Origin of the sequence: Nocardia sp. NPDC058480 (assembly GCF_042720495.1) — a bacterium.
GTDB lineage: Bacteria > Actinomycetota > Actinomycetes > Mycobacteriales > Mycobacteriaceae > Nocardia.
Map to the genome: position 1 here is coordinate 324,311 of NZ_JBHXMN010000006.1, position 45,350 is coordinate 369,660.

At 68.3% G+C, this 45,350-nt stretch carries 42 protein-coding genes and 1 riboswitch; of the genes, 13 read left to right on the forward strand and 29 right to left on the reverse strand.

The window, feature by feature from the left end; translation table 11 throughout:
* Positions 1-156 precede the first annotated feature (156 nt).
* Entirely contained in the window at positions 157-1,314 is a 1,158-nt protein-coding gene (locus ACFWO8_RS18010; protein ID WP_378951897.1) for an epoxide hydrolase family protein, read from the reverse strand.
* Between the two features lie 63 nt (positions 1,315-1,377).
* Between ACFWO8_RS18010 and ACFWO8_RS18015 the strand changes: the two genes are divergently transcribed.
* Positions 1,378-2,376, forward strand: a complete 999-nt coding sequence (locus tag ACFWO8_RS18015; RefSeq protein ID WP_378951900.1) for a helix-turn-helix transcriptional regulator — start codon at positions 1,378-1,380, stop codon at positions 2,374-2,376.
* 153 nt (positions 2,377-2,529) lie between these two features.
* On the opposite strand, the gene ACFWO8_RS18020 is transcribed toward ACFWO8_RS18015, so the two are convergent.
* The 3 genes from ACFWO8_RS18020 to ACFWO8_RS18030 form a co-directional block, all read right to left on the reverse strand.
* On the reverse strand, positions 2,530-3,054 hold the full coding sequence (locus ACFWO8_RS18020; protein ID WP_378951903.1) for a hypothetical protein: 525 nt from the start codon (positions 3,052-3,054) through the stop codon (positions 2,530-2,532).
* Positions 3,055-3,203: 149 nt separating this feature from the next.
* Positions 3,204-3,971, reverse strand: coding sequence for a type I methionyl aminopeptidase (gene map / locus ACFWO8_RS18025; protein ID WP_378951906.1), 768 nt, complete (start codon positions 3,969-3,971; stop codon positions 3,204-3,206).
* Positions 3,972-4,031: 60 nt separating this feature from the next.
* Positions 4,032-4,847 carry a mycofactocin-coupled SDR family oxidoreductase gene (locus ACFWO8_RS18030; RefSeq protein ID WP_378951909.1) on the reverse strand — a complete coding sequence of 272 codons (816 nt, stop codon included), beginning with the start codon at positions 4,845-4,847 and terminating at the stop codon, positions 4,032-4,034.
* Positions 4,848-4,966: 119 nt separating this feature from the next.
* On the opposite strand from ACFWO8_RS18030, the gene ACFWO8_RS18035 reads away from it, so the two are divergent.
* On the forward strand, positions 4,967-5,230 hold the full coding sequence (locus ACFWO8_RS18035) for a helix-turn-helix domain-containing protein (RefSeq protein ID WP_056809815.1): 264 nt from the start codon (positions 4,967-4,969) through the stop codon (positions 5,228-5,230).
* 78 nt (positions 5,231-5,308) lie between these two features.
* Here the strand turns inward: ACFWO8_RS18035 and ACFWO8_RS18040 are convergent, their stop codons facing one another.
* Both ACFWO8_RS18040 and ACFWO8_RS18045 read right to left on the reverse strand, forming a co-directional pair.
* Positions 5,309-7,717: an MFS transporter gene (locus ACFWO8_RS18040; RefSeq protein ID WP_378951912.1), complete on the reverse strand. Its 2,409-nt coding sequence runs from the start codon at positions 7,715-7,717 to the stop codon at positions 5,309-5,311.
* Between the two features lie 237 nt (positions 7,718-7,954).
* Positions 7,955-8,797 (reverse strand): NAD-dependent protein deacetylase, encoded by an 843-nt coding sequence (locus ACFWO8_RS18045; protein ID WP_378951915.1) that lies wholly within the window; start codon positions 8,795-8,797, stop codon positions 7,955-7,957.
* A gap of 131 nt (positions 8,798-8,928) precedes the next feature.
* Here ACFWO8_RS18045 and ACFWO8_RS18050 point away from each other — a divergent pair, with 131 nt between their 5' ends.
* Positions 8,929-9,390 (forward strand): hypothetical protein, encoded by a 462-nt coding sequence (locus tag ACFWO8_RS18050; RefSeq protein ID WP_378951918.1) that lies wholly within the window; start codon positions 8,929-8,931, stop codon positions 9,388-9,390.
* 15 nt (positions 9,391-9,405) lie between these two features.
* Here the strand turns inward: ACFWO8_RS18050 and ACFWO8_RS18055 are convergent, their stop codons facing one another.
* The 5 genes from ACFWO8_RS18055 to ACFWO8_RS18075 form a co-directional block, all read right to left on the reverse strand.
* Positions 9,406-10,260, reverse strand: coding sequence for an acyl-CoA thioesterase domain-containing protein (locus tag ACFWO8_RS18055; protein ID WP_378951921.1), 855 nt, complete (start codon positions 10,258-10,260; stop codon positions 9,406-9,408).
* 90 nt (positions 10,261-10,350) lie between these two features.
* The gene (gene cobN / locus ACFWO8_RS18060; protein ID WP_378951924.1) at positions 10,351-14,037 is read right to left on the reverse strand and encodes a cobaltochelatase subunit CobN; all 3,687 of its coding nucleotides are present in this window, start codon (positions 14,035-14,037) and stop codon (positions 10,351-10,353) included.
* Between the two features lie 35 nt (positions 14,038-14,072).
* Positions 14,073-14,200, reverse strand: a riboswitch (cobalamin riboswitch).
* Between the two features lie 251 nt (positions 14,201-14,451).
* On the reverse strand, positions 14,452-14,934 hold the full coding sequence (locus ACFWO8_RS18065; RefSeq protein ID WP_378951928.1) for a hypothetical protein: 483 nt from the start codon (positions 14,932-14,934) through the stop codon (positions 14,452-14,454).
* Positions 14,931-16,304: a MerR family transcriptional regulator gene (locus ACFWO8_RS18070; protein ID WP_378951931.1), complete on the reverse strand. Its 1,374-nt coding sequence runs from the start codon at positions 16,302-16,304 to the stop codon at positions 14,931-14,933. The genes ACFWO8_RS18065 and ACFWO8_RS18070 overlap by 4 nt, the downstream gene beginning before the upstream one ends.
* A 33-nt stretch (positions 16,305-16,337) precedes the next feature.
* Positions 16,338-17,012 (reverse strand): hypothetical protein, encoded by a 675-nt coding sequence (locus tag ACFWO8_RS18075; protein WP_378951934.1) that lies wholly within the window; start codon positions 17,010-17,012, stop codon positions 16,338-16,340.
* A 212-nt stretch (positions 17,013-17,224) separates the two neighbouring features.
* Here ACFWO8_RS18075 and cobG point away from each other — a divergent pair, with 212 nt between their 5' ends.
* Positions 17,225-18,541, forward strand: coding sequence for a precorrin-3B synthase (cobG, locus tag ACFWO8_RS18080; RefSeq protein WP_378951937.1), 1,317 nt, complete (start codon positions 17,225-17,227; stop codon positions 18,539-18,541).
* Between the two features lie 83 nt (positions 18,542-18,624).
* Positions 18,625-19,716: an RNA ligase (ATP) gene (locus ACFWO8_RS18085; RefSeq protein ID WP_378951940.1), complete on the forward strand. Its 1,092-nt coding sequence runs from the start codon at positions 18,625-18,627 to the stop codon at positions 19,714-19,716.
* A 201-nt stretch (positions 19,717-19,917) separates the two neighbouring features.
* Here ACFWO8_RS18085 and ddaH read toward each other — a convergent pair whose 3' ends face one another.
* Positions 19,918-20,781 carry a dimethylargininase gene (ddaH, locus tag ACFWO8_RS18090; RefSeq protein WP_378951943.1) on the reverse strand — a complete coding sequence of 288 codons (864 nt, stop codon included), beginning with the start codon at positions 20,779-20,781 and terminating at the stop codon, positions 19,918-19,920.
* A 95-nt stretch (positions 20,782-20,876) separates the two neighbouring features.
* Between ddaH and ACFWO8_RS18095 the strand changes: the two genes are divergently transcribed.
* From ACFWO8_RS18095 to ACFWO8_RS18115, 5 genes are all read left to right on the forward strand, one after another.
* Entirely contained in the window at positions 20,877-21,350 is a 474-nt protein-coding gene (locus ACFWO8_RS18095) for an Lrp/AsnC family transcriptional regulator (protein ID WP_378951946.1), read from the forward strand.
* Positions 21,351-21,393: 43 nt separating this feature from the next.
* On the forward strand, positions 21,394-22,029 hold the full coding sequence (locus ACFWO8_RS18100) for a precorrin-8X methylmutase (RefSeq protein ID WP_378951949.1): 636 nt from the start codon (positions 21,394-21,396) through the stop codon (positions 22,027-22,029).
* Between the two features lie 5 nt (positions 22,030-22,034).
* A complete protein-coding gene (cobJ, locus tag ACFWO8_RS18105; RefSeq protein ID WP_378952054.1) occupies positions 22,035-23,723 on the forward strand; it encodes a precorrin-3B C(17)-methyltransferase in 1,689 nt (562 codons plus the stop codon).
* Between the two features lie 276 nt (positions 23,724-23,999).
* Positions 24,000-24,518, forward strand: a complete 519-nt coding sequence (locus ACFWO8_RS18110; RefSeq protein WP_378951952.1) for a ubiquitin-like protein — start codon at positions 24,000-24,002, stop codon at positions 24,516-24,518.
* Between the two features lie 157 nt (positions 24,519-24,675).
* Positions 24,676-25,218, forward strand: coding sequence for a PadR family transcriptional regulator (locus tag ACFWO8_RS18115; protein ID WP_378951955.1), 543 nt, complete (start codon positions 24,676-24,678; stop codon positions 25,216-25,218).
* A 43-nt stretch (positions 25,219-25,261) separates the two neighbouring features.
* Here the strand turns inward: ACFWO8_RS18115 and ACFWO8_RS18120 are convergent, their stop codons facing one another.
* From ACFWO8_RS18120 to ACFWO8_RS18130, 3 genes are all read right to left on the reverse strand, one after another.
* Positions 25,262-26,014 carry a cobalt-precorrin-6A reductase gene (locus tag ACFWO8_RS18120; RefSeq protein ID WP_378952057.1) on the reverse strand — a complete coding sequence of 251 codons (753 nt, stop codon included), beginning with the start codon at positions 26,012-26,014 and terminating at the stop codon, positions 25,262-25,264.
* Positions 26,015-26,234: 220 nt separating this feature from the next.
* Positions 26,235-27,458, reverse strand: a complete 1,224-nt coding sequence (gene cbiE / locus ACFWO8_RS18125) for a precorrin-6y C5,15-methyltransferase (decarboxylating) subunit CbiE (RefSeq protein ID WP_378952060.1) — start codon at positions 27,456-27,458, stop codon at positions 26,235-26,237.
* Between the two features lie 128 nt (positions 27,459-27,586).
* Positions 27,587-28,339 carry an SDR family NAD(P)-dependent oxidoreductase gene (locus tag ACFWO8_RS18130; protein WP_378951958.1) on the reverse strand — a complete coding sequence of 251 codons (753 nt, stop codon included), beginning with the start codon at positions 28,337-28,339 and terminating at the stop codon, positions 27,587-27,589.
* A 110-nt stretch (positions 28,340-28,449) separates the two neighbouring features.
* Here ACFWO8_RS18130 and ACFWO8_RS18135 point away from each other — a divergent pair, with 110 nt between their 5' ends.
* Complete coding sequence (locus ACFWO8_RS18135; protein WP_378951961.1) at positions 28,450-28,848, forward strand: TIGR03618 family F420-dependent PPOX class oxidoreductase; 399 nt, start codon at positions 28,450-28,452, stop codon at positions 28,846-28,848.
* Between the two features lie 10 nt (positions 28,849-28,858).
* Here the strand turns inward: ACFWO8_RS18135 and ACFWO8_RS18140 are convergent, their stop codons facing one another.
* Positions 28,859-29,986, reverse strand: coding sequence for a M24 family metallopeptidase (locus ACFWO8_RS18140; RefSeq protein ID WP_378951964.1), 1,128 nt, complete (start codon positions 29,984-29,986; stop codon positions 28,859-28,861).
* 97 nt (positions 29,987-30,083) lie between these two features.
* Between ACFWO8_RS18140 and ACFWO8_RS18145 the strand changes: the two genes are divergently transcribed.
* On the forward strand, positions 30,084-31,058 hold the full coding sequence (locus ACFWO8_RS18145; protein WP_378952063.1) for a 5'-3' exonuclease H3TH domain-containing protein: 975 nt from the start codon (positions 30,084-30,086) through the stop codon (positions 31,056-31,058).
* 114 nt (positions 31,059-31,172) lie between these two features.
* Here ACFWO8_RS18145 and ACFWO8_RS18150 read toward each other — a convergent pair whose 3' ends face one another.
* The 13 genes from ACFWO8_RS18150 to ACFWO8_RS18210 all read right to left on the reverse strand — a co-directional run bounded on the left by ACFWO8_RS18150 (position 31,173) and on the right by ACFWO8_RS18210 (position 44,409).
* Complete coding sequence (locus ACFWO8_RS18150) at positions 31,173-31,925, reverse strand: DUF4333 domain-containing protein (protein ID WP_378951967.1); 753 nt, start codon at positions 31,923-31,925, stop codon at positions 31,173-31,175.
* Positions 31,926-32,045: 120 nt separating this feature from the next.
* Positions 32,046-34,745 carry a DEAD/DEAH box helicase gene (locus tag ACFWO8_RS18155; protein ID WP_378951970.1) on the reverse strand — a complete coding sequence of 900 codons (2,700 nt, stop codon included), beginning with the start codon at positions 34,743-34,745 and terminating at the stop codon, positions 32,046-32,048.
* A gap of 3 nt (positions 34,746-34,748) precedes the next feature.
* On the reverse strand, positions 34,749-35,702 hold the full coding sequence (tatC, locus tag ACFWO8_RS18160; RefSeq protein ID WP_378951973.1) for a twin-arginine translocase subunit TatC: 954 nt from the start codon (positions 35,700-35,702) through the stop codon (positions 34,749-34,751).
* A gap of 97 nt (positions 35,703-35,799) precedes the next feature.
* Positions 35,800-36,072: a Sec-independent protein translocase subunit TatA gene (gene tatA / locus ACFWO8_RS18165; protein ID WP_378951976.1), complete on the reverse strand. Its 273-nt coding sequence runs from the start codon at positions 36,070-36,072 to the stop codon at positions 35,800-35,802.
* 92 nt (positions 36,073-36,164) lie between these two features.
* A complete protein-coding gene (locus tag ACFWO8_RS18170) occupies positions 36,165-37,193 on the reverse strand; it encodes a 2-dehydropantoate 2-reductase (RefSeq protein WP_378951979.1) in 1,029 nt (342 codons plus the stop codon).
* Complete coding sequence (locus tag ACFWO8_RS18175; RefSeq protein WP_378951982.1) at positions 37,190-38,173, reverse strand: helix-turn-helix transcriptional regulator; 984 nt, start codon at positions 38,171-38,173, stop codon at positions 37,190-37,192. The genes ACFWO8_RS18170 and ACFWO8_RS18175 overlap by 4 nt, the downstream gene beginning before the upstream one ends.
* A complete protein-coding gene (locus tag ACFWO8_RS18180) occupies positions 38,170-39,165 on the reverse strand; it encodes a helix-turn-helix transcriptional regulator (RefSeq protein ID WP_378951985.1) in 996 nt (331 codons plus the stop codon). Before ACFWO8_RS18180 ends, ACFWO8_RS18175 begins: the two co-directional genes overlap by 4 nt.
* A 198-nt stretch (positions 39,166-39,363) precedes the next feature.
* On the reverse strand, positions 39,364-39,819 hold the full coding sequence (locus tag ACFWO8_RS18185; RefSeq protein WP_378951989.1) for a MaoC family dehydratase: 456 nt from the start codon (positions 39,817-39,819) through the stop codon (positions 39,364-39,366).
* The gene (locus tag ACFWO8_RS18190) at positions 39,816-40,979 is read right to left on the reverse strand and encodes an AMP-binding protein (RefSeq protein WP_378951992.1); all 1,164 of its coding nucleotides are present in this window, start codon (positions 40,977-40,979) and stop codon (positions 39,816-39,818) included. The genes ACFWO8_RS18185 and ACFWO8_RS18190 overlap by 4 nt, the downstream gene beginning before the upstream one ends.
* Entirely contained in the window at positions 40,945-41,319 is a 375-nt protein-coding gene (locus ACFWO8_RS18195; RefSeq protein WP_378951995.1) for an AMP-binding protein, read from the reverse strand. The genes ACFWO8_RS18190 and ACFWO8_RS18195 overlap by 35 nt, the downstream gene beginning before the upstream one ends.
* The gene (locus tag ACFWO8_RS18200; protein WP_378951998.1) at positions 41,316-42,473 is read right to left on the reverse strand and encodes an acyl-CoA dehydrogenase family protein; all 1,158 of its coding nucleotides are present in this window, start codon (positions 42,471-42,473) and stop codon (positions 41,316-41,318) included. Before ACFWO8_RS18200 ends, ACFWO8_RS18195 begins: the two co-directional genes overlap by 4 nt.
* A 15-nt stretch (positions 42,474-42,488) precedes the next feature.
* Complete coding sequence (gene fabG, locus ACFWO8_RS18205) at positions 42,489-43,241, reverse strand: 3-oxoacyl-ACP reductase FabG (protein ID WP_378952001.1); 753 nt, start codon at positions 43,239-43,241, stop codon at positions 42,489-42,491.
* A 16-nt stretch (positions 43,242-43,257) separates the two neighbouring features.
* Positions 43,258-44,409: an acyl-CoA dehydrogenase family protein gene (locus ACFWO8_RS18210; protein WP_378952004.1), complete on the reverse strand. Its 1,152-nt coding sequence runs from the start codon at positions 44,407-44,409 to the stop codon at positions 43,258-43,260.
* 130 nt (positions 44,410-44,539) lie between these two features.
* Between ACFWO8_RS18210 and ACFWO8_RS18215 the strand changes: the two genes are divergently transcribed.
* Complete coding sequence (locus tag ACFWO8_RS18215; protein ID WP_378952008.1) at positions 44,540-45,175, forward strand: TetR/AcrR family transcriptional regulator; 636 nt, start codon at positions 44,540-44,542, stop codon at positions 45,173-45,175.
* Positions 45,176-45,350 lie beyond the last annotated feature (175 nt).

Here is a 45,350-nt window from a genome sequence, read left to right on the forward strand (position 1 = left end):
CACTCCGGGCCCCTCCCCAATACACGTGGCTGTTGGGGGGGGGCGTCCGGGCGCCCCGCGCTGTTTTCCCTTCTCAATTTCCATTACACTCTTTGCCCCCGGGGGGGGGGGGGGCCCCCCCCCCCCCCCCACTCGGAGACAGTGCTTCGGCGCTGCCTACTTCAGCGCACCGAAGAATTGGCGAATGTCGGCGATCAACAACTCGGGTGCGTCCTGGGTCGCCCAGTGACTGCCCCGGTCGAACTCGTTCCAGGACACGATATTGCGGTGATCGCGTTCGGCGAACCGGCGCAGCGGGGTGAAGTCGTAGGCGAAGCTGGCCAGTCCCGTGGGAGCGGTGGTCGGTTCGGTCGGGTGCTGGGCGTGGTGGTCCTCGTAGTAGAACCGCGCTGCCGAAGCCGCGGTGTTGGTCAGCCAGTACAGCGTCGCGTTGGTCAGAACATGATCATCGTCGAGCGCGGCCAGCAGTTGCGCGGTCCAGGCGAGTTGCCCGGTGGGTGAATCCGCCAGCGCGTGCGCGAGGTTCTGGGGCGCGGTCTCCTGCAGCCTGGCATATCCGGACATGTTGTCGTTGAAGTACTTCAGATGCTGCACGTATCGCTGGTCCTCCTCGGTCAGGTCGGCCAGCTCCGCGGGGTCGCCGGAAGGGAAGGAGAACAGTTGGGTCACATGTACCCCGATCACATGGTCGGGGTCGATTCGACCCACTTCGGGCGAGACGTGCGAACCGACGTCGTTGCCGTGGGCGCCGTAGCGGTCGTAGCCCAGACGGCTCATCAGCTCTGCCCAGGCCGCGGCGGTGCGGTAGCGGTTCCAGCCCTGCTCCCGAGTGGCTCCGGAGAAGCCGAAACCGGGCAGCGAAGGGATCACCAGGTGGAATGCCTGCGCTGGGTTCCCGCCGTTGGCACGGGGATCGGTGAGCGGACCGATCAGATCGAGGTACTCGAACACCGAGCTCGGCCACCCGTGAGTGAGGATCAGCGGGGTGGCATCGACCTCCGGCGAGCGCACGTGCAGGAAATGGATGAGCTGGCCGTCGATCTCAGTGGTGAACTGCGGATAGGCATTGAGCTTGGCTTCCCATGCGCGCCAGTCGTATTCATCGCGCCAGTAGGCGGTCAGCCGCTGCACATAGTCGAGCGGGACTCCGTACTCCCACCCCGGCGGCACCGGCCCGGTCTGGACCTGCCCCTCGGTCTCGAGAGCCAGTTCGCCTGCCCAGCGCGTCCGCGCCAGCCGATCCTGGAGATCGTCGAGGTCCGCCTGCGGGATATCGATGCGGAAGGGCGTGATCGAGGTGGTCGTCAATGTCATGTCCAGAAACCTAGGAGGTATTTAGGAACACTTTGTTCCTCAATGACATGGCAGACTGAAGAAATGTTGGAGACCTCGGCGCGACTGCTGCGGCTGCTGTCGCTCTTGCAGATCCCGGGCGACTGGAACGGTGCAACCCTGGCCGATCGGCTGCAGGTCAGCACCCGGACGGTGCGCAACGACATCGAACGGCTGCGCCACCTCGGTTACCCGGTGCACGCGACCAGGGGAACGGCGGGCGGCTACCGACTCGGCGCGGGCGCCAGCCTGCCGCCGCTGCTACTCGACGACGAGGAGGCCGTCGCGGTGACCGTCGGCCTGCGCACCGCCGCCGGGGGCGGCATCGCCGGAGTCGAGGAGACCGCACTGCGGGCCCTCACCAAACTCGAGCAGGTGCTGCCGAATCGGTTGCGGCGCAGGGTCAACGCGTTGCAGGCATATACCGTCGTAGTGCCGGGGGACGGCACAGGTCCGCGTGTCGACGCCGAGACGTTGAGTGTGATCGCGGCCGCGTGCCGTGATCACGAGCGGCTCCGATTCGACTACCGCGACCACAACGGTGGCGACAGTAGGCGGGTGGTCGAGCCCTACCGGCTGGTCAACTGGGGGCGACGCTGGTATCTGGTCGCGTTCGATATCGACCGGGACGACTGGCGCACCTTCCGGGTGGACCGCATCACGCCGAAAACCCCGACCGGGCCGCGATTCGCTCCCCGTGAACTGCCGCACGACATGACCGATCGGGTGACCCGCGGCGTATCCGCGGCGGCGTGGCGCTTGCGGGCATCGGTGACCGTGCACGCACCCGCCGATTTCCTCAGCGCCCGCATCCCCCCGGCCGCGGGCACCATCGAAGCGATCGACGACACGACCTGTGTGCTGCGCACCGGCGCGGACACCCCAGAAGCGCTGGCGCTCAACATCGGACAGCTGGGCATGCACGGCATCGAATTCGCTGTCGGTGATCCACCGGAGTTGGTCGAGCTGATTCACGCACTGGCCAACCGCTACCTGCGTGCCGTCGCGGGCGCTACCCGAACCAACACCACGACCGACGCGTGACGCCGACAGGCCCGATCGCGGCGATCGGACCGCCCGCGCTGATCAGAGTGGTGCCGCGCCGAGACCTGATATGGGAACTCGAGGGCGAGGGACCGCGAGGGGGCAATACCGTTGTGATGGGCGCCTTTTCAGCGCCCACCACAACGGATCGATCTACTGGTTCGAGCCGATGATGCCGCCGATCACCGCCCCGATGATGCAACCGGGGATGGCGCTGACGAGCAGGAAGATCAGGCCGATGAGGGCACCGATGACACAGCCGATGGCGATGCCGGCGACGATATTGCCGGTCTGATCGATGTTCTGCAATGCCGCGGGGTTCGCGATCGGCGCGCCGACGGGGGTGAGAGTGAGGGTGGTGGCCGCGGCGTCGAGCTGCGGGACCACGGTGATGGCAGGACCGGCAACCGTGTGCACGGTCGTCGGGATGAAGCCGACGCGCTGGCCGTTGGGTGCCAGGACGGCGACGCCTGCTTCGGGCGTGAGCTCGAAGGTGCCCGCCGTGAGTTCGACGGACGCCTGCGAACCGTCGTGCGCGACCGCGGCCGTATAGGCAACGGCCCCGTCGACGCCCCCGACCGACGGTCCGGCGAGTGGGGCGCCATTGGCGGTGGCGGCGGCGATGCCGGTCGCCGCGACAGTGAGCACGCACGCAGCCAGCAACTGCTTGAACATCATGGGATTTCCCTCCGACTTGCTGACCCGACCTACCCCGAGATCAGCCTGTACCTCCCATGATGCGCTATGGCTATGCTGCATCACACCGGATCGGCGGAATCCGAATCGGCTTGCGGCAACACAGAATTCGCACGCACGGAGCCGACCGGTCAGTCTTGTGAAGTGAGAACCCGCGGACCGTCGGCGGTGACGGCGATCGTGTGCTCACTGTGCGCGCAGCGGGAGCCGTCGGCGGAGCGGATGGTCCACCCGTCGGCGTCGGTGTAGACCTTCGCGGTGCTCGCCGCGAACCACGGCTCGATCGCCACCGTGAGACCGGGCCGCAGCCGGAACCCGCGGCCGGCCCTGCCATCGTTGGCGATGTGCGGATCCTCGTGCATCGTCCGCCCCAGTCCGTGCCCACCGAACTCGGTGTTGACCGGATAGCCGTACCCGCGGGCGACATTCGCGATCGCGGCGGAGATGTCACCGATGCGGTTGTCCGGTTGCGCGGCCGCGATTCCGGCAGCCAAGGCCTCCTCGGTGGCCCGCACGAGTCGCTCATCCGCGGGCGCCGGGGTACCGACGATGAACGAGATCGCCGAGTCGGCGACCCAGCCGTCGATCGACACGGCCAGATCCGCCGTCAGCAGGTCCCCGTCACACAGCACATAGTCGTGCGGAAGCCCGTGCAGCACAGCATCGTTCACCGCCAGACACACCGTATTGCGGAACGGCCCGCGCCCGAACGACGGCGAGTAGTCCCAATAGCACGACACCGCCCCGCGCTCGCGAATCCGTTCCCGCACATACGCTTCCAGCTCGAGCAGGTTCACCCCGACCGCCGCGCGGTCGCGCACCCCGGCCAGCACGTCGGCGACGAACCGGCCGGTCACCCGCATGCGCTCGATCTCCGCGGGTGATTTCAACTCCACCATCACGCCTCCACTTGGTATTTTCATACCGACACTAGCCGTGCCGGTATAAAAATACCAATTTCAGCGGTTCAGGTTGCCCATATCCACGGGGATCTGCGCGCCGGTGATCTTGCCCGCCTCGTCCGAGCACAGCCACGCGACGGTCGCCGCGATCTCCTCCGGCTGGCAGATGTGACTGGGCAGCGCGTTCATGAAAATGGGCGCCAGGGTGCTCCCGTACTTCTCGAACAGCGGTCCCATCTCGTGGATCTGCATACCGCTCTCCACGCCCGCCGGGTGCACCGTGTTCACCCGGATCGCGTACCCGCCGAGCTCGTTGGCCATCGTCTTGGCCAGCCCCGTGATCGCGTGTTTGGTCGCGACGTAGTGACCGGTGAACGGGATGCCCTTGAGTCCGCCCACCGAACTGGTGAACACCATCGCGCCGCCTTCGTTCTGCGCGATCAGGTGTGGCACAGCGGCTTTCGCCGTATGAAAGACGCCGGTGAGGTTGACGTCGATCGTCTCCTGCCACTGCTCGGCGGTGATCTCCCACGACATCGCCGCAGAACAGATTCCCGCGTTGGCCACGACCACATCGAGCCTGCCCAGCTGCTCGATGCCCGCTGTCAGCGCCGCCGAGAGCGCGTCGAAATCGCGAACGTCGACCTTGCTGGCGACGATCTTGCCGCCTGCCGCTTCGACCAGCTTCACGGTCTCGGCCAGGTCCGCCTCCGTGGCACCCTCGTACGACGTGCTGGCGAACTCGGCGCAGATGTCGATCGCGATCACGTCGGCACCTTCCTCGGCGAAACGCACCGCCTCCGCCCTGCCCTGCCCGCGCGCCGCTCCCGTGATGAAAGCGACCTTGCCCTCGAACCGTCGTGTCATGCCCATACCTTTCGAACCTCGATGTCCTCCCCTGACACCTACCACCGCCATCGACCGCGCGAGGCGGAAACGGAGATAACTACTCAACTTGGCCAACGCGTTCGCGAGGACATACCATCGGTCGCATGGTCCGTCTCCCGCTCAGCCCCGCGCAGGTCGAAGCAGGCCGCCGACTGGGCCGCCGGCTTCGTACGGCGCGCGGCGATCGCGACCTCGCCGAGGTGGCCCTGCGAGCAGGCATTTCCCCGGAGACGCTGCGCAAGATCGAGTCGGGCCGACTGCCCTCACCCGCATTCGGCACCGTCGTCGGCCTCGCCGAGGCCCTCTCGATCCCCCTGGCCGAACTGGCCGAGTCCTACCGAGACGAGCAGGTCGCCGAGTCCGCCTGATCGGCCGCACGGCCACCAGCGCGATCTGTTCATCAGCGCGCCGACGAGTTCCGCGGGCGCGCGTCGACCTCGACCCGGCTACCGGCGGTTCATCGACTCCTCGTTCTCGTACCCCAGCGTCACGTCGTGCGTGATCTCGCCACGCGTTACCGATACCTGACTCGCGACAGGTGGATAGCCGCGCGCGACCACCGTGTACTCCCCTTCCGGCAGATCCGGGACCAGGTACTGCCCCTTCTCGTCGGTCCGGGCCGTCGCCGCCGGATCGCCACCCGAATCCAGGAGGGTGATCTGCACATCGGGGACGGGACGGTCACCGTCCACCCAGGCCGAACCGAGGAGAATGGCCATCGGTTCGAGGGCGATATCGCGATGCAGCGAGCCCGTCTCCGGCACGGTCAGCGCGACCGCCGACGGACGCATGTGGTCGGCCACCGCGACCAGGGTGTACGTGCCGCTGACGACGTCGCGGCACACGTACGTGCCGTCCTCGCCGGTGATCGCCGCGCCGACCACCTCGCCCTCGGGATCGGTCAGGGTGACCGTGGCACCCCAGAGCGGTTCGCCGCGGCGCGCCGACCGCACGATCCCGGTGAGTTCGCCCGCGCCGGTCAGCATCAGGTCGACGTGCTGGGCGCGCTCCCCGATCGACACGCTCACCGCCTCGGGCTGATGACCGGCCGCGGCGGCGATGAGCACATAGTTGCCCGGTCGCGGCGCCTCGATCACGTACGCGCCGTCGGCGTCGCCGTTGCCGCGGGCCACCTGATGCCCGTGCTGGTCGATCAGGGTGAGCGTGGCGGCGGGCACCGGGCGGGCGTCGTCGCGGCGCAGCAGTCCCGCGATCACCCGACCGGTCGCGACGGGGTGCAATTTCCCCGCCATCTCGTGCGCGTCGTGCAGGCTCACATCGCGCAGCGCGGTGGCATCGGCTTGCTCCTCGGGCGCCGGATCCTCCTGCAGCGGAATCTCTTTCATGAACACCAGCACCAGGCAGGCCACGATGGCGAGATCGGCGGCGAGGAGGAACACGCTGTGCATCGAGTCGGTGAATCCCTCGAGGATCGGGATCCGCAACTCGTCGGGCAGTGTGGCGATGCCACTGGTATTGCTCAGCAGGCCCTCGAGCCGCGCCCCGTCGAAACCGGGCGGCAGGCTCCCACCGAAAGATTCCAGGATCGAACCGGGCAGCCGGTCGAACAGCACCGTGAGGAACACCGCGACACCGAGTGTCCCGCCGAGCTGACGGAAGAACGTCGCCGCCGCGGTCGACACGCCCATTTCGGTGCGCCCCACCGCGTTCTGCGCGGCGATGATCAGCGTCTGCATGCAGCAGCCGAGTCCGAAACCCATGATCGCGCTGTAGGCGAGTGGCTGCCACAGCGGACCGTTGTAGGTGATCCGGGCGAACAGGGCGCACCCGATCGCCAGGATCAGCGCACCGAGCACCGGCAGCACTTTGTAGCGTCCGGTGGCTTTGGTGATCAGCCCGGATATCTGCGCGCCCACCATGATCCCGAGTACCAGCGGCATCATCAGCAGCCCCGCCTCGGTCGGCGAGAAACCACGCACGACCTGGAGGTACTGGGGCACCATCGTGATCGCGCCGAACATCGCGACGCCCACGAGGAACCCACCGAGGATCGCGACGCTGAACGTGGAACTGCGGAACAGCCGCAGCGGGATCAGCGCCGAGTCCTTCATCAGGAATTCGACCAGGACGAACAGCAGCAGACCGCCCGCGCAGATGCCGTAGCAGAGTAGCGATTTCGGCTCGGTCCAACCCCAGACGCGCCCCTGCTCGGCCACGATCAGCAGCGGCACCACACCCACGATGAGCGTGATCGCGCCCAACCAGTCGATCCGGCTGCGGCGGCGCGTGTGCGCCACGTTCAGCACCTTCGCGACCACGAGGAACGCCAGAATTCCGACCGGCACGTTCACCAGGAACACCCAGCGCCAGCCCTCGATGCCACCGAGGCTCTCGTAATCGGACAGGAAACCGCCGACCATCGGACCGAGCACCGTCGCGATGCCGAACACCATGAGGAAATACCCCTGGTAGCGGACCCGTTCGCGCGGGGGCACGATGTCACCGACGATGGTGAACGCCAGCGACATCAACCCACCCGCGCCCAGACCCTGGAAGGCGCGGCAGCCGGCCAGCTGGTACATGGTGGTCGCGAAGCAGCAGGCCGCCGAGCCGATGACGAACAGGGCTATCGCCAGCAGATAGAACGGCTTACGCCCGTAGATGTCGGCCAGTTTGCCGTAGAGCGGCGTGGTGACGGTGGCGGTGATCAGGTATGCCGTTGTCGCCCATGCCTGTTCGTCGAACCCGTCGAGACTGTTCGCGATTCGCACGATCGCGACGCTGACGATGTTCTGGTCGAGCGCGGCGAGGAACACCCCTAGTAGCAGGCCGGACAGAATCGTGAGTGTCTGGCGGTGCGTGAGGCGTGATTCGGCAACGACGGTATCGGTCATGGAGAAGCCCTGGTTCTGATCGGCTGGCAAGTGGGGGTCGATCATTCGGCCCACACGAGGGCCGACAACCCCGCTGCGAGGAAAACTTTGCGCCGCGGGTGGAACTCTTCATGCACTGGTGCGCAGAGCTTACCCACGCCGGATCCGTCGCCGTCATCGAGGGATCAAGTTATCGATCATTTCACTGGGAAACGATAGGTTCCGGCGCTCGGGACTGTCAGTTCGGCGGGCGTGAATTCAGCAGCCGAGTTCGGCCAGCGCGCCCAATGTTTCCGAGCAACCCGCGTCGATTCGGAGGGTGGCGAGTTCGTCGCCGCGGGTGCGTCCGCGATTCACGATCACCACTGGCACACCGTTTTTCGCTGCTCTGCGCACGAAGCGCAGGCCCGACATCACCGTCAGCGAGGAACCGGCCACCAGTATCGCCTGTGCTTGTTCGACCATGCCGAAAGCGGCTTCCACCCGGTCGGGGGGCACATTCTCACCGAAATACACGATGTCGGGTTTGAGCATTCCACCGCACGCCATGCAGTCGACCATCCGGAATCGGTCGGTATCGGTCACCACGGCGTCCGCGTCGGGTGCCACTTCGATACCCGAAGCCCGCGCCGAAACATTTTCCGCGAAACCGGGATTGGCGGCTTCGAGGTGTTGCGCGAGCGTCATCCGCGAGATCAGCTTCGCGCAGTTCAGACAGCGCACTCGCGCGTAAGTTCCGTGCAGATCGATCACCCGGCGCGCCCCCGCCTTCATGTGCAGCAGGTCCACGTTCTGGGTGATCACTCCCGACACCACGCCTGCCCGCTCCAGCCGCGCGACGGCGCGATGACCGGGGTTGGGCCGGGCGGCGTCCATGCGCCGCCAGCCGATGTGGTTGCGTGCCCAATACCGTTGCCGGAACACCGGGTCGCCGACGAACTGCTGATAGGTCATCGGGTTACGTGGCGGCGACTGGGGCCCGCGGTAGTCGGGAATACCGCTGTCGGTGCTCAGCCCCGCACCGGAGATCACCACGGTGCGGCGCCCGCTCAGCAGCTCCGCCGCGCGTTCCACCGCGTCGGTGGTGTCGATATCCACCATGGATCCACTTTACGAGTGGGGCGGCGCCGCGTTGTGCGCGGGACGAACACGCCGGGGCCGAGTTGCGCGCGGTGGGCGCGCGGCGACATGATGTTTCATCCGCCCGGCATCGACCGCTGCAGAGGAAACCTATGTCCGACACCGACGAGCACGGCCGCACCGCGCTCAATGCCGCGGTCGACGGGACCATCATCGCCGTCCGCCGGATGTTCTATGTCCTGGGCGACGAGATCGACCGCACCGAGGGCCCGATCGAATTCACCTTCCACAACGGTTCGACCCTGCTCCTCGACGCCGGTGTCGACGGTGCGGAACTGCGCATCGGCGGGGCGCCGTGGCGGGACCCGTTCGAGCCACTGGTCGACCCCGTGAACATCGAGTACGTCGCCAACTCCGGCAAATACACCGCGTTCGACGTCACCGACGAGGCACCCTACGACGAGCTCGCGGGCCGCCGCGTCGACGCGGTCTCGGTGGTGCCACTGGCCGACGGCCGCCCTCGCGCGGCGACCCTGTACCTGGGCACGGGCATGGTGAAGGCGGAGTCGATCGCCGACGAACTCATCGTGACATTGATTTCCGCGCCGAGGTGACCAGGAACAGGGCATTCACCGGACTTGCGGCTGCCTGAGCGCGTCCGCCGCGAACGACTCCGACAGCTCGTCGATGACGGCGCCGCGGATCTGTCTGCGTTCGTTGGCCAGCGCGGTGGTCGTGCAGATACCGAACGCGCCCTGCTCGTCGTAGAGCACCGCGGCACCGGCCGCGATCCCGTCGTCGCTGAGGTGACTCTCCGCCTCGATACCCATGTCGTGGCCGACGGGCATGCGCGAGAACGTGATCGACACATCGGTATTGATGAAACCGATGCCCTCGGTGCCCCAGTTGGTGACCAGACTGGTCTGCTCGCCGGTCATCGCGGCGTAGCAGAACGGGGACGACCGCTCCCCCACGACGACCGGGATATTGCGCATCCACTTACGTTTGCGAGTGTCGTTCTGGTGTTCGGTCATATTCGCCGACCAGCCCTGCCCGTCACTGCCGAACAGGTGCATCGCCTCGTCGATGGTGGCCAGCACAGTGGGCGGGGGCAGCGGCCGATCCCGATCGGGGCGCCAGACATCGCCCGGCGGTTGGGTCGAACGTTTGAGCAGGAGCGCGCTGCCACGGGCGACGATCTCGCCGTCGGCGCGCACGACGATCGCCACCGAACGGACCCGTTTGCCGTCACGCACCAGTTCGCTGGCGACCGTCAGCGGCACGGCGGGTACCGGACGGTGCAGGTCGACGGTCAATCGCGCCGGGCTGAACCCGTCTGCGCAATAGCCCGCTTCCACTTCGCGCGCCATCAACCCGCACACCGGCGGACCGGACAGTGTGCTGGGCGACCACAGGCTCAGCGAGTACCGCATCGGCGCGAAGACGCCGTCCGCATGCGTGAAGTAACCCAGGGAGATACTCATCGTGACCCTTTCGCTGCGTGTGCTGGGCGGGATCGCGCCAACACACCATTCCTCACACTAGAACGTGTTGCAGTTTTGCGGCAAGTCGAGTCACTCCAGCTCACCCTCGGTTTCCAGGTAGACCTGGCGCAGCTTGTCCAGCGTCTCCTGCTCGGGGTGCTCCCAGAGCTTGCGCTCGGCCGCTTCCAGGAGCCGTTCGGCGATGCCGTGCAGCGCCCAGGGGTTCGACTGCTCCATGAACTTGCGGTTCACATCGTCGAAAACGTAACTCTCCGACAGCTTCTCGTACATCCAGTCGGCGACGACATTGGTGGTCGCGTCATAACCGAACAGGTAGTCGACGGTGGCCGCCATCTCGAACGCGCCCTTGTACCCGTGGCGGCGCATCGCCTCGAGCCAGCGCGGGTTCACCACGCGGGCGCGGAAGACGCGAGCGGTCTCCTCCGACAATGTGCGGGTGCGCACGGCATCGGGGCGGGTGGAGTCGCCGATGTAGGCCTCGGGGTTCTTGCCGGTCAGCGCGCGGACGGTCGCGACCATGCCGCCGTGGTACTGGAAGTAGTCGTCGGAGTCGGCGATGTCGTGTTCGCGGGTGTCGGTGTTCTTGGCGGCGACCGCGATGCGCTTGTAGGCGGTGCGCATGTCGTCGGCGGCGGGGGCGCCGTCGAGGTCGCGGCCGTAGGCGTAGCCGCCCCAGGTGGTGTAGACCTGCGCGAGGTCGTCGTCGGTGCGCCAGCTCTTGGAGTCGATGAGCTGCAGCAGACCGGCGCCGTAGGTACCCGGCTTGGAGCCGAAGATGCGGGTGGTGGCGCGACGGGTGTCGCCGTGTTCGGCGAGGTCCGACTGGGCGTGCGCGCGAACGTAATTCGACTCGGCGGGCTCGTCGAGGTCGGCGACCAGGCGGACCGCGTCGTCGAGCAGGGCGAGCACGTGCGGGAACGCGTCGCGGAAGAAGCCGGAGATGCGGACGGTGACGTCGATGCGCGGGCGGGCGAGTTCGTCGAGGGAGATCACCTCGAGCGCGGTGACGCGGCGGCTCGCCTCGTCCCACACCGGCCGAACGCCCAGCAGCGCGAAGACTTCCGCGATGTCGTCGCCGGAGGTGCGCATCGCCGAAGTGCCCCACACCGACAGCCCGACCGACTTCGGGTACTCGCCGTGATCGGCCAGGTATCGGGCGAGCAGCGATTCCGCCATCGCCTGACCGGTCTCCCAGGCCAGCCGCGAGGGGACGGCCTTGGGGTCGACGGAGTAGAAGTTGCGGCCGGTCGGCAGCACGTTGATCAGGCCGCGCAGCGGGGATCCGCTGGGGCCCGCTGGGATGAAACCGCCGTTGAGAGCGTGCAGGACGCGGGCGATCTCGATGCGGGTTTCGCGCAGGCGGGGCACGACCTCGGTCGCGGCGAACCGCAAGACGGTCGTCACCGCGTCCAGGCGCGCGACCTCGTCGGACGAGAAGGTGCGCTCGGAGCCTGCTGCGGCAGTCGCGTCGGCCGTGGTCGGATTCCCCACTCCCCCAGCGAGAATCGCGGCGGCATGGTCGTCGACGACGGTGTCGACGGCGTCCGCCGACCAGTCCGTTGCCTGCAACGCGGCGAGGAGATCGCGGGCGCGACCCTCTGCGGTGTCCACGCGTTCGCGGGATTCGTCGCCGGCCTCACTGAGACCCAAGGCTTCGCGCAGACCGGGCACGTTCTGTTCGCCGCCCCACAGTTGGCGGGCGCGCAGCATGGCCAGCACCAGGTCGAGTTCCATGTCACCCTCGGGCGCCTGCCCGAGGATGTGCAGGCCGTCGCGGATCTGGACGTCCTTGATCTCGCACAGCCAGCCGTCGACGTGCAGGAGCATGTCGTCGAAGACGTCTTCCTCGGGACGTTCGGCGAGGCCGAGGTCGTGGTCCATCTTGGCCGCGCGCATCAGGGTCCAGATCTGCTGGCGGATGGCGGGCAGTTTGGCCGGGTCGAGGGCGGAGATATTGGCGTGCTCGTCGAGCAACTGCTCCAAACGAGAGATGTCGCCGTAGGTTTCGGCGCGCGCCATCGGCGGGATCAGGTGGTCGACGAGGGTGGCGTGGGCGCGCCGCTTGGCCTGGGTGCCCTCGCCCGGATCGTTGACCAGGAACGGGTAGATCAGCGGCAGGTCGCCCAGCGCCGCGTCGGTGCCGCAGGAGGCGGACATGCCGAGGGTCTTGCCGGGCAGCCACTCCAGGTTGCCGTGCTTACCCAGGTGCACCATCGCGTCCGCGCCGAAACCGTCGGGCGCGGACAGCCAGCGGTAGGCGGCGAGATAGTGGTGGCTGGGCGGCAGATCGGGATCGTGGTAGATCGCCACGGGGTTCTCGCCGAACCCGCGAGGCGGCTGCACCATGAGCACCACATTGCCGAACCGCAGTGCGGCGATGACGATCTCACCCTTGGGATCGGCCGATCGGTCGACGTAGAGTTCGCCCGGCGCCGGCCCCCACGCCTCGACGACAGCCTCGCCCAGGTCCGCGGGCAGGGATTCGAACCAGCGGGTGTAGGTGGTGGCACCGATGCGAATCGGGTTGCCCTCCAACTGTTCCGCGCTCAACCACTCCGGATCCTGACCGCCCGCGGCGATCAGCGCGTGGATCAGCGCGTCGCCGTCGCGTTCCACCAGGCCGGGGATCTCGTCGATATCACCGAGATCGTAACCGGCGGTACGCAATTCCGTGAGCAGACGGATCGCACTCGCTGGGGTGTCGAGGCCGACGGCATTGCCGATGCGGGCGTGCTTGGTCGGATAGGCCGAGAGCATGATCGCGATCCGCTTGTCGGCGGCCGGGATGTGGCGCAAGCGGGCGTGGCGCACGGCGATCCCCGCCACGCGGGCGCAGCGTTCGGGATCGGGGACATACGCCGACAGCCCGTCTGCGTCGAATTCCTTGAAGGAGAACGGCACCGTGATGATCCGGCCGTCGAATTCGGGCACCGCGACCTGCGTCGCCACATCGAGCGGCGACAGGCCGTCGTCGTTGGCCTCCCACTGCGCGCGGCCACTGGTCAGGCACAGGCCCTGCAGGATCGGCACGTCGAGGGCGGCGAGCGCGGCCACATCCCAGGCTTCGTCGTCACCACCGGCCGACGCGGTCGCGGGCTTGCTGCCACCCGCCGCGAGGACGGTCACCACGAGGGCGTCGGCACGGCCGAGCAGGGTGAGGAGTTCGGGTTCGGCGGTGCGCAGCGAGGCGGCGTAGACCGGCAGCGGCCGGGCGCCCTTGGCCTCGATCGCCTTGCACAGCGCCTCGACGTAGGCGGTGTTGCCCGCCAGGTGCTGGGCGCGGTAGTAGACGACGGCGACGGTCGGGGCGTGCGGTTCGAGGATTCGCGGGGACCGGTCGAGCTCGCCCCAGGTGGGCAGTTGCGCGGGCGGTTCGAAACCGTGTCCGGTCAGCAACACCGTGTCGGACAGGAAATTGTGCAACTGGAGCAGGTTCTCGGCCCCGCCCGCGGCGAGATAGTTGTGCGCATCGGCCGCGACACCGACCGGCACCGTCGAGCATTCCATCAGCTCGGCATCGGGCGCGATCTCGCCGCCCAGCGCCACCATCGGCACCCCGCTCGCCCGAATCGCGTCGAGGCCCTCTTCCCACGCGCGCTTGCCGCCGAGGATCCGCACGATCACCAGGTCGGCGCCGTCGAGCAGTCCCGGCAGATCCTCCACCAGCAGCCGGGCGGGGTTGCCCCAGCGGTACTCGGCGCCGCTCGCGCGAGCGCTCAGCAGGTCGGTGTCGGAGGTGGACAGCAGCAGGATCACAGGGTGAGACCTTCCTCGGGTTACGCGCCCATCGGGGAGTTGCGGTGCTCGCCGGAGAGGGTCTGGCTGTTCACAGTGGCGCGACCGCACCGGATTTCCACCGGTTTCCTCGTCGCCCGCCGAGCAAGACGATGCTACTGGGCCCGCCTCGCCCGCAACTTTCCAGCCCGCTCCCCACCGCTGGACAATCGATCAGCAGGCAATGGCGCGGGCATCACCCGAGAGCGCTCCTGCACCATTGCTTGATGATCTTGATCTGCGGCGGCGCTGCGCGGCGGTGTTCAGCGATCGGGGCGACCGCCTCGACGCTGCCGATCATGATCGACTCGACCGAACAGCCGCCGCCGAAGTCGGTGTCCGACCAGATGTACGCGTTCGCCGACCACCTGCGGCGCGTGTGGGTGGTCGACGTCGTCAAGGGGTGGGGCGGCGGGTGGTGTCGTTGGACGCGATCGCCAGGGCGATCTCGGGAACGATGCGTCGGATCAGCGCGCCGTAGTCGTCGTCCGGGAGGATATCGAGGCGTTCGCGGGCCTCTTCGAGGTGGCGGGTTGCAGCCGGGAAGGCACCGAGGCGGCGGAAGTTGTCGGCGAGGTTCAGGTGCAGGGAGGGGTAGAAGCCGGCGACCTGGAGGCCCGCGTGATAGTCGTTGAGGCGGGTGTCGGTGAGGGCGTCGGCGGCGTCGAGGGCGCGGACGTCCCAGACCAGGGCTTCGGCCGGGTCGTCGTAGACGTCGGCCAGGTAGTGGGCGAGGGCGCATCGGTGCAGCGGGTCACCGGCGGGACCGATGTCGGCCCAGACCTCGAGCAGGGTGGTGCGGGCACCATCGGCGTCGCCGGTCCGGAAGTCGGTGACGCCCTGGGTGATTCGGGTCATGATCGGGTCGGCGGTGGTCATCGGGAGGTCTCCTCGGTGGGTTCGGGTTTGCGCGGCATGACCAGGGTCGACAGGTCGCCGTCGTCGGCGGAACGGACCAGCACGGGCATGTCCGGGGCGATGAGGTCGAGCATCACGTCGGCGCCGACCGCGCCTGCGATGGCGGGGTAGAGGGTGGTGACGGCGAAGTGGATGGTCATCGAGGGGCCGGTGATCTCGGCGGCGAGAGATCGTCGAGTGACGCAGCTGTGGTCGGCCTCGGGCGTGGCAGGCTCGGCGTTCGCAGGTCTGTCCGGCGTCTCCGCGGTGGTGGCGAGCCGTGCGGGGGTGCCGCCGGCTGTGATGGACACCGCGTTCGGTGGGTACACATGGAGCGCCACCGTGGATGAACCTGCGTTTTCCAGCGAATGGAGCAGATCCGCACGGGCGAGCACAACTCTTGTGCTGACCGGTGGCAGTGCCGCCAGCATTTCTCGATAGTCGGGGAAGTCCTCGGTCGAACGGCGGCAGTGGCGGCGGGCAGCATCGGTTTTCTGGCCGAGCCGAACGCCCGACGCTCCGTGCCCGACATCGCCGTCGACGCGGTCGGCGTGTGCGTCGAGATCCCTGTCGCCGGGCCGTTCGCCGCGGCCTCGCGCGGCGGTACGCCGGTTGCCGCCGGAATCCTCAGCGGCCGTGGTGAATTCGATACCTGATGCGGTCGCGACGATAGCCACGGAATACTGTCGGCGCAGCCAGGACACGGCCGATCGAAGGTCGGCGGCGTCGATGGTGGCTGTCCATGACCGTGCGGCCTTGCCTGTCGTGTGTAGCGTGCGGGTCGCCAATCGGTAGCGGTCGGTTGCGGTGAGCGTCAGCTCCTGCGCGTCCACTTCGAAGAGAATCGTGTCCAGTACCCGCATGGTCGGATCGGTGAGAGTGGCGGTCGCGACTTGGTCGACCGCGGCCGCGAGCGCGGGTCCGCTCATCCATAGGGCGTCGGATGCCTCGCCTCGGGTCGGCGAGTGCTGAGGATCTTCCCGGTCTACCGAGTCGTGGGTGTTCGGCGATTCCGGGTGAACTCGCATGGCCGCGCGGGCCGCGATCGTGGCGGTGCGAATCTCGGCCGAGCGACGGTCCATGGCGGCCAGGTGCTCGTCTACCAGGTCGGCCGCATCGGCTGGGTCGGCGAGGACGGCGGCGACAGCCGGTAGCGGCATGTCGACGGCGCGCAGGTGCCGGATCAGGCGGGCGGTGTCGGTCTGTTCGGGGGCGTAGTAGCGGTAGCCGGTGATGTCGTCGACGACGGCGGGGACGAGGATGCCTGCGTCCGCGTAAAAACGCAGGGCACTGGCGCTCAGGCCGCAGGTGCGGGCGAAAGCTCCGATGGTGATCAGCTCGGTGTCGGGCACCGTTTCATGATCGGGGTTCGAGTGACTCGAAGGTCAAGTCGTCGGCCGGCCGGTGCCCGCGGCGACCATCTCCGGGGAGCCGGTGCCGAGATTGCGGTACACGTTCGCGATCACCAGTTGGCCGAGGGCGTTGTTGCCGACGCCGCCGATGACCGCACCGATACCCGCGGGGATCAGCGTGCCGAACAGCAGCAGCGTGCGTTTGACCAGGTAGTTGACGATGAAACGCTTAGCCGGGGAGTCGGGCATGCTCGCCAGGCCGGGAATGTGGTCGGTGACGACCGAGAGCCACTGGCCCTTCTTGTGGCCCGCGGTCTCCTCGAGCACCTTCGTGCCACCTTCGCCGAGCACCACCTTCGACACCAGCTGCGCCAGCCTCGGGTCGTCGGGATCGAGACCGTACGCCGCGGCCGCACCGACCGACAGCGCCGACGACGCCTCGAGGAACACGAGGGTGTCCACACCGGTCGCGGCCAGACCGAGCAGGGTGCCCACCCCGGGGACCGCGGCGGTGAGCCCGACGGTGACGCCGCTGGCGGTGACGACCACCAGGTACTGGCGTGACAGCCGCTGCACGATCTCCACCGGCGCATCCTCGGGATGTCGGTGGCCCAACCAGTCGACGTAACGATTCACCACCGGTGCCTGCGCCTGCGCGACCCGGTCGAGTGCGGGAACAACACGCTTGTCCACGAATTCACGCAGCATGTGGCGGCTCTCCTGTCAGTGCTCGGCTGGCGAAGGATCCGCCACTCACCCTAGGCGAATACCCCCGAACCGCACCGTCACGCGAGTCTGCGCCGTCGCGCCGGCAAGGCAGGCCGCAGCTGGTCGACCGCTCGCCGGAGTGGGCGGGGACCGCCCTGGGCCGATCACGGCGGGGTTCGGGGCGCAGTCGGCGCGTCGTAGGCTGGAGCATCATGACCAGGAGTGCGCCCGATTCTTGTCCAGGGGTTCTGCGGTTGCATCAGGCGGCCGACGGGCCGCTGGCGCGGATTCGTGTGCCGGGCGGGCGGTTGGAATCGGCGCAGTTGCAGGCGCTGGCCGATGCGGCACGCGATCTCGGCAACGGGAATCTCGAGCTGACCTCGCGGGGCAACATTCAGCTGCGGCAGGTGCGTGACGCCTCCGAACTCGCGCAACGCCTGGGGGCGGCGGGACTGTTGCCGAGCCGGACCCATGAACGGGTGCGCAATATCGTGGCCTCCCCACTGTCCGGGCGCGTCGGCGGTTTCGCGGACGTACACGGGCTCGCGGTCGACCTCGACGCCGGATTGCGCGGCGATCCGCTGCTGGCGGAGCTGCCGGGACGAGTGCTGTTCACCCTCGACGACGGACGCGGCGATGTGAGCACGCTGCACGGCGACATCGGCGTTCACGCGGTGGGCGACGACGAGTTCGCCCTGCTGCTGGCGGGCGCCGACACCGGAATTCGGGTCACCGCGGGCGAGGCGATCGACGTGATGCTCGACGCGGCGCGCGGCTTTCTCGATCTACGGGGAACCAGCGATTCCGGACAGTGGCGACTGCACGAAATTCCGGGCGGGGTCGAATCGGTGGTGCGGACATTGGACCGCTCCCCCGTCGGTGCACCTCTCGAACTCGGTGCGACACACGCTGTTCCGATCGGATGGCTCGACCAGGAGAACGGCCTCGTCACACTCGGCGCGGGGATACCGCTCGGCACCTTGTCGGCCAGAACGGCCGAATTCCTGGCCGCTGTCGAACGACCCGTCTTCGTCACCCCGTGGCGCAGCCTGGTGATCACCGACCTGGACGAGGGACCCGCCGAAACGGTGGTGCGAGTGCTCGCGCCGATGGGCCTGATCTTCGACGCGAATTCCCCGTGGCTGCAGGTCAGCGCCTGCGCCGGGCGCCCCGGTTGCGCGAAGTCACGCACCGATGTCCGGGCCGACCTGGCCGCCGCCGTCGAATCCGACCGTGTCCTTCCCGATCGGGCCGACGCCTCAGCAGTCACCGTGCGGTCGGCCGAGAGCACCACCGCACCCACCGATCCGGGGAACGTGCTGCCCGCCGAGAACGTCACCGCGCCTGAGGCTTCCGAGCAGCCGGTGCGGAACGAACTGGTTGCGGCCGACGCCGTCACCGTGACAGGTCGCCAGCACTGGTCGGGGTGCGACCGCCGATGCGGCCGTCCACGCGGACCCGTCACCGATGTCGTCGCCACCGACCACGGCTATCGCATCGATATCGACGAGGCGACGACCGCTCCCTGATCCGCGTCGGCGGCCGAACGAAACTCGATCGACGATGCCGGAAACATCTCGTACCCTTGCCTTCTCACTATGAGGGGGTTCCCATGTCCACACTGCAGGTGACGGCCGAGCGGCTCGTCGTTGTTCCGCATCCGAATGCCGATCGGCTCGAGTTGGCCCAGGTCGGGTTGTACCGGGCGGTGGTCGCGAAGGGTCAGTTCTCGACGGGGGATCACGCGGTCTACATTCCGGAACAGTCGGTGCTACCCGAGGAGCTGATCGCTGAGCTCGGCTTGACCGGGAAACTCGCGGGCTCGCAGCGCAATCGGGTGAAGGCGGTGCGTTTGCGTGGTGAGGTATCGCAGGGCATCGTGTGCACGCCGACCGCGCTGGGCGGCGTGGATCTCGCCGAGGCCGCCGCAGCGGGGACCGATTTCGCCGAGTCGCTCGGAGTCGTGAAATGGGTTCCGCCGGTGCCGGTCTCGATGTCGGGGCAGGTCGAGTCGGCGCCGGATCTGCTGCGGTGGGTCGATGTCGAGAACATCAAACGGTTTCCTGATATCTTCACGGCCGGGGAGCCGGTGGTGGCGACGGAGAAGATCCACGGCACCGCCTGCCTGCTCACCTACGTGCGTGACGGTGACCGAATCCTGGTGTCGTCCAAGGGCGTCGGTGGCCGGTCGCTGTCGCTGACCGAGGCCGATGGCAACCTGTACTGGCGCGCCGTTCGCGCCCACGGGCTCGATGAGGCCGCTCGCAAGCTTGCCGCCGCGCTCGACGCGGACCGCGTCGGTCTGTTCGGTGAGGTGTACGGCGCGGGCGTACAGGACCTGCACTACGGCGCGTCCGCCGCCCAAGACTCCTCGCTCGGCTTCGGACTGTTCGATATCGCGGTGGATGCGGGCACAGCGCCGGCTCGCTGGCTCGGCCATCACGAGATCAGCGCCCTGCTCCACGACCTCGGCCTCGCCCTGCCGCGCGTGCCGGTCCTCTTCGAGGGCGCCTACGACGCGGAGTTGCTGCTGGAATTGGCCGAGGGCGCCGAAACCGTCAGCGGCGCGGGCACCAATATCCGCGAGGGCCTCGTGGTGCGGCCTGCCACCGAACGGCAGTCGCCGATTCTCGGCGGCCGGGCGATCGGCAAGATCGTCTCCGCCGCGTACCTGCTGCGCGACGGCGGCACCGAATACGAGTGAGGCCCCACCGAGTTACGCGTGTCCGTCACCGACGGTCGCAGACCGGCGGGCACGCGTAACTCGGCCCAGGCCCCGCCGCGACGGCCCCGATCAGCGCGCAGTGGTTCGCTCTCACTCGGCTGCGGCGGCATCGCGACGCTGCTCGGCGACTCCCCCATCATCCGCGGCACGAACCCGTAGAGCAGGGTGTGCCGTCCTCGGCTACCCGACGGTCGTGTCGCGGCGGCTGTGCAGCTCGAGTACGCAGCACTTCACGCCGCCGCCACCCTTGCGCAGTTCGGACATGTCGACCGGGACGGGAACGAACCCGCGCTCGCGCAGCTGCGCGATGAGCCCGGTGGCGCCGGGATCGAGGAAGACGTGTTCGCCGTCGCTGAGGCCGTTCAAACCGAAGGAGAGCGCGTCGTTGTCGTCGGCGAGGATCGCGTCCGGGTAGAGCGCGGTCAGTACTTCGCGAGCGGCGGGGCTGAACGCGGCCGGATAGTAGGCGATGGTGGTGTCGTCGAGGACCATCAGCGCGGTGTCGAGGTGATAGAAGCGCGGGTCGACCAACTCGAGCGACACCACCGGCACCTCGAAATACCGCTCGACCTCCGCATGCGCGGACAACGAACAACGGAATCCGACACCGGCCAGAATGCGCTGTCCGGCGAACGCGAAATCGCCCTCCCCCTCGTTGATTTCGGCCGCAGCGGCCAGCTCGCGCAGTTCCCTGGCGGCGAACCACTGATGGAAAGCGGGGCCCTCGTCGGCACGTTCAGGGTGAGCGAATCTAGCGGAGAGTGCGTGCCCACCGATCACGATGCCGCTGTTGGCGGCGAAAACCATATCCGGCAAACCGGGCTCGCCCGGCACCGTTTCCACCGTGTGCCCGTGGGCTTCCAGGCTCGCGCGCAGGATCTCCCACTGGGCGAGCGCGCGCGCCCGGTCGACGGGGGCGGCCGGATCCATCCACGGGTTGATCGCGTAGGTGACCTCGAAATGGTCGGGGCGGCACAGCACATAGCGGCGCGGTGACGCGGTCCGTGCCGGTGCGGAGACGCGAAGGGGGCTAGCGGCGGTCATCAGGACTCCTGGCGGCAGCGCGGACGGTTTCCACGACCGTAATTGCCGCTCCATTGCGCAGGGAACACCGATTCGTTGCGCATTTCGGTGTAAGAATGGGGAATCGTTGCGAATGGAAGCGAAGGGTCGACGTGGACGATATCGATCGGCGAATTCTCGCGGAGCTGCTCATCCACGCCCGCGCCTCGTTCCAGGAGATCGGTTCGGTGGTCGGATTGTCCGCGCCCGCGGTGAAGCGGCGGGTGGACAAGATGGTCGCGAGCGGGCAGATCACCGGGTTCACCGCCCAGGTCAACCCGGCCGCGCTCGGCTGGACGACCGAGGCGTATGTCGAGGTCTACTACCGCGACAACATCTCACCGGCCGAGCTACGCCGCACCCTCGAACCGATCCCGCAGGTCGTCGGAGTGTGGACCATCGCGGGCGAGGCCGACGCGCTCGTGCACGTGATGGCCACCGATATGGCCGAGATCGAAGTGACGGTCGAACGGATCAGGGAGAACGCGCGCGTCGGGCGCACCCGCAGCTCGCTGGTGATGTCACGCATTCTCGAACGCCCCCGTACCTGAGCCGCCGGACACCACGTCAGACCCAGGTTCTAGGGTTGTCGGCATGTCCGACGTGCGTACCAGCTACCTCACCGACGGGGCCGAGATCTATCGGCGCTCGTTCGCGACGATCCGCGCCGAGGCCGATCTCGCCGGTTTCCCCGCCGATGTCGAGCGGGTGGCGGTGCGAATGATCCACGGCTGCGGTCAAGTCGACCTGGCCCCCGATATCGCCTACTCCGCCGGTGTGGTCGCCGCCGCGCGCGCCGCGCTGCACGCGGGCAAGCCGATCATCTGCGATGCCAATATGGTCGCCTCGGGGGTGACCCGCAAGCGCCTGCCCGCCGACAACGCGGTGCTGTGCAACCTCACCGATCCGCGCGTGCCCGAACTCGCCGCGCGACTGGGCAACACACGCTCGGTGGCGGCACTGGAACTGCTGCGCGAGCAGCTCGACGGTGCGGTGGTAGCCATCGGCAACGCACCGACCGCGCTGTTCCATCTGCTCGACATGCTCGACGCCGGTGCGCCGCGACCCGCCGCGATCATCGGCATCCCGGTCGGGTTCATCGGGGCCGCCGAATCCAAGCAGGCGCTGATCGACTTCGACGGGATCGAGTATTTGACCGTCCGCGGCAGGCGGGGTGGCAGCGCGATCACCGCTTCGGCACTGAATGCGATTGCGAGCGAACAGGAGTGAGTGAGATCAGCACCGGCAAACTGTGGGGTATCGGCCTTGGTCCCGGCGATCCGGAATTGGTGACGGTGAAGGCCGCCCGGCTCATCGCCGAAGCCGATGTGGTCGCGTTCCACAGCGCCAAGCACGGGCGCAGCATCTCGCGCGCCATCGCGGCGCCGTACCTGCGCCCGGGGCAGATCGAGGAGCACCTCGTCTACCCGGTGACCGTGGAGACGACCGATCACCCCGGTGGGTATCAGGGGGCGATCGACGAGTTCTACGAGCAGGCGGCCGCGCGCCTGGCCACCCACCTGGCCGCGGGGCGCACCGTCGCGCTGCTCGCCGCCGGTGATCCGCTGTTCTACTCCTCCTATATGCACATGCACCGGCGACTGGCCGATCGATTCGACGCCGAGATCGTTCCCGGTATCACCTCGGTCAGTGCGGCATCGGCGGCGCTGGGCACTCCCCTCGTCGAGGGTGAGCAGGTGCTGACGGTGCTGCCCGGCACCATGCCCGTGGCAGAACTGACCGAGCGCCTGCGCGAGACGGACGCCGCCGCGATCATGAAGCTGGGGCGCACGTTTCCCGGTGTGCGCCAGGCGCTTTCGGATTCCGGTCGGCTACAGGACGCCTACTACGTCGAACGCGCGAGCAGCACGCGTCAGCGGGTACTCGCCGCGGCCGACGTCGACGAGGCGGACGTTCCGTACTTCTCCATCACCCTCGTCCCTGGTCCGACGCCGACCACAGCGATCCCCGTTCGCGATGCTTCCGGCCGGCAGCCCGCCACCGCGGCGGACCTGACAACCACCGCGCCTGACCGCACGGCATCTGTCGAGTCCCGGCCCGACCGCTCGATCACCGCGGCGGCCGAGCCGAACCGCACAGCCGCGGCCTCCGCGCCCAGTGGCCTCGTGACCGCACCGCGCGTCTCGCCGGAGGGATCAGCGGCTGTGCCGGGCGAAGTCGTTGTCATCGGTCTCGGTCCCGGCGACGCGGACTGGACGACGCCCCAGGTCAGCGCCGCATTGGCCGAGGCGACGGATCTCGTCGGCTACACCACCTACATCAATCGCGTCCCCGAGCAGGCGGGTCAGCGCAGGCACGCCAGCGACAACAAGGTCGAATCCGAACGGGCCGCGATGGCCCTCGATATGGCCAAGCGTGGTGCTCGCGTCGCCGTCGTATCCTCCGGCGATCCGGGCGTTTTCGCCATGGCGGCTGCCGTCCTCGAGGTGTCGGCCGAACCACAGTTCAAGGATGTCCCGGTGCGGGTGCTGCCGGGCCTGACCGCCGCCAACGCGGTGGCGAGCCGGGTCGGCGCGCCGCTGGGCCACGACTACGCGATGATCTCGTTGTCGGACCGGCTCAAACCGTGGGATGTTGTCGCACAACGTCTTTCGGCGGTCGCCGCGGCCGATATGGCTATCGCGATCTACAACCCGGCCTCCTCGCAACGACGCTGGCAGGTCGGCGCCATGCGCGAGGTACTGCTCGAACACCGCCCGCCACAGACGCCGGTGGTGCTGGGCCGCGATGTCGGCGGGCCGACCGAATCGGTCCGGGTGACCACCTTGGGCGAGCTGGATCCGGACGAGGTCGACATGCGCACACTGCTGATCATCGGATCCTCGACCACCACCACCTTCGACACGCCGGAAGGCACCCGCGTCTTCACCTCGCGCAGGTACGGGTCGGTGCCGAGCCGGTAGTCCGCGTCGGGACATCGGCAACCGCACGGTCGGCACCCCGCACGACCCGCGCCGAGCGGCTGCCGAATCGGCGCAGCAGGCACCCCCGGCGACCCGTGGGCGACCGAAAACCGCCGCGATCCTCGGCGACCCTCGCGGTCGGCGAGGCCCGGCGATCCGCACCTGCGGTGGCACACTGGTTCCGCGGGCCTGCCCGCGAGCACAACAGCGTGACAGCTCGTTTCCTGGTTCGATTCCCCAACGCGTCCCACGAGGACGATGAAAGGATTCACCACGATGAGTGTTCAGCACCACGCACAGCACACCCTCAGCACCCGATTACGGCGCGGTGTGACGGCCGGCCTGATAGCCGCCGCCATCGCGGTTCCCGTCGCCGGGATCCTGCCGGTCACCGCGTCGGCCCTGCCGCCCCTCCCCTCGGCGCCCTCGGTACCCGGGGTTCCCGAGCTGCCGGGCACACCCGAGCTGCCGGGCACACCGAAGCTGCCGGGCGCACCCGAGCTGCCGGCCGCGCCCGTCGCACCCAAGTTGCCCAGCGTGCCAGGGGCACCCCTCGCCGAGACCGCGAGCGCCATCACCGTGACGGTCAACGGCTTGGACGGCGAGCCCATCTCGGTCAGTGTCGACACCACAGCCACCGTGCAGGACCTGAAGGTTCTCATCAAGGAACAGACCGGCGTTCCGGTGGCTGATCAGCAGCTCATCACCGAGAGCGAGATCAAGCTCGAGGACTCCGCAACACTGGCGTCCTACGAACTCGCCGACGGTGACATCCTGAACCTCGCGTTGGCCTGAGCCTGACGGGTCGACCACCGCGGCGGTGGTGCTCAGCGCGCGAGCATCACCGCCGCACCCGGCCCGGCGAACTCGCCGCGACAGGCGGCACTATTGGCGAACCGCCCACCCAGGCGTAACGTTCCACTTAGGAATGTAGTTCGAAGGGAGTTGACCGTTGACCGACATCGCGACCCGACGCCGCCCACTGAACTCCACCGCGGCCTCGCTACTCGGGTTCCTGCACGAGGGTCCGAAGTCGGGCTGGGATCTAGCCACCCAGGCCCAGCAACGCATCGGCGACTTCTGGACCATCACGCAGAGCCAGGTCTATCGCGAACTGTCCACGATGGACGCCGCGGGCCTGGTGACCAAGGGCGAACGCGGCGCCAGGGAGCGCACGCCGTACCGGATCACCGATATCGGGCGCGAGGCCTTCGCGGAATGGATCGGGCGCGATCCGGGCGCGGAGACCATCCGGGTGCCGCTACTGCTCACGCTGTCCTTCGGCGAGCACCTGGATCCGGTTCATCGGGATCGAATCATCGCCGCCAACAAGAACATTCATCAGGATCGCCTCGACCGCTACCTCGACGAAGACGAGACCGCCCTGGCCCCCAACCAGCGGGCGACCCTGGAATTCGGCATCGCCTACGAGCGCGCGGTCCTGCACTGGTTCGACCAGCTGCCGACGATCTTCACACCGCCGACGCCACGCTGACTCCGGTTCGACCCACCCGCGGCCCGACCGAACGCGACCGGATTCAGCGCACCCGGTGCGACGCGGACTCGCGCAACCACTCGACAGCGTCGCCGACCTCGGCCACGGTGACCGCGCCCGCGGGCAGCGGTGGCCGGTCGACCATGATCACCGGCAGACCCGCGGTGCGGGCAGCGAAGATCTTCGCCTCGGTCTGCTCACCGCCGCTGTTCTTGGTGACCAGCACATCGATGCGATGGCGCGACATCAGCACGAGTTCTTCATCGAAAGTGAACGGCCCACGCGCCAGCAACAGCTTGGCACGCGGCGGCAGCGGGACCTCGGGAGCGTCGATGGAGCGGATCACGAAACCGTGCCCCGTGCAGCCGACGAACGCGCCGACGCCCTGGCGGCCGATGGTCAGCAGGACCTGTTCGTCGCGGTCGGTCAGGGCCGCGGCCGCCGACGCGAGATCGGGCACCCGGGTCCACAGGTCACCGCCCCGCTGCACCCACTCCGGGCGGCGCAGATGCAGCGCCGGGATGTCCAGCTCGGCCGCGGCGGTGGCCGCGTGCGCGCTCACCTTCGCGGCGAAGGGATGGGTCGCATCCACGACAGCGTCGATCGCGTTCTCGCGTAGCCAGGTTCGGAGGCCCTCGACGCCACCGAACCCACCCACGCGGACCGCACCGACCGGCAGCCGCGGATTGGCGACCCGACCGGCGAGGGAGGACACGATGTCGAGTCCGCGCTCGCCGGACGCTCTGCGCGCCAACTCCCTGGCCTCGCCGGTGCCACCGAGGATCAAAACTCTCAGGACAGCCCTCCGAAATCATCGGCACCGGCATCGCCATCGAACTTCGAGTACTTCATGTAACTCTCCATCATGGAAAACGCACCGGGGGGATTACCCGGAACGGCACCGACCATACCCCCGGGCCGAGGGTTCTACACGTTCGGTCCGAAACTTTTACGGCGCGCGGACCCTGCGACAACGGATTCATCGTGATCTGCGCGTGATCTGATCGTGATCGGGACTACGGGTCCGCGCTCCGTCGACCAGCGGGTTTTCGGACAATCCACTGGGCCACCGGCAAGTGCGGTCGCCAGGCTGTGAACCCGCCCAGCGGTTCACCTCGATAGATCTGAAATTTGCGCAGGGTTCCGCCGAACCCGGTAGACCAGTCGAGCAGCAGCGCTTCCGATTCCGCGGTGACCGCGTTGGCGACGAGGCGGCCACCGGGGCGCAGGCGTTGCCAGCACCGCTCGAACATCCCGTCCTGGGTGAGGCCGCCACCGAGAAATATGGCGTCGGGCGCCGGGATCGTTTCTTCGGCTAACTCTGAGCGCACCTCACCGCGGATCGTTATTCCCGGCACCCCGAGCGCGTCGATATTGGTCGCGATTTGCTCGCGGCGGGCGGGCAGTCGTTCGAATGTGACGGCCCGGCACAGCGGATGGGTGCGACACCATTCGATGGCGATACTGCCCGAGCCGCCGCCGATATCCCACAGCATTTCCCCCGGTGCGGGGGCGAGAGCAGTGACGGTGAGGGCGCGGACCTCGGCTTTGGTGAGCTGGCCGTCGCCGGTGAAGGCGGTGTCGGCCAGGCCGGGCAGGCGGGTGTCGCGGCGGGTGCCCGGGTCGGCACGACAGTCGATGGCGACGATGTTGAGTGGGTCGCCAGGCGGGTGCGGCCAAGTAGCGGCGGGGCCGGTGCGCAGGTGTTCGGTGGGGCCGCCGAGTTGTTCGAGGACGGTCAGTGTCGAGGCGCCGAACCCGTTGTCGCGCAGTAGTTCCGCGATCCGGCTCGGCGTTGTCTCGTCTTCGCTGAGGACGAGGATCCGACGACTTTCGGACAATTCGGGCAGCACGGTGGGCAATGGCCGGGCAACCACGCTCACCACCGGGGTTTCGGCCAGTGGCCAACCGAGCCGGGCACATGCCAGCGATGCCGAGGAGGGCTGCGGGAACACGCGCAGCGCCGCCGGGCCGAACCGGCGGGCCAGGGTGACGCCGATTCCGTAGAACATGGGATCACCGCTGGCGAGGACGCCGATGCGTCGACCGGCATTGCGCGCGAACAGCTCCGGTAGTGCGGGCAGCAGCGGCGTCGGCCACGGTACGCGTTCGATCTCGCTCGCCGGGAGCAGCGCCAGTTGACGTGCGGATCCGAACACGATGTCACAGTCACCGACGGCTCCGCGGACGTTGTCCCCCAGTCCGGACCAGCCGTCGGCTCCGATTCCGGCCACCACGATCTGGTGCCCGGTCCAGTCCGTACCGGCCGCTGACGCGCTGACCGCGGAATCACCGGTCCCCGACCCACCGGTCACGACCGGATCCGACGCCAGGCCGCTTCCCTCGGAAAGCCCATCGCCCGACGCGGTCACCGTGGCATCCGGCGCCAGACGGATTGCGGGAGCAGCCGCATCACGAAGAAGGCCAGGGCCAGTCGGCCGGGGACGGCGACTCGGGTGGCGCCCTTGCCGAGACTGCGGACGACCGCGTCGGCGACCTGGTCCGGCGTACTGGACATGGGGGCGGGGTCCATGCCGGTGGTCATGCGGCCGATCACGAAGCCCGAGCGAACCAGCAGCAGTTGCACGCCGGTACCGTGCAGGGCGTCGCCGAGGCCGCTGGCGAAGCCGTCCAGGCCCGCTTTGGCCGAACCGTAGACATAGTTCGCCCGGCGCACGCGCACGCCCGCGATCGAGCTGAAGACGACGATCTGGCCCGACTCCTGCGCACGCATCAGGGTCGCCAGGGTCGTGAGGACGCTGACCTGGGCGACAAAGTCGGTGTGCACGACGGCGACGGCGTGCGCCGGGTCGTGTTCGGCACGGTCCTGATCGCCGAGTACACCGAATGCGAGGACCGCGGTCGCGATGCCACCGTGCTCGGCGGCGAGCTTCTCCAGCAGCGGCGCGTGGGTGGCGATCTCGTCGGCGTCGAATTCCACGGTGTGCACGGCGGTCGCGCCTGCCGCGCGCACCTGTTCGATCTCGACGTCCAACGCGTCGGCCCGGCGGGCGGCCAGGATCACCACCCGCCCTGGTGCCAGCCTGCGCGCCACTTCCAGGCCGATCTCACTGCGCCCGCCCAGGACCAGCACCGGCCCATCGTTCTGCTGCATTCCCATAGCGCCAGTCTGTCATCCGGCCGGCGCGGCCGGATTCGGCCTGCCTGGGTTCCGGGCGCAGCCGAAACCCGCGCAAGTGAGCGCCGGTCGGCCCGACTACCGTTTCCGGCATGCCGACCGCCACCGCACAGCTCTCCCCCGCCGCCATCGGGTTCGTCACCGAGCGGCACCTGGCCACGCTCACCACGCTGCGCGCCGACGGCACCCCGCACGTGGTCGCGGTGGGATTCACCTGGGATCCCGAGAGCGGGATCGCCCGCGTGATCACCGATGGCGCGTCGGTGAAGGCGCGCAATGCCGCGCGCGGTGGCTACGCGGCGGTGAGCCAGGTCGACGGGGCGCGCTGGCTCACCCTCGAAGGGCCTGCGACAGTGCTCGACGACAGCGCCGACGTCGCGGCGGCCGTCCGCCGCTACACCGAGCGGTACCGGGTGCCCCGCGAGAATCCGACGCGGGTCGTCGTCGCGATCCAGGTGCGCCGAGTGCTCTCGTCGAGCACTCTCCAATAGTCCGCGCCGCCTACAACACCGTCAGGCCGTGCGGCCGGTTGTTCATCGACTCGACGCCGTCCTCGGTGACGACCACGATGTCCTCGATCCGCGCGCCCCATTCGCCGCGGAAGTAGATTCCCGGTTCGATGCTGAACGCCATGCCCGGTTCGAGCACCAGGTCGTTGCCCGCCACGATGTAGGGCTCCTCGTGCACCGACAGGCCGATGCCGTGCCCGGTGCGGTGGATGAAGGCGTCGCCGAGGCCCGCGTCGGCGAGCACAGCGCGGGCGGCGGCGTCGATGGACTCCGCGCTCACCCCCGGCCGCACCGCCGCGACCGCGGCGGCCTGGGCCGCCTCGAGGACTGCCATCCGCTCGACGATCTCCGGGCTGGGGGTACCGAGCACGTAGGTGCGGGTCGAGTCGGAGTAGTAGCCGGGTGCGACGGGGCCACCGATATCGATGACGACCACGTCGCCCGCTTCGATGACGCGATCGGACACCTCGTGGTGCGGGTCGGCACCGTGCGGGCCACTGCCGACGATGACGAACGCCGCCTCGGTATGGCCTTCCTCGACGATCGCGGCGGTGATATCGGCGCTCACCTCGGCCTCGGTGCGACCCGCCCGCAGGAATTCGCCCATCCGCGCGTGCACGCGATCGATGGCCGCGCCCGCTCGGCGCAGCGCGTCGATCTCGGCCTCGTCCTTGATCATTCGCGACTCGCGGAGCACCGGCGTCGCCGAGGCGGGCAGCCCGGTCGTCGACTCGGCGAGCGGGATCAGGTGCAGGGCGGGCATGGCGTCGGCGACCGCGATGCGGGAACCGGCGTGCAATATCGAGCGGACCAGCTGGTACGGATCGACGCCGTCGACCCAGTCGAGCACCTGCAGGCCGAGTTCGCCCGCCGCGGAATCACCGAGGGAAGCGAGCTCGAGTTTCGGGATGACCACCGACGGATTCGCTCCGTCGGCCGGGATCACCAGGCAGGTGAGCCTCTCGAAGGATTCCGCGGCCGAACCGATCAGGTAGCGCAAGTCGGGCCCTGGGGTGATCAGCAGGGCGTCCAGATGCGCCGCCCGCATCAACTCGACCGCCCGCTCCAGACGCTGACCGTAGACCTTCGCCGCGAACCTGGCATCCGTGTGCGCGCTCATAGAATCCGACGTTACCCGCCCCGAGGCGACCTCGGCCACCGACGCCCATCGGCACGGCCACGGCCACGGTGTCGGTGGTTCGGGGCACAATCACCGGGTGACCGCTGACGAGAGCACCCGTGGACCCCTGTTGATCCTCGATGGCGCCAGCCTCTGGTTCCGCGCCTATTACGCCATCCCCGACAAGCTCCGAGGCGCCGACGGTCGGTCGGTGAACGCGGTGCGCGGATTCACCGACATGGTGGCCTCGCTGGTCACCAAACATCGCCCGAGCAGGCTCGTCGTCGGGCTCGACCTCGATTGGCGGCCCCCGTTCCGGGTGGCGCTCGTGCCCTCGTACAAGGCGCACCGACTCGACACCAGCACCAGTGCGGCACCCGGCGCGGAGGAAGTGCCCGACACCCTCACCCCGCAGGTCGAGATGATCCTCGAGGTGCTGGCCGCGGCGGGCATCGCCACCGGCGGCGCCGAAGGCCTCGAGGCCGACGATGTGCTCGGCACCCTCGCGAGCAGAGAACGCACCGACCCGGTTGTCGTCGTCAGCGGTGACCGCGACCTACTGCAGTTGGTGCGCGACGAGCCGACTCCACCGGTTCGGGTGCTCTACGTCGGTCGCGGTCTGGCCAAGGCCGAACTGTTCGGCCCCGCGGAGCTCTCGGCGAAATACGGTGTGCCCGAACAGAATGCGGGACCGGCCTATGCCGATATGGCGACGCTGCGCGGCGACGCCTCCGACGGCCTGCCCGGGGTGGCGGGCATCGGCGACAAGTCCGCCGCCCAGCTGATCACGAAGTTCGGCTCGCTCGACGCCCTCATGGCCGCCGTCGCCGATCCGGGTTCCGATATCGCCAAGGGTGTGCGCGCGAAACTCGGTGCCGCGCAGGACTATCTGAAGGTCGCCGCACCGGTCGTGCGGGTAGTCCGCGACGCCGATATCATCTTGTCGCGTCCGGATGTCCTGCCCGCCACGCCGGCCGACCCCGACCGGCTGCTCGCGTTGGCCGCCGCGTACAACGCGGAGAGTCCGATCACCCGCCTGGTCACCGCGCTGACCGCGGCACACGCGGGCTGACCCGGCCGCGCCCGGTTCGCGGCAGGGCCACCGCCGACCGGGTGTGCGACACCGGAAACGACACCGGGCCGCCCGCGTATATCGCGAGCGGCCCGGAAAACGTAGCGCGAGCGCCTAGTTGGGGCGGCCGACCTCGTAGGTGCCGTCTTCCTTGGTGATCTTGACGGTGACCTTCTTCGCCTCGCCGCTGACCTTCAGGTCGCAGGTGAAGGTCGCGTCGACCTTTACTGCTTGGCCTGCGGGGCAGCTGACATCGGAGACGTCGGCGATGCCGTAGGAGTCCTTCAGCACGCGCGAGACACCGTCCTGCACGGCCGCGTTGTCGAGTTCGTCGGAGGAGAGCACGACCAGGAGCAGACCGATGACCGCGGCGACCACGAGCACGCCCGCGGCGATGAGCCCGATGATCAGACCCTTGCTCTTGCCGCCGGAGGACTGCTGCGGCTGCTGGCCCCACTGCTGCTGCGGCGCGGGCTGCTGCCCCCACTGCTGCTGCGGCGCGGACTGCTGGCCCCACTGCTGCTGCGACGCGCCGGCGGCCTGGTTGTTCCAGTCCTGCGGAGGCGGCTGGGTCTGGCCCCACTGCTGCTGCGGTCCGGTCGGTTGCTGCGGCGGCACGCCACCCTGCTGCGGTTGCTGACCCCACGGCTGCTGCGGCTGCTGGGGCTGCTGCCCCCACTGCTGCTGCGGCTGCTGGTTCGGGTCACCCCACTGCTGGGTGGGCTGGGCGCCCTGTTGCGGCGGCTGCTGCGCGCCACCCCAGTGCTGGGTGGGACCGGCGCCACCGGCCCCCTGCTGACCCCCCCAGTGCTGGGTGGGATCGTTATTCCCCTCCCCGGGGTTGTTCGGTCCGTAAGGGCCGCTCATCCACTCGCCTCCACTCGCATCATTAATCCATACGGTAGCCCCCCGCGCCGGGCCTGCCGCATTCGCACGACATCCGCCTCACGGTCGGTACGCGAAGAAATCAAATCACAGACGCTCCGACTACGCGGCGTCCACCGCGACGACACCCCGCCGTACGGCACGCACCGCCTTGGCCGCGGTGGACGCGATCTCGGGGTCGTCGGCGGTGTTGTGGATCTGGTCGAGCAGATCGATCACCTGCCTGCACCATCGCACGAAATCGCCCGCCGACATCGTGGTGCCCTGGTCGCCACTGGCCAGCAACGCCTCGGCCAACGCGTCACCGCGCGCCCATTTGTGCACCCCGGTGACGAATCCCAGATCGGGTTCGCGCGTGGGCGGAAGTTTGTGCCGCGCCTCGTCGGAGCGCAGGTCCGACCACACTTCGATGGTGGCCGCGACCGCCCGGCGGATCGGGTCGGTCGGGCCCGCCGGTGTCAGCAGGCCGGATTCCTGGCGCGATTCGTAGACCAGCGTCGATACCACCGCGGCGAGCTCGGCCGGGCCGAGTCCGCGCCACAGACCCTGACGCAAGGCCTCGGCGACCACGAGATCGCTCTCGGCGTAGATCCTGGCCAGCCGCCTGCCGTCGGCGGTCACCTCACCGTGGGCGACGAATCCGCGTTCCTCGAGCAGCCCGACGATCCGGTCGAAGGTGCGCGCCAGCGAATTCGTGGTCGCGGCAACCTTCTGGCGCATCGTCTCGGTCTCGCGGGCGAGGCGCGAATACCGCTCGCCGGTGCGGCTCAGTTGCTCCCGATCGGGACGATCGTGCGCGGGATGGGAACGCAGACTGCGTCGCAGCGTCGAGAGTTGACGATCTTCGCCGCCGCGAACACGATCGTTGCGCTTACTCCGGCGCGGAGCCGAGATCCCGGTGCCGCGCAACGCCGAGGCCAAGTCGCGGCGGATGCGCGCGGTCCGGTGATCGACCCGGCGCGGCAGATCCATGCGCCCGAGTGCTTCGGCGGGCTCTGGGAAATCGGCCGCGGACACCCGACCTGCCCAGTGGTCCTCGGTCAGCACCAGCGGACGCGGGTCGCCGGGCGTCTGGTCGGGTTCGAGAATCACCGCGAGCCCGGAACGTTTACCCACCGGGATGGATACCACGTCGCCCCGACGCAAGCCGATCAGCGCGTTCACCGCGGCGCCGCGCCGGTCGGCCCGGCCCTGCTGCTGGATATCGCGCTCACGCTGCTTGATCCGGTCGCGCAGCGACAGGTACTCCATGAAATCGCCGTCGACGCCACCGAGCTGGCTCTCCAGCTTGCGCAGCGCGCCCTCGTTGCGTTCGATGCCACGGACGAGACCGACGACCGACCGGTCGGCCTGGAACTGGGCGAACGACCTTTCGAGCAGCGTTCTGGCCTCCTGGGCGCCCATCCTGTCGATCAGGTTGATCGACATGTTGTAGCCGGGCCGGAACGAACTGCGCAGCGGGTAGGTGCGGGTGGAGGCCAGGCCGGCCACCGCACTGGTGTCGACCTCAGGCTGCCACAGCACCACTGCGTGGCCTTCGACGTCGATGCCGCGCCTGCCCGCACGACCGGTGAGCTGGGTGTATTCGCCAGGAGTCAGCTCGGCGTGGGTTTCACCGTTGAACTTCACCAGGCGCTCGAGAACCACCGTGCGGGCGGGCATATTGATGCCGAGTGCCAGGGTTTCGGTGGCGAACACCGCGCGCACCAGACCCTTGACGAACAGGTCCTCGACGGTGTGCCGGAACGCGGGCAGCATGCCGGCGTGATGGGAGGCCAGGCCGCGGTGCAGCGCCTCGCGCCACTCCCAGTAGCCGAGCACCTCCAGATCACCCTTGGGCAGGTCGCCGGTGTGCTTCTCGATGATCTCGTCGATCTGCTCGGCCTCGCCGGGACGACTCAGATCGAGGCGGGCGCGCAGGCACTGGGCCAGCGCGCCGTCGCAGCCCGCGCGGCTGAAGATGAACGTGATCGCGGGCAGCAGGTCTTCCTCGTCGAGGCGCGCGAGCACGTCGGGTCGCGGCAGCGGCCGGAAGTTGCCACCGCGACCGCCGCGACCGCGCGGACCGCCGTAGCCGTGCATCCGTTCGGCGCTCTCCCGCTGGCGGATGAACCGGACGAGGTCTTCGTCGACCACGACCTTGCGATCGCTGGACTTGGTGTCGAACAGGTCGAACATCCGCCGCCCGACCATCACGTGCTGCCACAGCGGCACCGGTCTTGTCTCGTCTACCACCACCGCGGTGTCGCCGCGCACGGTTTCCATCCACGCGCCGAACTCCTCGGCGTTGGACACCGTCGCCGACAGGCTCACCAGGCGCACATCCGGTGGCAGGTGCAGGATCACTTCCTCCCACACCGCGCCGCGGAATCGGTCGGCCAGGTAGTGCACCTCGTCCATCACGACGTAGGACAGGCCGTGCAGCGAGTCCGAGGACGCGTAGAGCATGTTGCGCAGCACCTCGGTGGTCATCACGACCACCGGCGCGGCGGGGTTGATCGACTGGTCACCGGTGAGCAGGCCGACACTGTCGCGCCCGTAGCGGGCGGTGAGATCGGCGAACTTCTGATTCGACAGCGCCTTGATCGGTGTGGTGTAGAAGCACTTTCCGCCCGAGGCCAGCGCCATGTGCACGGCGAACTCACCGACGATCGTCTTGCCCGCACCGGTAGGGGCGCACACGAGCACGCTGTGCCCGTCTTCCAACGCCGCGCACGCGGTGCTCTGGAAGGGGTCCAGATCGAAGGAGATTTCACCGGCGAATTTCGCCAGTTCGCTGGGCAGCCCCGGAGTGTCGGTCACCCCTCAGAGCGTATCGGAGTAGTCCGACACCGGGCGCGCGGTTTTCTCCGGGTCACGCACCGGATCGGCGGACGCCACCGGTTCGGGGGTCTGCAGCGGTGAAGCCTGTTCGTCGTCGAGGGTGCCCCAGCCCTCCTTCGCCTCCCGGCGGGCCTTGCGAGCATCGCTGAACCGCGAGAACTGGACCGCGAGCTCGAACAGCACGGTCAGCGCGATCGCGAGCGCGAGCATGGAGAACGGGTCCTGTGGGGTGACGATCGCGGCGAAGACGAACAGGCCGAAGATCATCCCGCGCCGCCACGCCTTGAGCTTGGCGTAGGGCAGTACCCCGACCAGGTTCAGCCCGATGATGATCAACGGGGTCTCGAAGCTGACGCCGAAGATGATCAGCAACTGGATGATGAAACCGAAGTACTGGTTACCGCTCAACGCGGTGATCTGGACGTTGTCGCCGATGGTCATCAGGAACGACAACGCGTGCGACACCACCACATAGGCCAGCACAGCGCCCGTCACGAACAGCACCGAGCCCGTCACCACGAAACCGACCGCGAGCTTGCGTTCCTTCGCGTACAGCCCCGGGGTGATGAACGCCCACAGCTGATACAGCCAGAACGGCGTCGCGATCACCACGCCTGCGGTGAACCCGACCTTCAACCGGAGCATGAACTGGTCGAACGGTCCGGTGGCGAGGAGCCGGCAGGCGCCGTCGGGAGTCAGGGTGGCCCGCGCCGATTCGGGCAGCGCGCAGTAGGGGCCGCGCAAGATCTCGCCGAGGCTCTCCAGCCCGAAGAGGGTGTGCGCGTACCAGAAGAAGCCGATCAGCGTGGTCACCGCGATCGCGGCCAGTGCCAGCAACAGCCGGGTGCGCAATTCCTGCAGGTGCTCGACCAACGACATGGTGCCGTCGGGATTCGTCCTGCGCTTGGTGCGCCGGGGATCGAACGGGATGCGCATGGTGGGTGGTGGCCTCTAACCCTCGGTTCGGCGGATGCTCGACTACACAGCACTTCGCCCCGGAGCGGTCACTACCGCCCCGGGGTGATGGCCGAGGTCAGAGGGTTTTGTGGCCCTGCTGCGGTTCGACGATCGGGGTCTGTGCCTGCGTCGCGGACGCGGACAACTGCTGCTGCGGCGCGGGGGTGGCCGTGGTGGCCTGCGGTGCGTCGGAAGTCGTCGACTCCGCCTGCATCTGCCCGACCTCGCTCTTGAAGATGCGCAGCGAGCGGCCGAGGCCGCGTGCCGCGTCGGGAAGCCGCTTCGCGCCGAAGAGCAGAACGAACAGCAACGCGATGATCAGCAGGTGCGTCCAGCTGAACGTGCCCATTATCAGATACCTCCAAAGACTGTGGTGATTACCGATGCTACCTGGGTTCGGACGGCGATGACCGCCCAGCCGCAGCGGTGTTCGCCACGCGTTCAATCCGCGACAGCGGCCGCCGCCCCGGTCAGGTCGGCGAACAACCGGCTTCCGGTGAATCGCACGGTGTCGCCGGACTCGGCGATCCTGATCAGCTCCGTCAGCCGCCGGTTGACCGGCGTCGGGTGCCCCACCATCTCGCCCAGGCGCACGATTTCCCCACACAACCACGCGATTTCGGTGCGTCGGCCGAGCGCGAGGTCATCGGCCATCGACGAGCGGGCCAACGGATCGATGGCGAGCACACGGCCGAACACCCGCCGGAAGACAGCGTCGGGAACACGCAGCAAATGCACCATCAACTCGGGCGGCACGGGGGTGAGCTGCGCGGGGCGAATTCGCGCAGTGTTCATCACGGCGAGGGCTTCGGCCTGGGTCAGCGCGAGGCAGCGGCGGTAGTCGCGCTCGGCGAGCTCCTCGCGCAGCGGCCTGCCCGACAGCGCGTTGATCGGATTGTTCAGATTGAGCAGGAGCTTGGCCCATTGCACCGGACGCAGGTCGCGGTAGCGGCGCAACGGCAGCCCGGCCGCGCGGAACTTGTCGGCGAACCGTTCGACCACCGGATCGTCCTGGATGGCGAGAACGCCGTCACTGCCACGATGGAAGCTGCCGTGGCCACGATGCACCACGTTGAACGGCACCATCCCCGCCATCACGACGCAGGTGGGCAGGATCTCCCGGATCAGGGTGTCGTTGCCGATGCCGTTTTGCAAGCTCACCACGGGGGTGCCCGGGCGTAATCGACCCGCGACGGGTCGGACCGCGGCGGCGGTGTCGGCGGATTTCACGGTCACCAGGACAAGGTCGGCCAGTTCCGGTTCGTCCGGTGCCAACGCCAGCCCGAATCGGTCGGGTGATACTTCGATCGAGCCACCGTCGAGGTCGGTCAGGTGCAGGCCGTGATCGGCGATATCGTCGAGCACCCGCTGACGGCCGACGAAGATCACTTCCAGGCCTGCCGCGGCCAGGTGACCGCCGATGAAGACCCCGACGCTGCCCGCACCGAGGATCAGGACTCGCTGGTTCACGCCGGTTCAGTCTCCTCGAGCAGTCCGGCGGCCGCGTAGGCCGCCAGGGCGGCGGCGGCGCGATCGCGCACCGCCGCCACGAGTTCCGATGGCCCGAGCACGCTGACGCCGGTGCCGAAGCCGAGTAGCAGGCGGGCCATCCAGTCGGCCGAGGCGAACCGCATTCCCGCCTCGATGCTGCCGTCGGGCCGGGACTCGATGCGGTGCATGGGGTATTGGTCGAGCACCCACGCGTAGTCGGCGCGGATCCGTAGCCGGGCCAGCGGCACGTCGGGGTCGTCCTGGAACAGGTCGAGTGCGGCCGCGTCGGCGGCGGCGTGGCTCGGCGGGTGGGCTGGTTCGTCGAGTTCGATGGCGTCTTCGATCCGGTCGAATCGGAACAGGCGAACGCCTTCGGCTTGCCTGCACCAGGCCTGCAGGTAGCTGTTGTTGTCGACCAGCACGACACGAATCGGGTCGACGACGCGTTCGGACACCTCGTCACGGCTGGCCGAGTAATAGACCAGGCGCAGTGCCCGCGCGTCGGCGAGCGCGGCGCGCACGGTCGCGACCACCGGCTTCTCGACGGGGACCTCGACCGGTTTGCCGGTGACGACCGCATCGGTGCTGGCGATCGCCGATTCGATCTTGGCGATGGCGGCGTGCGCGGCGGTCGGGTCGACCATCCCCGGCATTTCCACGATAGAGCGCAGGGCCACCAGCAGTGCGGTGGCCTCGGTGGAGGTCAGCCGCAGCGGCCGTTCGATGCCGGCCGAGAAGGTGACCTCGATGCTCTCCTCGGAGAACGACAGGTCGATCAGATCGCCGGGACCGTAGCCAGGCAACCCGCACATCCACAGCTGGTTGAGGTCGCTCATCAGCTGTTTGGTGGTGACACCCAGTTCGGCGGCGGCCTCGGCCGCGCTGATACCCGGGTGCGCGAGCAGGTACGGCACCATGTTCAGCAGGCGCGAAAGGCGTAGCGACAGACGCGAACTCACGACGTGACCTCCGTGTGGTCGAGTACCGACCGTAGCCGGTTCATCACGTCGGCGCGCAGTTCCGGTGGTTCGAGCACGAGGACATCGGGCCCGAGGCCGGTGATCAGCCGGGCCACCCAGTCCTTGGATCGGACCGGCACCTCTAACACCGAGCCGGGGCGACCGCCGAGATCTCGGGTGTCGACTTCGGTGCCGATGCGGCGCAATTCGCGTCCACGGCCCTTGGCGACCCACACGGTGGCCGACCCGGTGACGGGAGCATCGCCGGTGACCCGGTCGACGATCGCGCGCAGGTCGGTGTGCGCGGGCTTGTGCACCGTGTCGACCGGACCGTACGGCCGCACCTGACCACCGATCCGCGACAACCGGAACGTGCGAACGGCATCACGTTCGCGGTCGTGCCCGACGAGATACCAGCGCCCGTGCCGGGTCACCACACCCCACGGTTCGACATCGCGGGTCACGAACGGATCGGTGACGGCACTGTGGTGGCCGAACCGCACCGCCTGACCCGCGTCGATCGCCGCAAGGAGTTCCCGCAGCACCGGTTCCGACCCGCGGGTGCGTGCGGGCACCGCGGGCACCGACACCCCGACGTTGTCGGTCTCGACGGTGACCCCGGCCGCGCGCAGCTTCAGCAGCGCGCCCTCGGCCGCGCCCGCCAATTCCGGTGAGGCCCACATCTGCACCGCGACGGCGACCGCCGCGGCTTCCTCGCTCGACAGGTCGATATCGGGCAGCTCGTAGGCGTCGCGGTTGATCCGGTACCCCTCGAGTGTCGAGAACCGTCCCACCGGACCGACTTCCAGGGGAATGCCCAGATCGCGCAATTCGTTCTTGTCGCGCTCGAACATCCGGCTGAACGCCTCGTCGGTCGCGGAGTCCTCGTAACCGGCCACGCTGGCGCGAATACGTTCCGCACTCAGGAACTGCCTGGTCGACAGCAGCGCGATGACCAGATTCATCAGCCGCTCGACCTTGGATATCGCCACCCGATAGAGGGTAATGGTCGCGTCCACTCCCCCGCGCGTCGGCGCACAGTTGGGCAGTCGCCCACCGACCATGAGACCCACCCACCGAAAGGACCACGATGCTCGTCGCCTTCTCCGTAGCTCCCAGCGGTTCCGCCCACCACGACGGCTCGGTTGGCGAAGCGGTCGCCGCGATCAGCGCCAGGTGCCGCAGACAGTTCAGAGCAGGCAGCGGGCGATGGAGTCGGCTACACAGGCCGGGCGGTCGGCGTTTTCCAGTTCGACGATGACATGGCGATGGATCTGGACGCCGCCGGGGACTTCGGTGACCTCGGTGAGCGTGAGGTGGGCGCGAATGCGGCTGTCGACGGGGACCGGGGTGAGGAAGCGAACTCGGTCGAGGCCGTAGTTGATGCCTGCCTTCGCGGCGCTGACGGTCATGATCTGCTGGGTCATGGGCACGATCAGCGACAGGGTGAGGAAGCCGTGGGCGATGGTGGTGCCATAGGGGCCCGCGGCGGCGCGTTCGGCGTCGACGTGGATCCACTGGTGGTCGTCGGTGGCCTCGGCGAACAGGTCGATGCGGCGCTGGTCGACGGTGACCCAGTCGCTGGGGCCGAGTTCGGTTCCGACCGCGGCGCGCACGGCGTCGAAATCTGCGAAATCCGTGGTCATGCCGATCCTCCGAAACGTTGGCGCAGTTCGCGTTTGAGAACTTTGTGGGTGGGGCCCAGCGGCAGCTCGGTGACGAACTCGACCCGGCGCGGGTACTTGTACTTCGCGACCGCCAGCTTGGCGAAGTCGATCACTTCCTGCTCGGTCAACGCACCGTCGGGCACGACGACCGCCACGATCTCCTCACCGTAATGCGCGTCGGGCACGCCGATCACCGCGACCTGCGCGATATTCGGGTGGCGCAGCAGGGCCGCCTCGACCTCGGTCGGATAGACGTTGAAGCCGCCGCGCAGGATCATCTCCTTGATCCGGTCGACGATGCGCACCCGGCCGGTCTTGTCGCGGGTACCGAGGTCGCCGGTCCGGAACCAGCCGTCGACCACGGCGGCGGCCGTCGCCTCCGGCCTGCCGGTGTAGCCGCTGAACACGTTGTGCCCACGCACCACCACCTCCCCGACCTCGCCGATGGGCAGCATCGCGATGCGATCGGTGATCGCGGGATCGGCGATCTCCACGTCGACTCCCCACACCGGATGTCCCACGGTGCCTGCTTCGGAGCCGAAGCACGGCTGGTTCACCGCGGCGGTCGGTGAGGTCTCCGACAGGCCGTATCCCTCGAGCACCGGTGCGCGGAAGATCCGCTCGAATTCCTCGAGCACGGCGACGGGCAGTGCGGCGCCACCGCTGATGCACAATTTCAGCTCCGGCAATTCCGGTGCCGAAGCCGCCGCCTCGATCAGCGACAGGTACATGGTGGGCACACCGTGGAACAGGTTGACCCGCTCGGCGGCCATCAGTGAAACTGCCGCGGCCGCATCGAATCTCGGCATCAGCACCAGGGTGCCGCCGACCCGCCACTGCGAATTCATCGACACCGTCTGCCCGAACACGTGGAACAGCGGCAGCGCGCCGAGGGCGATGTCGTCTCGGTGGATCTCGTTGGCGTCGAAGGTGTTCACCGTCGCGCACATCACCATATTGAGATGGCTGAGTTCGGCGCCCTTGGGTGTACCGGTGGTGCCGCTGGTGTAGAAAACGACGGCGGTGTCGAGGGGGCCACGCGAGACGAAGTTCGAGATCGCCTCGCCGACAAGCTCTTCGGGCACCACGGCATCGATGCCCGCACTACTCGCAGCTTCGGTACCCGTTGCCGCGACCATCGGATGACAGATCAGTCAGCGAGGCACCGCTGTCGCGCAGCACGTACGCCATTTCCGGCGCGGTGAGCAGCAGGTGTACGGGCACCACGGTCGCGCCCGCGGCCAGGATGGCGAAGTAGGCGCGGGGGAAGTCGGCGGTGTTCGGGCACAGCAGCCCGACCCGATCACCGGGTTTCACACCACGCGCGATCAGGGCACCCGCTTGTTCGCGGGCCTGGCGCCACAGCTCGACGAAGGTGATGCGGGTATCGCCTTCGATCAGCGCGAGGTGATCGGGCCTGCGGCGGGCGGGTTCGGCGAGAATGCTCGCCAGGGAGAGAGTGGCGTTCACGGTGTTCACAGGCCCATGTCCTTGGCGATGATCATCTTCATTACCTCACTGGTGCCGCCGTAGATCCGGTTGACCCGGTTGTCGGCGTACAGGCGAGCCACCGGGTACTCGTTGATGTAGCCGTAGCCGCCGTGCAACTGCAGGCAGCGGTCGATCACCCGCGAGGCCACCTCGGAGCAGAACAGTTTGGCCGAGGCCGCGTCGGCGGCGGTGAGCTCGTCGCGGTCGAGGGCCTCCAGCGCCCGGTCGACGACCGCTTCGGCCGCGTCGACCTCGGCCCGACAGGCCGCGAGTTCGAACTTGGTGTTCTGGAACTGCGCGACAGGCTGACCGAAAACGCTGCGGCCCCTGGTGTATTCGAGGGTGAACCGGATCGCCGCCTTGGCCTGGGCGTAGGCACCGAGCGCGATCGAGAGCCGTTCCTGCGGCAGATTCTGGCCGAGGTAACCGAAACCCTTGTTCGCCTCGCCCAGCAGGTCCGAGACCGGAACCCGCACGTCGGTGAAGGACAGCTCGGCGGTGTCGGACACCTTCAGACCCAGCTTGTCCAGCTTGCGCCCCACCGCGTATCCCGGCGACTTCGTGTCGACGACGAGCAGCGAGATCCCGTGGCGGCGATCGGTGTCCGGCGCCGGGGCGGTCCGCGCGCACACGATCACCCGGTCGGCATGCACGCCACCGGTGATGAAGGTCTTGGCGCCGTTGAGCACATAGTGTGTTCCATCATCGGAAAGCTGTGCGGTGGTCCGCATTCCGGCGAGGTCGGAGCCGGTACCGGGCTCGGTCATGGCGATCGCGAACATGATCTCGCCCGTGACGAACCCCGGTAGCCAGCGCTGCTTCTGCTCTTCGGTCGCGAGGCTCTTCAGATACGGCAGACACAGGCCGACGTGCACGCCCGAACCACCGAAAGACACACCGGCGCGGGTGGTTTCCTCCAGCAGGATCGCCTGGAATTTGAACGATTCGAGGCCGGCGCCACCGTATTCCTCTGGCACCTCGATTCCGAACACACCGAGGTCGGCCAGCCGGCCGTAGAATTCGCGCGGCGCGATGCCTGCCTCGTACCACTGGTCGTAGACCGGCGAGACCTGCGATTCGATGAACGCGCGCACGGTCTTGCGGAACGCCTCGTGCTCGTCGTTGAAAACTGTTCTCTGCATGACGTTCTCCGAAATCTAGAGACGGCGTCCGCCGTCGACATACACGGTCTGTCCGGTGACGAATCCGGCATCGTCGGAGGCGAGAAACGCGACAACGTTCGCGATATCGGCAGGCACACCGACCCGTCGCAGCGGGGTGATCTCGGCAGTCTTCGCCTGCAGGTCCTCGGCGCTCACGCCCATCCGCGCCGCGGTGGCCGCGGTCATCTCGGTGGCGATGAAGCCGGGGGCGACGGCGTTGACGCGAATCCCGAACGGGCCGAGTTCCATGGCCAGCGTGCGGGTCAGGCCCTGGATGCCGGCTTTGGCCGCCGCGTAGTTGGCCTGGCCGCGGTTGCCCAGCGCCGAGACGCTCGAGGTGTTGACGATGGCGCCGCCACCGTTGTCCACCATGTGCTTCTGCGCGGCCTTGCTGCACAGGAACGCACCGCGCAGGTGCACCGCCATGACGGTGTCCCAGTCGTCGACCGACATCTTGAACAGCAGGTTGTCGCGCAGCACACCCGCGTTGTTCACGAGCACGTCGAGCGAGCCGAGCTCGGCCACGGTGCGCGCCACCGCGTCGTTCACCTGCGCCTCGTCGGCGACATCGCAGCCGAGGCCGATCGCGGTGCCGCCCGCCGCGTTGATCTTCCCGGCGGCCAGGACGGCGGCGTCGGCGTCGAGATCGACGACCGCCAGGGTGAAGCCGGCTTCGGCCAAGCGGGCCGCGGTCGCCGCGCCGATGCCGCGGGCCGCACCGGTGACGAAGGCAGTTCTGTGGGTCATGGGTCGTACTCCTGTGTCAGACAATGGCGTTCACGCCGGTGAGCGCGCGCCCGATGAGCAGTTTCTGGATCTGGGTGGTGCCCTCGTAGAGAGTCAGGACGCGGGCGTCGCGCAGATACTTGGCGACCGGGTATTCGTCGATGTAGCCGTAGCCGCCGAACACCTGGATCGCGTTGTTGGCGGCGGAGACCGCGGCTTCGGAGGCGAACAGCTTCGCCATCGACGCGGCGGTACCGAAGGGTTCACCGCGGTCGGCGAGATCGGCAGCGCGCCAAGCTAGTAGGCGGGCGGCATCGGTCTCGACGGCGATATCGGAGAGCAACTCCTGAACCAGCTGGTACCCGGCGATCGGCTTGCCGAACTGTGCACGTTCGCCCGCGTAGCGGACCGCTGACTCCAGGCAAGCGCGGGCCACCCCGACACACCCGGCCGCGACGCCGATGCGGCCCTTGTCGAGCGCGGACATCGCGATCCGGAAGCCCTGGCCCTGCTCGCCGAGACGCAGAGAGTCGGGCACGCGAACCCCGTCGAGGACGAGTTCGGCGGTGGCCTGGCCGCGCAGGCCGAGCTTGCCCTTGATCTCGGTTCGGCCGAAACCCGGTGCGTCCGTGGGCACTACGAACGCGGTGACACCCTTGGGCCCCGGTCCGCCGGTCCGCGCGAACACCAGCGCGTGATCGGCCCAGGTGCCGTTGGTGATGAAGATCTTGGTGCCGGAGATGACCCAATCCGACCCGTCGCGGGTGGCGCGGGTGTCCAGGTTCGCGGCATCGGAGCCGGTGCCGGGCTCGGTCAGCGCGAAACAACCGAGCAGCGAACCGGCACAGATTCCCGGCAGGAACCGCAGCTTCTGCTCCTCGGTGCCGTACGCGGCGATCGACTTGCCGAACAGGCCGAGCGAGACCGACACGATGCCGCGCACCGCGCTGTCACCGCGCCCGAGCTCCTCGAGCAGCAGGCAGTAGTCGACGGTGTCGCCGCCGGAGCCGCCGTATTCCTCGGTGATCCCGATGCCGAGGAAGCCCAGCGCCCCGAGCTTGCCGACGATCGCCGGGTCAACCGATTCGTCGCGATCCCACTGGGCGGCATACGGCACGACTTCCCTGTCCACCCACGTGCGGGCGAGTTCGCACAGGTCGGACTGCGCGGGGGTGAGCTGGAAATCCACGGAATCACTCCTGAACCAAACGGTGTTAGGTTTACATGCGAACCGTAGCCTAACGGCGTTCGGTTAATCAAGAGTCATTTTCGGCATCGGTGATACCGTTCGATTCCCCACGAGAGAGATGGAGTGCCGCATGGCGAGGCCGCGCGTACCGCTGTTGAGCCGCGAGCGAATTCGCGACGCCGCGCTGGTCCTGATCGACCGCGACGGGCTCGCCGAGGTCTCCATGCGCAAGCTGGGCGCCGAACTCGGCGTGCAGGCCGCCTCGCTCTACGGCCATTACCCGAACAAGGACGACCTGTTCGACGACATCGCCACCGGCATCATGAGCCTCGTCGACACCTCGGCCTTCGACGCCGTGAGCTGGGATCGAGCACTCGCGGACTGGGCGCGCAGCTATCGCACAGCACTGGCCACCCACCCGAATTTCGTGCCGTACCTGGCAACGGGCCCGGGCCGCCGCGCCGAGAATCTACGCGCCGCCGACGCCGTCCACGGCGGTCTGGTCGGCGCGGGCTGGCCACCGCGTTACGCCACCATGATCGGCGCGGCCACCCGCTACCTGGTCATGGGTTCGACAGTGGGCTCCTTCGCCGGAGGCTTCGCCGACGATGTGCAGGTCTACCGCGACCGGTACCCGCACCTGAATCAGGCGCATCTCCTGCGCGCGATCGCCGACGAAATCGATGACGACAGTTTCGAATTGGCGCTCACCGCGTTCATCGCCGGCCTGACCGCCACCTACGCAACGGTCGCCACCACCGACTGACACCGAAACGTACACCCGAGATCCGCCATGACCGCATTACCAGCCACACCGTTCACCCCAAATCCGCAATGACCGCACTACCAACCCCGCACCCGCGACCCCTGGGGAGCGGCGGCCACGAAGTGGCCGGTCCGCGGCCGGGTCGCCGGTTAGCGCTCGAAAGCGCTGAGCCGAA

What these genes read in the sequence shown, in the direction of transcription:
- ACFWO8_RS18010 (WP_378951897.1), bottom strand. Translation starts at nt 1,314, where the DNA reads ATGACATTGACGACCACCTCGATCACGCCCTTCCGCATCGATATCCCG.
- ACFWO8_RS18015 (WP_378951900.1), top strand. Translation starts at nt 1,378, where the DNA reads ATGTTGGAGACCTCGGCGCGACTGCTGCGGCTGCTGTCGCTCTTGCAG.
- ACFWO8_RS18020 (WP_378951903.1), bottom strand. Translation starts at nt 3,054, where the DNA reads ATGATGTTCAAGCAGTTGCTGGCTGCGTGCGTGCTCACTGTCGCGGCG.
- map (WP_378951906.1), bottom strand. Translation starts at nt 3,971, where the DNA reads ATGGTGGAGTTGAAATCACCCGCGGAGATCGAGCGCATGCGGGTGACC.
- ACFWO8_RS18030 (WP_378951909.1), bottom strand. Translation starts at nt 4,847, where the DNA reads ATGGGCATGACACGACGGTTCGAGGGCAAGGTCGCTTTCATCACGGGA.
- ACFWO8_RS18035 (WP_056809815.1), top strand. Translation starts at nt 4,967, where the DNA reads ATGGTCCGTCTCCCGCTCAGCCCCGCGCAGGTCGAAGCAGGCCGCCGA.
- ACFWO8_RS18040 (WP_378951912.1), bottom strand. Translation starts at nt 7,717, where the DNA reads ATGACCGATACCGTCGTTGCCGAATCACGCCTCACGCACCGCCAGACA.
- ACFWO8_RS18045 (WP_378951915.1), bottom strand. Translation starts at nt 8,797, where the DNA reads ATGGTGGATATCGACACCACCGACGCGGTGGAACGCGCGGCGGAGCTG.
- ACFWO8_RS18050 (WP_378951918.1), top strand. Translation starts at nt 8,929, where the DNA reads ATGTCCGACACCGACGAGCACGGCCGCACCGCGCTCAATGCCGCGGTC.
- ACFWO8_RS18055 (WP_378951921.1), bottom strand. Translation starts at nt 10,260, where the DNA reads ATGAGTATCTCCCTGGGTTACTTCACGCATGCGGACGGCGTCTTCGCG.
- ACFWO8_RS18065 (WP_378951928.1), bottom strand. Translation starts at nt 14,934, where the DNA reads ATGACCACCGCCGACCCGATCATGACCCGAATCACCCAGGGCGTCACC.
- ACFWO8_RS18075 (WP_378951934.1), bottom strand. Translation starts at nt 17,012, where the DNA reads ATGCTGCGTGAATTCGTGGACAAGCGTGTTGTTCCCGCACTCGACCGG.
- cobG (WP_378951937.1), top strand. Translation starts at nt 17,225, where the DNA reads ATGACCAGGAGTGCGCCCGATTCTTGTCCAGGGGTTCTGCGGTTGCAT.
- ACFWO8_RS18085 (WP_378951940.1), top strand. Translation starts at nt 18,625, where the DNA reads ATGTCCACACTGCAGGTGACGGCCGAGCGGCTCGTCGTTGTTCCGCAT.
- ddaH (WP_378951943.1), bottom strand. Translation starts at nt 20,781, where the DNA reads ATGACCGCCGCTAGCCCCCTTCGCGTCTCCGCACCGGCACGGACCGCG.
- ACFWO8_RS18095 (WP_378951946.1), top strand. Translation starts at nt 20,877, where the DNA reads ATGGGGAATCGTTGCGAATGGAAGCGAAGGGTCGACGTGGACGATATC.
- ACFWO8_RS18100 (WP_378951949.1), top strand. Translation starts at nt 21,394, where the DNA reads ATGTCCGACGTGCGTACCAGCTACCTCACCGACGGGGCCGAGATCTAT.
- ACFWO8_RS18110 (WP_378951952.1), top strand. Translation starts at nt 24,000, where the DNA reads ATGAGTGTTCAGCACCACGCACAGCACACCCTCAGCACCCGATTACGG.
- ACFWO8_RS18130 (WP_378951958.1), bottom strand. Translation starts at nt 28,339, where the DNA reads ATGGGAATGCAGCAGAACGATGGGCCGGTGCTGGTCCTGGGCGGGCGC.
- ACFWO8_RS18135 (WP_378951961.1), top strand. Translation starts at nt 28,450, where the DNA reads ATGCCGACCGCCACCGCACAGCTCTCCCCCGCCGCCATCGGGTTCGTC.
- ACFWO8_RS18140 (WP_378951964.1), bottom strand. Translation starts at nt 29,986, where the DNA reads ATGAGCGCGCACACGGATGCCAGGTTCGCGGCGAAGGTCTACGGTCAG.
- ACFWO8_RS18150 (WP_378951967.1), bottom strand. Translation starts at nt 31,925, where the DNA reads ATGAGCGGCCCTTACGGACCGAACAACCCCGGGGAGGGGAATAACGAT.
- tatC (WP_378951973.1), bottom strand. Translation starts at nt 35,702, where the DNA reads ATGCGCATCCCGTTCGATCCCCGGCGCACCAAGCGCAGGACGAATCCC.
- tatA (WP_378951976.1), bottom strand. Translation starts at nt 36,072, where the DNA reads ATGGGCACGTTCAGCTGGACGCACCTGCTGATCATCGCGTTGCTGTTC.
- ACFWO8_RS18185 (WP_378951989.1), bottom strand. Translation starts at nt 39,819, where the DNA reads ATGACCACGGATTTCGCAGATTTCGACGCCGTGCGCGCCGCGGTCGGA.
- ACFWO8_RS18190 (WP_378951992.1), bottom strand. Translation starts at nt 40,979, where the DNA reads ATGGTCGCGGCAACGGGTACCGAAGCTGCGAGTAGTGCGGGCATCGAT.
- ACFWO8_RS18200 (WP_378951998.1), bottom strand. Translation starts at nt 42,473, where the DNA reads ATGCAGAGAACAGTTTTCAACGACGAGCACGAGGCGTTCCGCAAGACC.
- fabG (WP_378952001.1), bottom strand. Translation starts at nt 43,241, where the DNA reads ATGACCCACAGAACTGCCTTCGTCACCGGTGCGGCCCGCGGCATCGGC.
- ACFWO8_RS18215 (WP_378952008.1), top strand. Translation starts at nt 44,540, where the DNA reads ATGGCGAGGCCGCGCGTACCGCTGTTGAGCCGCGAGCGAATTCGCGAC.